This is a genomic window from Pseudomonas citronellolis (assembly GCF_001586155.1).
Lineage (GTDB): Bacteria > Pseudomonadota > Gammaproteobacteria > Pseudomonadales > Pseudomonadaceae > Pseudomonas > Pseudomonas citronellolis.
Map to the genome: position 1 here is coordinate 5,683,484 of NZ_CP014158.1, position 55,814 is coordinate 5,739,297.

Below are 55,814 nucleotides of genomic sequence, written 5' to 3' on the forward strand. Positions count from 1 at the left end.
CCAGCTGTTCCAGGAACCAGGCCTGGGTTTCCACGGCGGTCAGCGGCTCGCTGCCGTCCTCCGGGGCGACCTTGGGCAGTTCCTCGGCATAGAAGCGCAGGGTGGTGTCGGGGTCTCGATCGTCGATGATGCGCCGCTGGCCCACCCGGATACCGATGGGCAGGACGCGGATGTTGTTGGCAGAGAGGAATTCGGGGGGCAGGTCGCAGGTCGCATCCACCACCAGGCCGATCCGCATGGCTTAGCTCCTTTGGCCGTGTGCCGGCCTATTGTTGTGTGTTAGCCGCCCTACAATGCCTGTTTCCGACCTTCAAGTCAGCAGATCGGAAGGCCTACTTCGGAAAAGATTTGTAAATTTGGCGGAAATGGCCTTAGGAAAAGGACAAAAGAAACCGCCCGGGGAAGTGCCCCGGGCGGTCTTGTCGATCCGCGGCGATCAGGCCAGGGACATCAGCGCATCGCGGCTGAACGGCTTGATGTCGGCCAGGCGGCCGTCGCGCACCTTCAACGCCCAGTCCGGGTCCACCAGCAGCGCGCGGCCCACCGCCACCAGGTCGAACTCCTGCTTGCCCAGGCGCTCCAGCAGGCCCTCGATGCCCGAAGGCTGGGCCACTTCGTCGGTCTTGCCGAAGAAGGCCAGGAACTCGCTGCCGTCCAGGCCGACGTTGCCCACGGTGATGGTCGGCTTGCCGGTGAGCTGGCGCGTCCAGCCGGCCAGGTTGAGGTCCGAGCCTTCGAACTCGGGAATCCAGAAGCGGCGGGTCGAGCAGTGGAAGATATCCACGCCGGCCTCGGACAGCGGCGCGAGGAACGCCGCCAGTTCTTCCGGGGTCTGCACCAGGCGCGCGGCGTAGTCCTGCTGCTTCCACTGCGAGAAGCGGAAGATGATCGGGTAGTCCGGGCCCACCGCCTCGCGCACGGCGCGGATCAGCTCGATGGCGAAGCGCGAGCGGTTGGCCAGGCTGCCGCCGTATTCGTCGGTGCGCTTGTTGCTGCCGTCCCAGAAGAACTGGTCGATCAGGTAGCCGTGGGCGCCGTGGATCTCCACGCCGTCCATGCCGATGGCCTTGGCGTCGCGGGCGGCCTGGGCGAAAGCGGCGATGACGTCCTGGATGTCTTCCCTGGTCATTTCATGGACCAGCACCTGGCCATCCTTGACCTTGCCGCTGGGGCCGTAGCCGGGGACGCTGGCGTCCGGCTCCACGCCCAGGCGGCGTACGGAACCGACGTGCCACAGCTGCGGGACGATCTTGCCGCCTTCGGCGTGCACCGCGTCGACCACCTGCTTCCAGCCGGCCAGGGCATCCTCGCCGTAGAAGCGCGGCACGTTCGGATAGCCGTTGGCGGCCTTGTGGCCGACGGTGGTGCCTTCGGTGACGATCAGGCCGACGCCGGCGGCGGCGCGGCGGCGGTAGTACTCCACCACCTGGGCGTGGGGCACGCCGCCCGGGCTGAAGTTGCGGGTCATCGGGGCCATGACCACGCGGGTCGGCAACTCCAGGTTGCCGAGGCGGAAGGGCTGGAACAGGCTCTCTACGGATGCGCTCACGAAGGTTCTCCAGGGGCGGCCGGGCGGCCCGTCCCGTCAGTGGGTTGCATGATGTTCAGGCCGCCAGCACCCGCTCCAGGCGGGCGATGAAGGCTTCCATGGGTTGCAGCGAGCCGCTCGCCTTCAGCCGCCCCAGCACGCCCTGCCAGGCGTTGGCGATGAAGTTGGCGAGGTTCTCGCAGTCCTCGTCCGCGGCCAGCTCGCCGGCGCGCTGCGCCTCGAGCAGGCAGTCGCGGAGGATGTCGGCGCCGCGCTGGAGGATGGCGTCGACCTGGGCGCCGATGGCCGGCGACAGCTCGGCCATCTCGAAGCTGAGGCTGCCGATGAAGCAGTGGTACTCGGCCTTCTCCTGGCGGGCGAAGTGCGCCAGCAGCTCGGCGTAGTAGCCGAGGATGCGCGCGCGCGGGCCCAGCGCCGGGTTGCCCAGGGCCTCGGCGTAGCGCTGCAGGCGCGAGCCGTAGATGTGCTCCAGGGCCTGCAGGGCGAAGTCTTCCTTGCTCTCGAAGTAGTGGTAGAAGGAGCCCTTGGGAATGCCCGCGGCCTGGACGATGTCCTGCACCCCGGTGCCGTGGTAGCCGCAGCGGGTCATGACCGCCGAGCCCTTGGCCAGGATGAGGTCGCGCTTGTCGAGTCGGATGCTGGTGTTCATGGGGCGCAGGATATGACCGGTCGTCTCGCCCTGCCCAGCACTATTGATGGCGGTGATTCTGTGCCACAGGCAGCGGCTTCAGTGCCAGCTGACGTGCCGCTCCAGCGCGAAGCGCAGGCGCACCTCGTCGAAGCCCTCCATGGGACAGCTGGCATGGATGAGGGAAATGCCGGCAGGATTGGCGCAAGCGCCCTCTCCTGCCGGTGCGCGGGCTCAGCCCAGGGCCTTCTCGATGGCCTGCACCAGGGCCGCGTCGTCCGGCGCGGTGCGCGGGCTGAAGCGCGCCAGCACGCGGCCGTCGGGGGCGAGCAGGAACTTCTCGAAGTTCCAGGTGATGTCGCCGGGGAACTCGGCGCCCTCGCCCGCCAGCAGGCGGTACAGCGGATGGCGCTCGGGGCCGTTGACCTCGAGCTTGGCCGACATCGGGAAGCTGACGCCGTAGTTCAGCGAGCAGAACGACTGGATGTCCGCCTCGCTGCCCGGCTCCTGGCCGGCGAACTGGTTGCAGGGCAGGCCCAGGACCACGAAGCCGCGGTCGCGGTATTGCTGGTAGAGCTTCTCCAGCCCGGCGTACTGCGGGGTCAGACCACACCTGGAGGCGACGTTCACCACCAGCACCACCTTGCCCTTCAATGGGGAGAGCGGCAGATCCTGGCCATCCAGGCCACGCAGAGTCAGATCGTGAAAAGCGCTCATTGGAGTACTCCTTGAATGAAATAGGCACACGAAGTGCCGTGCGCCCGGCCGGACAAGTCGTCCACGCGGCGCATCCCAGTCGGTTCGGGAAAAAGGCCCAGCGTCCGTGCATGCGAAAGGCGCCCTCAGGCGCCTTTCACGGGTACAAGCTTAGCAGCTCCGACCGGGTGTCACCGGGCCATCAATCGGCCCGACGAAACACCTCAGTGGTGGTGGCCGCCCTCGCCATGGATGTGGCCGTGGGCGACTTCTTCCTCGGAAGCTTCGCGCACGTTGACCACCTTGACCTTGAAGTTCAGGCGCTGGCCGGCCAGCGGGTGGTTGCCGTCGACGGTCACGTCGTCGCCGTCGATGTCGCGGATGGTGACGATCTGCATGCCGCCGTCCGGAGCGGAAGCGTGGAATTGCATGCCGACCTGCAGCTCGTCGACGCCTTCGAACATTTCGCGGCTCAGGGTGGCGACCAGCTCGGCGCTGTATTCGCCGTAGGCTTCGCCCGGCTCGATGGCCACGTCCAGTTCGTCGCCGACCTGCTTGCCTTCCAGGGCCTTCTCCAGACCGGAGATGATGTTGCCGGCACCATGCAGGTACACCAGCGGAGCGCCGCCGGCGGAACTGTCGATGACCTCACCTGCGTCGTTGGTCAGGGTATAGTCGATGGAAACCGCCTTGTTGGCTGCGATCTGCATGGGGAAGAACCTTTCGGAAAAAGAAGTTGAGCGGACAAGTCTACGCCGGGCCGGGGATGAAAGCGACCCGAAGGCGGACGGATGGCCCGTGCGCGAGCCGCCGCGCCTGCTTGACTTCCATCAGGACGAGGACGGCCACTGGGTGGCAGTGTTGTCCTGCGGCCACACCCAGCACCTGCGCCACCAGCCGCCCTGGCAGTCGCGCCCCTGGGTGCTGGACGCCGAGGCGCGCGCGGCGCTGATCGGCCGGCCCTTCGCCTGCGGCTGGTGCGCCCGGGCAACCCACTCCGACGACAAGGACTGAGACGAGCATGGCGGCACGCAACATCCTGGTAATCAACTGCGGCAGTTCCTCGATCAAGTTCGCCCTGGCCGGCGAGGACCGCGAGGGCTTCGTCCTCCACGGCCTGGCCGAGCGCCTGGGCGAGCCCGGCGCGGTGCTCGGCTGGGTCCGCGGCGGCCAGCGCGACAGCCTGGAACTGGGCGACGGCGCCGGCCACGAAGTCGCCCTGGCGCGCCTGCTGCCGCTGGTGGAGCAGGCCGTTAAGGGCCCGCTGCACGCCATCGGCCACCGCGTGGTGCACGGCGGCGAGCGCTTCACCCAGGCCTGCCGGATCGACGCCGAGGTGCTCCAGGCGATCCGCGACACCGTGCCCCTGGCGCCGCTGCACAACCCGGCCAACCTGCTGGGCATCGAGGCGGCCATGGCGCTTTATCCACAGCTGCCCCACGTCGCCGTGTTCGATACCGCCTTCCACCAGAGCCTGCCGCCGCGCGCCTACCGCTACGCCCTGCCGGAGCCGCTGTACCGCGAACAGCACGTGCGCCGCTACGGCTTCCACGGTACCAGCCACCGCTACGTCAGCCACCGCGCCGCCGAGATCAGCGGCCTGGCCCTGGGCGACAGCTACTGGATATCCGCGCACCTGGGCAACGGCAGCTCCACCTGCGCCATCGCCGAGGGCCAGAGCCGCGACACCAGCATGGGCCTGACACCCCTGGAAGGCCTGGTGATGGGCACCCGCAGCGGCGACGTCGACCCCAACCTGCACAGCCACCTGGCGCGCACCCTGGGCTGGAGCCTGGAAAAGATCGACCACATGCTCAACCACGACAGCGGCCTGCTCGGGCTGTCCGGCCTGTCCAACGACATGCGCACCCTGGAGCACGCCCGCGAGCAGGGCCACGCCAACGCGGCGCTGGCCATCGAGGTGTTCTGCTACCGCCTGGCCAAGTCCCTGGCGGCCATGACCTGCGCCCTGCCGCGCCTGGACGGGCTGATCTTCACCGGCGGCATCGGCGAGAACTCGCCCCTGGTGCGCAACCTCACGGTGCAGCACCTGCACGTGATGAACCTGCAGCTCGACGGCGAGGCCAACGCCCGCTGCGTGCGCGGCGTCGAGGGGCCGATCCACGCCCAGGGCCATCCGCGGGTGCTGGTGATCCCGACCAACGAGGAACGCCAGATCGCCCTCGACACCCTGGCCGTGCTCGGCTGAAGATTGCCTCCCCGGCCCCACAAGGGCCGCAGCGAACCCGAACGGCTTAAGGAGCCCGGATGCATACCTTCTTCATCGCCCCGACCGGCTTTGGCGTCGGCCTCACCTCCATCAGCCTCGGGCTGATCCGCGCCCTGCAGCGCGCCGGCCTGAAGGTCGGCTTCTACAAACCCATCGCCCAGCCGCAACCCGGCGACGACGGCCCGGAACGCTCCAGCGAGCTGGTGGCCCGCACCCACGGCCTGAAGCCGCCCACCCCGCTGCCCCTGGGCAAGGTCGAGCGGATGCTCGGCGACGGCCTGCTGGACGACCTGCTCGAAGGCATCATCCACGAGTACCGGGCCGCCGCCGAAGGCCAGGACGTGATGATCATCGAGGGCATGGTCCCCACCCGCCACGTCAGCTACGCCGCGCGCATCAACTTCCACCTGGCCAAGAGCACCGACGCCGAGGTCATCCTCGTCTCGGCGCCGGAGAACGAGACGCTCAACGAGCTGTGCGACCGCCTGGAAATCCAGGCCCAGCTGTTCGGCGGCGCCCACGACCCGAAGCTGCTCGGGGTGATCCTCAACAAGGTCCGCGACGTCGACGAGGAAGGCCGCCCGCTGGAAGGCGAGGCCGCCGCCCAGCGCTTCGCCTCGCGCCTGAGCGAGCACTCGGCGCTGATGCGCGGCGGCGAGTTCCGCCTGCTCGGCTGCATCCCCTGGCAGGACGACCTCAACGCCCCGCGCACCCGCGACGTGGCCGACCTGCTCAACGCCAGCGTGCTCAACGCCGGCGACTACGAGCAGCGCCGGGTGCAGAAGATCATCCTCTGCGCGCCCTCGGCGCCGAACACCGTGCACCTGCTCAAGCCCGGCGTGCTGGTGGTGGTGCCGGGCGACCGCGACGACATCATCCTCGCCGCCTGCCTGGCGGCCATGAACGGCGTGCCCCTGGCCGGCCTGCTGCTGTGCAGCGGCCTGGCGCCGGACGCGCGGATCATGGAGCTGTGCCGCAGCGCCCTGCAGAGCGGCCTGCCGGTGCTGACGGTGAACACCGGCTCCTACGACACCGCCGGCGACCTGACGCGGATGAACAAGGAAATCCCCATCGACGACCGCGAGCGCGCCGAGCACGTCACCGAATACGTCGCCGGGCACATCGACTTCGAATGGCTGCGCGAGCGCTGCGGCGCGCCCCACGAGCCGCGCCTGTCGCCGCCGGTGTTCCGCTACCAGCTGACGCAGCGCGCCGCCCGCGCCGGCAAGCGCATCGTCCTGCCCGAGGGCAGCGAGCCGCGCACCGTGCAGGCGGCGGTGATCTGCCACGCCCGCGGCATCGCCCGCTGCGTGCTGCTGGCCAAGCCCGACGACGTCCAGGCGGTGGCGCAGATGCTCGGCATCGCCCTGCCGGCGGACCTGGAGGTCATCGACCCGGACCTGGTGCGCAGCCGCTACGTCGAGCCCATGGTGAAGCTGCGCAAGGGCAAGAACCTCAACGCGCCCATGGCCGAGCAGCAGCTGGAAGACAACGTGGTGCTGGGCACCATGATGCTCGCCCTGGAGGAAGTGGACGGCCTGGTCTCCGGCGCCATCCACACCACCGCCAACACCATCCGCCCGGCGCTGCAGCTGATCAAGACCGCGCCCGGCTACAACCTGGTGTCCTCGGTGTTCTTCATGCTGCTGCCCGACCAGGTGGTGGTCTACGGCGACTGCGCGGTGAATCCCGATCCTTCGGCCAGTGACCTGGCCGAGATCGCCCTGCAGAGTGCCGACTCGGCGCAGGCCTTCGGCATCGTCCCGCGGGTGGCGATGATCAGCTACTCCACGGGGGACTCCGGAACCGGCGCGGATGTCGACAAAGTGCGGGAAGCGACGCGTATCGCGCAGGAAAAACGCCCCGATCTGTTGATCGACGGGCCCTTGCAGTATGATGCCGCCGCCGTCGCCGGCGTCGGCCGCCAGAAGGCCCCCGACAGCCCGGTGGCCGGCCGCGCCACGGTGTACGTGTTCCCCGACCTGAACACCGGGAACACCACCTACAAGGCGGTGCAGCGCAGCGCCGACTGCATCAGCATCGGCCCCATGCTGCAAGGCTTGCGCAAGCCGGTGAACGACCTGTCGCGCGGCGCCCTGGTGGAAGACATCGTCTACACCATCGCGCTCACCGCGATCCAGGCCGACACGCAACAGACCTGACTCCAAGGAGGGCCGCCCGCGGGCGGCCCAGGCCAACGCCGGCACAGGAAGGTGCCACCCGAAACGACGGGGCCGGAACCCCGACCACGCGCCGCCGCCGAGCGTCGCCCATGTACAAGGAACATCCATGCTCAACTTCCTTCCCCATGCCCTGCGCGGCTCGCTCGCCGGCCTGCTGCTGATCCTCAGCACCCTGTGCTGGTGCGTCCCGCTGTTCGGCATGACGCTGTTCAAGCTGCTGCTGCCCTTCGCCCCAGCCCAGGCGGTTTGCCGGCGGATCATGGGGCTGATCGCCGAAGGCTGGATCAGCTGCAACAAGGGCTGGATGAACCTAGTGCAACGCACCGGCTGGAACGTCCAGGGCCTGGAAGGCCTGGAGTACGACCATTCCTACCTGGTCACCAGCAACCACCAGAGCTGGGTCGACATCCTGGTCCTGCAGTACCAGCTCAACCGGCGCATCCCGCTGCTGCGCTTCTTCCTCAAGCAGCAGCTGATCTGGGTGCCCGTCATCGGCCTGTGCTGGTGGGCGCTGGATTTCCCCTTCATGAAGCGCTACAGCAAGGCCTACCTGGCGAAACACCCGGAGAAGCAGGGCCAGGACCTGGCCACCACCCGCAAGGCCTGCGCCAAGTTCAAGCGCATCCCGGTGGCCATCTTCAACTTCCTCGAAGGCACCCGCTTCACCCGCGCCAAGCACGACGAGCAGGGCTCGCCGTTCCAGCACCTGCTCAAGCCCAAGGCCGGCGGCATCGCCTTCGTCCTCGACGCCATGGGCGAGCAGCTGCGCACCCTGGTCAACGTGACCATCCACTACCCCGACGGCAGCCCGACCTTCTGGTGCCTGCTGTCCGGGCGCCTGAAGCGCGTGGTGGTGCGCTTCGAGGAAATGGAGATCCCGCGGCAGTTCATCGGCAAGAGCTATGACCAGGATGCGGACTACCGCGCGGAGTTCCAGCGCTGGGTGAACCAGCTGTGGGAGCGCAAGGATCAGATGCTGGCGCAGTTGCACCGGGAGTATCCGGCGGGAGCCAAGGCTTGAGGGGGTGCGCTTTTCGGGTGGGGCCGCATACGCCGAGGCGCTTTTCGTAGGATGGGTTGAGCTTGCGATACCCATCGAACCCTGGTGATGGGTATCGCTTCGCTCAACCCATCCTACGGGGCTTGGCGCGGGTTGTGGTGAAGGTGAAACGGCGGATAACCGCGAACGGTTATCCGCCCTACGTCCCGGTCAAACCCCGCGTAGGGCGCATAACGCCTACGGCGTTATCCGCCGTCTGGCCTTGGCCCGAGGCGACTTCGGGTTCGACCTTGGCGTGGGTTGTGGTGAAGGTGAAGCGGCGGATAACCGCGAACGGTTATGCGCCCTACGTCACGGTCAAGCCTGGCGTAGGGCGCCGACCACGCCGGACGCCCCGGTGGCACGACCAATACCCCTGTCCCAACAAAAAGCCCGCCAACCCAGGCCGTGTGAAAACCTCCGGATCGGTCCAGCTGGTTAAAAAACAACCTGGATTTCGCGTTTCTACGCGGATTCTGGGTTGGCTGAATAGCCAAGCCTTTTCAGATTTCACGTAGGAACGCACTCTTCGAAGAGCCGCTCGGGTTTTCACACAGCCTGAACCGGCGGGCTTTCTTCATCCAGGCAACGCTTACTGATACTGCTGCTGGCCACCCTGCGGCGCGGTGCCCTGGGCGCCCGGCAGGGCCTTCAGGTTCACCTCGACGCGACGGTTCTGCGCACGACCATCAGCAGTGGAGTTACTGGCAATCGGCTGGTCCGGCCCCATGCCGCGGGTGCTCACGCGGGTGCCGTCGACGCCTTGCGAAGTCAGGTAGGTCGCCACGCTCTGCGCCCGGCGCTGCGACAGATCCATGTTGTGCTGGCGGCTGCCGGTGCTGTCGGTGTAGCCGACGATCTCGATGCTGTTCTGGTTGAACTGCTTGAAGGAGTTCGCCAGGTTGTTCAGCGGCGCGTAGAAGGACGGGGCGATGTTCGCCGAATCGGTGGCGAAGGTGATGTTGCCCGGCATGATCAGCTTGATGTCATCGCCCTGGCGCTGCACCTGCACGCCGGTACCCTGCATCTGCTGGCGCAGCTGGGCTTCCTGCTTGTCGGCGTAGTAGCCGTAGCCGGCGCCGGCCATGCCGGCCACTGCGGCGCCGATCAGCGCGCCCTTGCCGCGGTTGTCGTGGTTGATCGCCGCGCCGGCCACGGCGCCGGCCAGCGCGCCCAGGCCGCCGTACTTGGCGGTCTTGCTCACGCCGCCCTCCTGCGGAACCTGGGTGTTGGGGTCATAGGGATTCTGCGAGGCGCAACCGGCCATGAGAGCGAAGGCGGTGACGGCCGCGACCATGGACAGACGACGTGCGGTGAACATGAAGGAGGACTCCTTGAAAGCGATACGCCCTTTCCCGGGCGGCAAGTTAGAGCTTGGAACGTGCAAAAGATTCCACAACAACCTTAAGCACGAATGAAGGGATTCTCGCGCATTTCATCGCCCAGGCGCGTGTCCGGACCGTGGCCGGTGACCACAGTGGCCTCCTCGTCCAGGCTGTACAGGCGCTGTTTGATCGAACGCTCGATGGTGGCGTAGTCGCCGCCCCACAGGTCGGTGCGGCCGATGCCGCGGCGGAACAGGGTGTCGCCGGCGATCAGCAGCCTGGCGCCGGGGAACCAGAAGCTCATCGAGCCCGGCGTGTGCCCCGGGGTGTGCAGCGCCACGCCGCAGCCGCAGGCCAGTTCCTCGTCGTCCTGCAGCCACTGGTCCGGCGAAGGCACCGGCTTGTAGGGCACACCGAACATGCGGCACTGCATCTCCAGGTTGTCCCAGAGGAACTGGTCGCCCTGGTGCAGGTGCAGGGTGGCGCCGGTCTTCTCCTTCATCTGCCCGGAGGCGAGGAAGTGGTCCAGGTGCGCATGGGTGTGGATGATGCTGACGACCTTCAGGCCCAGGGCGTCGAGGCGCTGCAGGATCAGCTCGTGGTCGCCGCCCGGGTCGACCACGATGGCCTTCTTCGTCACGGGGTCGCCGATGATGGTGCAGTTGCACTGCAGGGGGCCGACGGGGAAGGTTTCGCGGATCAGCGCGGGCTGGGCGGCGTCCATGGGGTATTTCCTGGCAGGTTTCGACAAACGCCAAGGGTGACGGCAAAGCCGCTGCGCTTCAACTCCCCGTGTTCAGTCGGCGCGGTAGTCGGTGGGCAGCTTGCCGGTCCACTTGCGGAACGCCCGGCGGAAGTTCGACGGGTCGTTGAAGCCCAGCAGCAGGGCGATCTCGTACAGCGGCAGGTGGGTGGTGGTGAGGTACTGCAGGGCCAGGCGCTTGCGCACGTCGTCCAGCACCTGCTGGTAGGTGGTGCCCAGGCTGGACAGGTGCCGGCGCAGGCTGCGGCCGCTGGTATGCAGCTCGCGGGCGGCGGTGTCCAGGTCGGGGAACTCGCCGGGGCGCGCCAGCAGCAGGCGGCGGATGCGGGTGAGCAGGCCTTCCTGCACGTCCAAGCTGGCCAGCAGCGCCTCGCACTGCTGCTCGCACATCTGCACCGTGGCCGGGTTGGCCAGGGCCATGGGGCGATTGAGGTATTCCCGCGGCAGGCTGATGAAGTGGAACGGCTGGTCGAAGGCCGCCGCCACGCCGAACACCTCGGTGTAGCGCTCGGCATAGGGCGGCGCGGGGAAGGCGAAACCGACCTCCACGCCCTGCAGCGGCTCGCCGACGAGGAAGCGGGCGATGGTGTACAGGCTGGTCATCAGGCCCTCGCCGGCGAAGCGCTGCATGGGCCCCAGGGGAATCGACTCGCTGGCGCGCAGCTGCGAGCGGTCCTGCTCCTCGACGCGCTCCAGGTCGTAGGCCAGGCCCAGCACGCGGTAGTACTTGAGGGCGAAGTCGATGGCCTTTTCCAGGTTGGCGCTGGACAGCACCGCGTAGCCGAGGATGCCGTGGGTGGAGACGTTCAGGCGCTGGCCCAGCAGCAGGCCGAAGGCCGGCTCGCCGCAGTTGGCCAGGGCGGCGCCGGCGAGCAGGTTGAAGTCGACGAAGGACAGGCGCCCGGCCGGGCTTTGCAGCACTTCGGGGCGCACCCGGGCCAGTTCGAGCAGGCGCTGGCGCGGCACGCCGAGCTCCTCGGCGAGGTCGAGCAGGGCCTGGGCGTAGGCCACGGGAACCAGTTCGGCGGTGAAGGTGAGCGGTTGCTTCATGGGCTTCTTCTTGTTCTGACCGCTGGCCGGATATGACCGGAAAGTTGGCAGAAGATAACCTTGTGAGCCTTCCCCCGCAAGCCCAAGATCGGTGCCATGGAAACCCACAACAATGGAGCCGTCATGGCCAGCACGACCCCCGCAGGACTGGAAATCAAGCCACGGCACATGGACTTCGAGCTGCCCGATCCGCTGCCGCGCCACTGGCACGGCGGGGACGCCTTCAAGTCGCACCTGTTCGACGCCATGTCGGTGCTCTTCCCCGACGGCGAACGCTTCTTCATCGACTCGGTGCGCAACTTCCGCGAGCAGATCGCCGACCCGGTGCTCAAGGAGCAGATCCGCGGCTTCATCGGCCAGGAAGGCCACCACAGCCGCGAGCACCTGGTGTACAGCCAGCGCCTGAAGGACCAGGGCTACGACATCACGCGCATCGAGAAACTGGCCCAGGCGCGCATCCGCTACACCCAGAAGAAGTTCAGCACCCGCCGCCAGTTGGCGGCCACCGCGGCGCTGGAGCACATCACCGCGATCATGGCCAACGGCCTGCTCACCAACCCGCGCACCCTGGAAGGCGCCGAGCCGGTGATGCAACGCCTGTGGCGCTGGCACGCGCTGGAGGAAACCGAGCACAAGGCGGTGGCCTTCGACGTCTACAACCAGGTCTGCGGCAGCCGCCGCCTGCTGCGCCGGGCGATGGTGATGGCGACCTTCTTCTTCGTCCTCGACACCTTCCGCGGCCTGGTGCACATGCTCAAGCGCGACGGCCTGCTGTGGAACTGGCGCGTCTGGCGCGACGGCCTGAAATGGAGCTGGGGCAAGGACGGCGTGTTCCGCCCGCTGCTGCGCGAATACCGCGACTTCTTCCGCAAGGACTTCCACCCGTGGCAGCACGACAACCTCGACCTGCTGTACCAGGTGCGCAAGGAATACGATCCGCAGCCGATGGCGCATGCGGGTTGATTCCGGCTTTCCCACAACGCCCCGCCTCGTCGGGGCGTTGGTGTTACGGCTTTTCGTAGGATGGCGTTGAGCGAAGCGATACCCATCACCCTGGCCCGATGGGTTTCGCAAGCTCAACCCATCCTACGAAAAGCACCTCGGCGCAGCCTGCGCCTATGTCCGCACGAGAGGCGTTTCCCCTGCACAACGAAAAAGCCCCGGCGAACCGGTAATGCTGTTCACTTAAGCGATAGGTGGTGGTTCAGCGAAGGTGCGCCAGCCTGGCTTCGCTCCCTCACCCCAGCCCTCTCCCAAAGGGAGAGGGGGCTATTCGGAGCGTGCGGGGAGTTCGGCGTCATCCCGGAACGCCTACCTCTTCTCGTCATTCCCGAGAACGCGAGCCCTGGGTTCGCGAGCAAGCTCGCTCCTACGAAAAGCCAAAGCGCATTGGCTCTGGCTTTTGCTCTTGAGACTTCCAGAGAAACATCCGCGCACTCCGAAACGCCCCTTCAGAAGGCCGAGCGAAACCCGCGCTCAGGAGGTCATGCGACATGGATGTCGCGAGAGCCCCGATGGGCTACAGGGACGTACCCTCGGGGCGGGCCTCCGTGGCGGGGGAATTCGCGAGGGTAGCCCGGCTCCATCGGGCCCGTATGCGGGGCAAGCCTTTTTGGTTCCTTTTGTGGCGTTTGACAAAAGGGACTCGCCCGAGGGGGCGAAACAAGACGGTCGGGCAGACTCGGTGCGGCGCAGAAACACCCAAGCCAAGGCAACTGGGTTTCCGCGTTCGCAAGCCAAGCCATAGCCCCAGCCATATGAAAATACCGTTTCCCCCAGGCAGAGAAACGGCATCCTTTCTTAAGTGAACAGCATTACCGGCGAACCGGGGCTTTTTCATCGCAGGCCCGATCAGGCATGCAGGAAGCGCAACGCATCCGCCGCCGTCTGCTGCGGGATTTCCTCCATGGGAATGTGGCCCACCCCGGGATAAGTTTTCACCTGGATGCCCGGCAGGTCGCGCTGCCACAGCGGCACGTGCTTCGGCGAAATCCAGCGGTCGCGCTCGCCCCACATCAGCAGCGTCGGCGCCTTGAGCTGCGCCACCCGCGCCGGGGTGCCCGGCAGTTCCTCGCGGTTGGCCTTCACCAGCACGCGGAAGATGTCGATCATGGCGCGACGGTTGCCCGGGCGGCGGCTGATGTCGTAGTAGCGATCGACCACCCCGGGCTGGATGCGCTGCGGGTTGCCGTAGACCTCCCTGATCCCCTGGGCCACCAGGGCCCGCGGCATCCAGGCCGGCATCAGCAGGCCGGCGCCGGGCAGCGCGGCGCTGGCGATCATCAGCGGCACCTTCTGCATGTGGTAGCCGGCCGGGTCGACCAGGATCAGCCGCTCCACCCTGTGCGGCTGGGCCAGGGCGTAGTTCCAGGCGATGTAGCCGCCCAGGGAGTTGCCGGCGATGGACACCCTGTCCAGCCCCAGGCGTTCGAGGAACAGGCCGAACACCTTCACCAGGCGCTCGCCGCTGTAGTCGCGGTCGCGGCCGCCGCCGGTGAGGCCGAAGCCGGGCACGTCGAGGCGGACGATGCGGAAGTGCCGTGCCATCTCCGCCACCCAGCCGTCCCAGGTGTGCAGCGACGCCATCACCCCGTGCACCAGCACCAGCACCGGCTTGTCGCGGCCGCCCTCGTCGCGGTAGTGGATCGGGAAGCCGTCCACCTCGATGAAGCGCGAACCGGCCTCGCTCGGCGCGTAGCGGTCGATCAGGGCTTCCAGCGGCAGGGCGCCGAAGCCCAGGCGGGCGAAGCCGGCCGCCAGCGGCGGTTGCAGGCTGTAGGTTGCGGACATGGGGCACTCCGGTGCGCGTTGTTGTCGATGCCCGATCAGAGCACAGCGCCCCAACGCGTTGCGCCCAACCTAGGTAGTGCGCTTGCAGAGGCTGTCGACCAGCAGGTCGCCGAGCACCCGCTTGACCTCTTCCAGGTCGGGCCGCACGGCGCCGCCGAGCAGTTCGTGGGAGGCTGCCTCCAGAGCCCAGAGCAGCGCCTGGTAGGTCAGGGGCGCATGCTTGACGCCCTCGCCGACGAAACGTTCCTCCAGCAGCGCCTGCAACTCGTGCAGCGCCTGGCGGCGGTGCGCGGCCAGGGGTGAGTCGGAGCGTAACGCTTCCTCGTGCATCAGGCGGATGATCGGCCCCACCGCCTGGTGGTAGTCGAAGAAGCGCGCGACCATGGCGCGCAGCCAGGCCTCGCTGCTGCCGGTGGCGGTGCGCATCTCGCGGAAGCGCATCAGCAGCAGCTGCACGGCGGTGCGGTAGATGCCCTCGAGCACGTCGAGCTTGCCGTCGAAGTACTTGTAGAAGGTGCGCCGCGAGACCTTGGCCGCCGCCAGCAGGTCGTTCACCGTAGTCTCGGCCAGGCCCTTGGCGACGAACACCGGGATGCTCGCCAACTGGATGTTGGCGCGCTGCAGGTGGTTGACCAGCGGCCCCTCGCCGCTGCCCTCCTGGCGCGCCAGGGCGCCGTAGCCGCCGAGGTCCTCGAACACCGCCAGCACCGCGCCGGATTCCTGGATCGTCATGCCACCTCCACCCAACCAAGGCGCGGGGTGACGCCGGCCCCGCCCGTCGCTAACCTAGGCCGACCGCTCCCGCGCAAGGAAAGCCCGTTCGTGCCGACCCTAACACGCCGCCTGCTGTGGCCGCTGGCCATCCTTTTGCTGGTCGTCTGCCGCCCCGCCGCAGCCGCCGGCAACGAGCTGTTCTACCTCGGCCAGCGCATCCCGGACATCCAGCGCACCTGGACCAGCGAGGACTACCAGCAACTGATCGACGCGCTGAAGAAGATCGAGGAAACCCAGGCCAACAGCCTGCCGCGGCGCAGCGGCGAATTCACCGGGCCGATCTATCAGCGCATGGTCAGCGAGGAGAACTTCCGCCCGCAGATGAACATCTACGCGCCGCTGGAGCTGCGCCAGAACGAGGCGCGCGAGGTGCTGTTCAAGCTCAAGGAGCTGATGCGCCTGTACTTCGACTTCCGCGCCGCCAAGCAGCCCTACGGCGCAGAAGCCCTGGGCCTGATGAGCTATTCGCTGCGCGAGCAGGCCATCCTGTTCAACCTGACGGTGGAATTCTGGATGACCCTGGCGCAGAGCGAGCAGCGCAACCCGGTGCGCCTGAAGGGCATGCAGGAAGCCAAGGCCGCGGCGGCGATGCTGACCAGCAGCGCCCTGGACTACCTGGACCTGACCGCGCAGTTCGAGCGCCAGGACCTGGTGCTGTACAGCGCCGAACTGGCCAAGCAGCTGCCGGAGCTGTTCATCCACCTGCCCGGCGAAACCCGCGGCCAGCTGCTGGCGCGGGTGCAGGCGTTCGCCGACAAGCATCCCTACCCGGAAGTGCGGGAAAACATGCGCGAGCTGCTGCCGGTACTGCAGGGCATCCAGGCCGACGTGCAGCGCCAGTTGGCCAAGCCGGCGAAGGGCGCGCCGGCGCCGAAGGCGTTGGATTTGAGTCCGCCGAAGGAATAAATAGCGCGGATCGCAGCTCTTCGTAGGAGCGAGCTTGCTCTCGAATGTGTTCTGCCGTTGGCTTCGGTGCTGGCCTTGAAGAGCGCCCTCTCCCTAACCCTCTCCCTGAAGGGAGAGGGGACCGTTCGGCGTGGTCTGGTTTTCCCGAGTCAGCCGGCAGGCGCGGTGGTTTCCGGCTAAAACCATTCCTTCTCTCGGCACGGTTTAGCCCCCTCTCCCTTCAGGGAGAGGGCTGGGGAGAGGGAACGGAGTCGATCCGAAACACAGCTGCTGCCGGTAAATCCCATTCGCGAGCAAGCTCGCTCCTACGAAGAGCCAAGCGACCAACTAACGCAACAACCCCAACACCTTCGCCCGGGCCACCGCCTGGGTGCGCCTTTCCACCCCAAGCTTGTCGTTGATGTGCCGCGCATGGCTCTTCACGGTATGCAGCGAGATGAACAGGCGCTCGCTGATTTCCTGGTTGGACAGGCCCTGGGCGATCAGCTCCAGCACCGCCAGCTCGCGGCCGCTGAGGCCGTCGGCGAGGGTGGCCGGGCGTTCTGCCTGGGCCGGCAGGCGTTGTAGCAGCAGGCGTTGCAATGGACAGGGCGCGCGCTGCTCCAGTTGCTCGCGCAGCCAGTCCGGTTCCTGGGCCAGCAGCTCCTGCAAGGGCAGCAGCGCCCCGCCGACGGCGCCTTGCAGGCAGGCGTCCAGCGCTTCGCGGGCCTCGCGTTCGCGGCCTTGCTGCAACAGCAGGCCGGCCAGTTGCGCCTGGGCCAGGCGCGCCGGCATCTGCGCCCCGGCCGGCTGGGCCGCGGCGATCAGCGTGCGCAGGCGGCGCTCGGCCTCGGCCGGGCGTTCCTCGCGGCGGGCCAGTTGCGCTTGCAGCAGTTCGATGTAGTACGGCAGTTGCGGGTGGCACTCCGGCGGCGTCGCCGGGTTGGCCCCCGAATAGGTTTCCCCCAGGCGCTCCAGCCAGGCCGAGGCCAGCTCCAGTTGCCCCTGGGCCAGCCACAGCTCGCATTTGACCAGGGTGATGACCGACAGGTAGTAGACCGGCGGCACGTCCCACACGTGCATCAGCCGTTCGGCCTCGGCCAGTTGGGCGAAGGCCTGGGTGTAGTTGCCCTGGCGCCCTTCCAGGCCGGCCAGCGCGCAGTAGCCGATCACCAGGCTGACGTCGCGGCAGGCGCGGGCCTCCTCGATGCCTGCGCGCAGCTTCTGGCGTGCCTCCTCGCCTTGCAGGCCCAGGCCGCGCAGGTAGCCCTGGTAGATCAGCAGCCGGCCGCGCACGGCGTAGCGCCGGTGCGCCGGTTGCCCGGCCAGGCGCGCCAGGCCCTGCTCCAGTTCCTCGCTGGCGCGCAGGACCTCGCCGCGGGCCTGCAGGCCGCGGGCGCGGTCGTAGTGCACCAGCGCTTCGAGCAAGGGGTTGCCGAAGCGCTGCGCCAACTCCAGGGCCTCGCGGTTGAGGCCGCGGGCGCCCCAGGAGTCGCCGCGCACGATGGCCAGGTTGGCCAGGCTCGACAGGCACATCAGGCGCGGCCCGGAGCGCTCCATCGGGAGCTGCGCCAGGGCCTCGGCGCAGTGCCGCTCGGCGCCTTCGATGTCGCCGCGGCCGCGGGCGATGATCCCGGCCAGGGCCTGCCACTGGGCCAGCAGGTCGGCCTGGGTGGCGGCGTCGGCGGCGGGCAGGAAGCGCGCCAGCTGAGCGCCCAGTTCCTCGGCGGCGTCCAGTTGGCAGGCCAGGGCCAGGGCCCAGCTGTACAGCACGATCAGCCGCGGCGTGCTCGCCAGCAGGCTGTCGGGCAGGTCCATTTTCCAGCGCAGCAGGGTGGCGACGTTCTGCTCGGCCAGCAGTTGTTCTTCCGACAGGCTCTGCACCAGGCTGGCCGCCACTTCCGGGTGGCCGGCGCGCAGGGCCTGGTCCACCGCCTCGTCGAGCAGCCCGCGGGAGCTGAACCAACGGCAGGCGCGCAGGTGCAGCGAACCCGCCGAGGGGCCGTCGGCCGGCAGTTCGCGGGCCAGCAGCAGGTCGGAGAACAGGTGGTGGTAGCGGAACCACTGGCCCTGCTCGTCCAGCGGCACCAGGAACACCTGGTGCCGCTGCAGGTGGCGCAGGATGGCGGCGCTGTCGTGGCTGTCGCGCAGGGCGTCGCACAGTTCGCCGCAGAAGCGTTCGAAGCGCGCCGTCTGCAGCAGGAAGGCCTGGACCTCCGGCGGCTGCTTGTCGATCACCTCTTCCAGCAAATAGTCGCGGATCAGTTCCTCGGTGCCGTTCAGCGGCGCGTCGCAGCCCTGCCCGCCGAGGCCCTCGGGGTGCGCCAGCAGCCACAGGCGCAGGCCGGCGATCCAGCCTTCGCTGCGTTCGATCAGGCGCTCGACCAGCGCCTCGCTGGCCGGGGTGCCGCTGGCCGAGACCAGGGCGGCGGTTTCCTCGGCGGTCAGGCGCAGGTCCTGCTCGCTGAGCTCCAGCAACTGGCGCGACAGGCGCAGGCGCGCCAGGTGCCAGTCCGGGCGCTGGCGGCTGGTGACCAGCAGCACCAGGCCGGGCGGCTGGTGGTTGAGGAGGAATTGCAGGCAGCGGTCGAGCACCGCGCCCTGGGCCAGGTGGTAGTCGTCCAGCACCAGCAGCAGCGGCGCCTCGGTGGACAGGCGCTCGGCCAGTTCGTCGAGCAGGTCGTCGAGCCAGGCCTCGAAGGCGAACGGCTGGTGGCGCTGGCGCATCTTCAGCACCGCCATGGCGTCGTCGCCGAGGTTGGGCAGGTACAGGCGCAGCCCGTCGAGCAGGCGCTCGAGGAAGCGCCCCGGGTCGCTGTCCCGCGCGCTCAGGCCCAGCCACAGGCTGCGCCAGTGCGGCGCCAGGGATTCGCAGAACTCGATGGCCAGGGAACTCTTGCCGAACCCGGCCGGGGCCGAGAGCAGCAGCAGGCGCCCGCCCAGGCCCGCGCCCATGCGCTGGCACAGCCGCGCGCGGCTGACGTAGCCGGCGGGCAGCGGCGGCCGATAGAAGCGGCTGCCGCCTGGCGGGCTGGCGTTCTCCGGCGGGAGTGGCAGAGTCGAGAAGTCGGTCATGCCCTGGCGCTTGCTCTAGTTCTTATGGGGGATCCTTCGTAGCCGAGCCTAGTAGCTCGACCGGGCTATTTGAAGCCGAATTTGTTACATAACCCGGCGTTTTGCCACTAAATAATTCAGCATTCTCAGATAAATACGACATATTCCGACGGAACATCCTCTTCTATATCGGCAGGGGATTCCGTATTCACAGCCGGAATATCCGCCAATCATCGGAAAGGTAACGGGGTTCGCGGTTTTCGGGGCGTTGGGATGCCTACTGGCTGGCCACGCCGAGGTGTTCCGTAGGATGGGTTGAGCCTGCGAAACCCATGCTGCCGTGGTGATGGGTATCGCTTCGCTCAACCCATCCTACGGGGCTGCCCCACCTACGCCGTTCCCCTGTAGGAGCGCGCCCTGCGCGCGATTTCGCGGGCAGGGCCCGCTCCTACAATTCCAGGATGGCACGGGCGTAGCGGACCTTGTCCGCGATGGCCGGGCATATCGGTGCGAATCGCGGATGAGATCCGCTCCTACGCTGCCCCACCTACGCCGTTCCCCTGTAGGAGCGCGCCCTGCGCGCGAAATCGCGGGCAGGGCCCGCTCCTACAATTCCAGGATGGCACGGGCGTAGGCGGACCTTGTCCGCGATAGCCGGGCATATCGGTGCGGATCGCGGATGAGATCCGCTACGCTGCCCCACCTGCGCCGTTCCCCTGTAGGAGCGCGCCCTGCGCGCGATTTCGTGGGCAGGGCCCGCGAGGCCGATACATGGGCAAAAAAAGGGCCGCAACGCGGCCCTGGAGGAAAGCCGGCCCGCAGGCCGGCGCGTGGGTTCAGCTGGCCCGGGCTAGGCCCACGGCCTGCAGGCGGGCGGCGATTTCGTCGAGGATGGCCGGGTCGTCGATGGTGGACGGCGGCGCGTAGTCCTCGCCGTCGGCGATCTTGCGCAGCACGGCGCGGAGGATCTTGCCCGAGCGCGTCTTGGGCAGGCGCTTGACCACCACCGCGCGCTGGAAGCAGGCCAGCGCGCCGATGCGCTCGCGGACCAGCGCCACCAGTTCGCGCTGCAGCTGTTCCTCGGTGACGCGCGCGTCGTCCTTGAGCACCACCAGGCCCAGCGGCACGTGGCCCTTGAGCGGGTCCTGCACGGCGATCACCGCGCATTCGGCCACCGCGTCGTGCAGCGCCAGCAGCTCTTCCATCTCGCCAGTGGACAGGCGGTGGCCGGAGACGTTTATCACGTCGTCGGTGCGGCCCATGATGTGGACGAAGCCGTCCTCGTCGATGAAGCCGCCGTCGCCGGTGTGGTAGTAGCCGGGGAAGGCCCGCAGGTAAGCGCTGAGGTAGCGCGGGTGGTCGTTCCACAGAGTCTGCGCGCAGCCGGGCGGCAGCGGCAGGCCAATGACGATCGAGCCGGTCTGCCCCGGCGCCAGCAGGCGCCCCTCCTCGTCCACCACCTGCACGTCGTAGCCGGGCACCGCCAGGTTGCTGGAACCGGCGCGCTGCTCCTGGCAGCCCAGCCCGGTGCAGGGCGCGGTCACCGGCCAGCCGGTCTCGGTCTGCCACCAGTGGTCGAACACCGGCTTGCCGGTCAGCTCCTCCAGCCACTGGTGGGTGCTGCTGTCGAGCTTCTCGCCGGCGAGGAACAGTTGGCGCAGCGAGCCCAGGTCGTAGCGCTTGAGCAGCTCGCCGTTGGGGTCTTCCTTGCGGATCGCGCGGATCGCCGTGGGCGCGCAGAACAGCGCGTTGACCTGGTGTTCCTCGATCACCCGCCAGTAGCTGCCGGCGTCCGGCGTGCGCACCGGCTTGCCCTCGTAGAACAGCGTGGTGCAGCCGTTCATCAGCGGGCCGTAGACGATCAGCGAGTGGCCGACCACCCAGCCGACGTCGGAGATGCCCCACCAGACGTCGCCCGGCTGCATGCCGAAGATGGTCGGCAGCGTGTAGTGCAGGGCCACCGCGTGGCCGCCGTTGTCGCGCACTATGCCCTTGGGCTTACCGGTGGTGCCGGAGGTGTACATGATGTACAGCGGGTCGCCGCTGGCCACCTCCACCGGGTCGGCCGGCTCGGCGTGGGCCACCGTCTCGCGCCAATCCAGGTCGCGCCCGGCGTGCAGCTCGGCCATCGCCTGCGGGCGCTGCCAGACCAGCACCTGGGCCGGCTGGTGCAGGGCCAGTTCCAGGGCCTTGTCCACCAGCGGCTTGTATTCGATGACGCGCTCGAACTCCAGGCCGCAGGAGGCGGTGAGGATCAGTTTTGGCTTGGCGTCGTCGATGCGCAGCGCCAGCTCGTAGGGGGCGAAGCCGCCGAACACCACCGAGTGCACCGCGCCGATGCGCGCGCAGGCCAGCATGGCCATGGCCGCCTGGGGCACCATCGGCATGTAGATGATCACCCCGTCGCCCTTGCCCACGCCCAGGGCGCGCAGGGCGCCGGCCAGGCGCGCCACTTCGTCGCGCAGCTCGCGGAAGCTGTAGCGCTGCTGCACGCCGGTGACCGGGGAGTCGTAGATCAGCGCCGCCTGCTCGCCGCGGCCCAGGGCGATCTGCCGGTCCAGGGCCAGGTAGCAGCTGTTCAGGCGGCCATCGGCGAACCAGCGGTGGCTGCCGTCGGGGAGTGCTTCGAGGATGTTGCGCGGGCGCTGGTACCAGGCCACGGCCTCGGCCTGTTCGGCCCAGAAGGCGGCAGGGTCCGCAATGGAGCGGGCATGGGATTGCCGGTAATTCATCATCTGACCCTCTGAATTGTTTTTATCGAGGTCGAATAACGAGTATGGACAGGCCGCGGGGAGCCGCCATCAACCTTTGGTCGTAAGCCGGCGGCGCCTTCCCGGGAGACCGCGCCCCGCGGCCGAGCCGGCTGCCCTGGCAGCGGGCACAGCGTCGCCCAGGTCAGCGAGGCCCGGCGCCGATTGTCGAGTCACTCCGGACAGCGCGGCTGGCGGAACTACACTCAGCTTCCCCCCCAACACAGACACGGGTGTCGCGCCATGCACATACTCGTTCGTCCGTCGGCCGGCGCCCAGGGCAAGCGCTGGCAGGTCTGCCTCGATCAGTTCGCCGTGGACTTCCGCAACGAGCAGGAGGCGCGGCACTTCGTCAGCACTCTGGAGGCCCGCCTGCGCGCGCCCCACGCGCTGCCGCGCACGGAGCAGCCACTGACCGGCTGAAGCGCCTCAGACGCTGCGCTCGCTGATCTGCCCGGTGTACCAGCCCAGCAGCGCCGCGCAGCCGCCGCAGGTCGTGATCACCAGCGCCATGGGCAGCGCGCTGCCGTCGTGCAGCGCGCCGACCAGCGCCGAGGCAGCCGCCGCCACCGTGAACTGCAGGCTGCCCATCAACGCCGAGGCGCTGCCGGCGTGGCTGCCCTGCCCGGCCATGGCGCAGGCCGAGGAGTTGGGCAGCAGGAAGCCCAGGCTGGCGATGGCGCCGAACAGCGGCATCAGCAGCGGCCACAGGTGTTCCGGGCGGTACAGGGTGACCGCCAGCAGCGCCAGGCCGCAGAAGAAGTACACCCACACCGCGCGGCGCAGCCAGAACCCCGGCCCGCGGTAGCGCAGCAGCCGCGCGTTGACCTGGGCCATGAGGATGAAGCCGGCGGCGTTGCTGCCGAAGATCCAGCCGTAGTGCTCCGCCGGCACCTGGTAGAGCTGGATGAAGACGAAGGGCGAGCCGGCGATATAGGCGAACATCCCGGCGATGGCCACGCCGCCGGTCAGCGCGTAGCAGAGGAAGGCGCGCTCGCCCAGCAGCCGGCGGTATTCCCCCAGGGCGCCGGACAGCGGCGGCCGCGGGCCGGCGGGGATGGTCTCGGGCAGCCACAGGGCGATGGCGCTGCCGGCCACGGCGCTGAACGCCACCAGGCAGAGAAAGATCGACTGCCAGCCGAACAGCCCCAGCAGCGCGCCGCCGCCCAGGGGCGCGAGGATCGGCGCCAGGCCCATCACCAGCATCAGCTGCGAGAAGGCCTTGGCCGCCGCCACCGCATCGCACAGGTCGCGCACCACCGCCCGCGAGATGACCATGCCGGCGCAGCCGCCCAGGGCCTGGACGAAGCGCGCGCCGATCAGCCAGTGCAGGTCCGGCGCGAAGGCGCAGGCCAGCGAGGCCGCGGTGAAGATGATCACCCCCAGCAGCAGCGGCAGGCGCCGGCCGTAGCGGTCGGCCAGCGGGCCGTAGAGCAGCTGGCCGATGGCCAGGCCGGCGAAGTAGGCCGACAGGCTCAGCTGGATGTGCTCGACGTCGGTGCCGAAGGCTGCGGCCAACGCCGGGAAGCTGGGCAGGTAGAAGTCGATGGCCATGGGGCCGAAGGCGCTCAGCGCGCCGAGGATCAGCAGGATGCGAAAGGTCATGGAACACCGTTGGCCCCGTCGCCTGACGGGGCCTGGAAAGATTCGGGCAAGAATTGCAAGCAGGCTAACGAAACGCCGGCAAGCATATCAATTCGCCGGCCCCGGGGCAGGGCCGGAAGAGGAAATTTGCGAGTTGGCTTCAGGCGCCGGCCAGGCGGCCGGCGCCCGTGCCCGTCAGTGCGCCGACCCCTCCCCCTGGGCCGCTTCGGCAGCCGGCTGGGCCTTGGCCTTGCGCTTGCCCATACGCTCGGCGGCCGATTCCACCAGCATGTAGAACATCGGGATGAGGAAGGTCGCCAGCACGGTGGCCGCGAGCATGCCGCCGATCACCCCGGTGCCGATCGAATGGCGGCTGGCCGAGCCGGCGCCGCTGCTGATGGCCAGCGGCACCACGCCGAGGATGAACGCCAGGGAGGTCATGACGATTGGCCGGAAGCGCAGCTTGGCCGCCTCCAGCGCCGCCTGCAGCGGGCTCAGCCCCTGCTCCTCGCGGACCATCACGGCGAACTCGATGATCAGGATGGCGTTCTTCGCCGCCAGGCCGATCAGCGTCACCAGGCCGACCTGGAAGTACACGTCGTTGCTCAGCCCGCGCAGCCAGATGGCGAGGATGGCGCCGAACACCGCGAAGGGCACCGCGGTGACCACCGCCAGCGGCAGGGTCCAGCGCTCGTACTGGGCGGCGAGGATGAGGAACACCAGGATCAGGCCGAAGACGAACGCCGTGCTGCCCGAGCCCTGGGTCTCCAGCTCCTGGTAGGCCGAGCCGATCCAGGTGAGGAAGTAGCTGTCGCCGAGGGTCTGGTCGGCCACTTCCTGCATCGCCGCCAGGGCCTGGCCGGAGCTGTAGCCCGGCGCCGGGCCGCCGAGCAGCTTGGCCGCGGGGAACACGTTGAAGCGCGCGTAGGAATCCGGGCCGAGGGTGCGCTGCACGCTGACCAGGGCCGACAGCGGCACCAGGTCGCCGCTGGAGGAGCGCACGTACACCTGGGTCAGGTCCTCGGGCTTGCGGCGGAAGTCCGACTCGGACTGCAGGTTGACCTTCCAGGTCCGCCCGTAGAGGGTGAAGTCGTTGACGTAGTAGGCGCCGAAGGTCGCCTGCATGGCGGTGAACACATCGTTGATGGCTACCCCCAGCGAACGCGCCTTGGTGCGGTCGAGGTTGATGAAGTACTGCGGCACGTTGGCGTTGAAGGTGCTGGTCACCCCGGCCAGTTCCGGGCGCTTGGCCGCCGCCGCCATGAACTTCTGCACCATCTGTTCGAGCTGCGCGGAGGTGCCGCCGCTACGGTCCTGGATGTACGCCTCGAAGCCGCCGGTGGTGCTCATGCCGGTGATCGGCGGCGGGTTGAAGCTCATCACCACGCCATCCTGCTGCCTGGCGCCCATGGCCATGAAGGTGCGCGTGAGGTTGCGCGCGTCCAGCTCGGGGGTCTCGCGCTCCTTCCAGTCCTTGAGGGTGACGAAGGACACCCCGGCGCTGGTGGTGTTGGCGTTGGTGAGGATGTTCAGGCCGGCGAAGGTCAGCACGTCCTGCACCGCCGGGTGCTTCTCCAGCTGCTGCGAGACGGCGTCGGTGAGCGCCTCGGTGCGCGACAGCGAGGCCGCCGGCGGCAGCATGTAGGCGTTGATCACATAGCCCTGGTCCTCGTCGGGCACCAGCGAGCCGGGCACCCGGCCGAACAGCAGCAGCATCAGCGCGATCATCCCGCCGAACACCAGCAGGCCGATGAGCACGCGCTTGAGGAAGAACTGCACGCCGGCGCCGTAGGCCGCGGTGGCCGCGTCGAACATGCGGTTGAACCAGCGGAACGGCGCCGCCGGCTCCTTGTGCTCGGGCTTGAGGATCAGCGCGCAGAGCGCCGGCGAGAGGGTCAGCGCGACTATCCCGGAGATCACCACCGAGACCGCGATGGTGATCGCGAACTGCTGGTACATCTGCCCGGCCAGGCCGCCGAGGAAGCCCACGGGGACGAACACCGCGCAGAGCACCAGGACGATGGCGACGATCGGCCCGGTCACCTCCTCCATGGCCTTGATCGCCGCCTCCCGCGGCGGCAGCTTCTCGGTGCGCATCACCCGCTCGACGTTCTCCAGCACCACGATGGCGTCGTCCACCACGATGCCGATGGCCAGCACCATGCCGAACAGCGTCAGCAGGTTGATGGAAAAGCCCAGCAGGTACATGCCGGCGAAGGTGCCGACCAGCGACACCGGGATGGCCAGCACCGGGATCAGCGTGGCGCGCAGGTTCTGCAGGAAGATGTAGACCACCAGCATCACCAGCACCAGGGCCTCGAAGAAGGTGTGCACCACCTCCTCGATGGATACCTTGACGAAGGTGGTGGTGTCGTAGGGGATCTTGTAGACGACGCCTTCGGGGAAGCGCTTGGCCAGCCGCTCCATGGTGGTTTCCACGGCCTCGGCGGTGTCCAGGGCGTTGGCCCCCGGCTGCAGGTAGACGCCGAAGGAAGCGTTGAGCCGCCCGTTCAGCGTGGTCTTCATCGAGTAGTCCTGGGCGCCCAGCTCGATGCGCGCGACGTCCTTCAGGCGCAGGCTGGCGCCGGTGCTGTCGGTGCGCAGGATGACGCCCTCGAACTCCTTCGGGTCGGTGAAGCGGCCCTGGGTGCTCACCGTGTAGGTGAAGTCCTGCGGGGTGTTCAGCGGCTCCTTGCCGAAGTTGCCGGCGGCGAACTGCGAGTTCTGCTCGCGGATGGCGTCGACCACGTCGCTGGGGGTGAGGTTGTACTGCGCCAGCTTGTCCGGGCGCAGCCAGATGCGCATGGCGTAGTCCTTGGAGCCGAACTGGGTGACGTCGCCCACGCCGGGGAGGCGCTTGAGCTCGTCGATGACGTTGATCAGCGCGTAGTTGCTGATGAACACCGGGTCGCGCGAGCCGTCCGGGGAGAACAGCGTCACCACCTGGAGGATGTCGGCGGACTTCTTCTGCACCTTCACGCCCTGCCGGCGCACTTCTTCCGGCAGCTTGGCCAGGGCTGCCTGGACCTTGTTGTTGACGTTGATGGTGGCCTGGTCCGGGTCGGTGCCGACCTTGAAGTACACGGTCAGGCTCATGGCGCCGCTGCTGTCGGAGTTGGACAGCTGGTAGATCATGCCCTCGACGCCGTTGATCTCCTGTTCCAGCGGCGCCGCCACGGTCTCGGCGATCACCTGCGAGCTGGCGCCGGGGTAGGAGGCGGTCACCGAGACCTGCGGCGGCAGAATCTCCGGGTACTGCGCCACCGGCAGCGCGCGCAGGGCCGCCAGGCCCGCGAGCAGGATGACGATGGAGATCACCATGGCGAACACGGGGCGGTCGATGAAGAAGCGCGAGATCACGATGGCCGCTCCTTCAGGACTGGGCTGGCTGGGCGGGGGCCTGCTGCGCCGGCGCGGCCGGCGCCTCGACGGCCTTCACCGGCTGGTCCGGGCGGACCTTGGGCAGGCCGTCGACGATCACCCTGTCGCCGTCGTCGACGCCGGAATCGACTATCCAGCGCTGGTTGACCACCTGCGAGGTGGTCACCTGGCGCACGCGGGCGAAGCCGTCCTTGTCCACCACGTAGACGAAGGTGCCGCGCGGCCCCTGGGCCAGGGCGCGCTCGGGCACGGTCACCGCGGCCTTGCGGACGATGCCGGTGACCACCACGCGGACGAACTGGCCGGGGATCAGGTGGGTTTCCGGGTTGGGCACCACGGCGCGGGCGTTGATGGTGCCGGTGCCGGTGTTGACGAAGCTGTCGGTGAAGTCCACCACGCCGTCGATGGGGTAGCGGCTGCCGTCGCCGAAGAAGATCTGCGCGTTCAGCTTGCCGTGCTCGGGCAGCACCAGGCGGCCCTGCTGCACGCCCTCGCGCAGGCGCGCGGCCTCGGTATCGGAATAGGCGAAGTTGACGTAGATGGGGTCGAGCTGGGTCAGCTCGGTGAGCAGGCTGGTGTTGGGGTCGCTGGCGGTGACCAGGCTGCCCTCGGAGCGGGTTTCCTTGCTGGCCATGCCGGAGATCGGCGCCTTCACCGTGGTGTAGTCCAGGTCGATCTGCTTGGCGTCGACGTTGGCCTTGGCCGCCTCGACGTCGGCCTTGGCCTGCTCGTAGTCGGAGGTGTAGCGGTCCAGCTCGCTGGCGCTGGCGAAGCCCTTGCGCTGCAGCTCGCGGATGCGCTTGAGGTCGCGGTCGGTCTGGCGGTAGCGCGCCTGGGCCTGGGCCAGCGCGCCCTTGGCCTGGCCGAGGGCGGCCTGGTAGGGGCGCGGGTCGATCTGGAACAGCACCTGGCCCTGCTTCACCGGCCGGCCTTCCTCGTAGGTGCGTTTCTGCAGGATCCCGCTGACCTGGGCGCGCACCTCCACCTCGCGGTAGCCGGCCGCCCGCGCCGAATATTCGAGGTTCAGCGGCAGGCTGGCGCTCCTGGCCACTTCCACCGTGACCTCCGGGGCCGGTGGCGCCGCGCTCCCCTCGTCCGCCAGGGCCGGCAGGACAGACTGCGCGGCGACCAGGGCACACAGGGTCAGGGCGGCGGGCAAGCGCGGGGTGAACGGCATAGAACCTCTCCATGGAAAATGTCGGCTAAGACGATTCGGCACGCTATCGGGGGAAAACTGCCATCCGCCAGTAACTCACGGTTCCCGCTCGAAATTTCAGTAAACTGCGGAAATACCAGTGAGCCTAGCCCGTGTAGCAAACCGCGCCATGAGAAGAACTAAAGAAGATTCGGAACGAACCCGCCAGACGATCCTCGACTCGGCGGAGGCGCTGTTCCTGGAAAACGGCGTTTCCAGCACCAGCCTCGAGGAGATCGCCCGCAACGCCGGGGTCACCCGCGGGGCGGTGTACTGGCACTTCGAGAACAAGGCCCACCTGTTCAACGAACTGCTCAACCAGGTGCGCCTGCCGCCGGAGCAACTGGCCTTGCGCCTGTCCGGCTGCGACGGGGTGGACCCGCTGCAGTCGCTGTTCGACCTGTGCGTGGAAGTGGTGCACAGCCTGGCGCAGAACGCGCAGAAGCGCCGCGTGCTGACCATCCTGATGCAGCGCTGCGAGTTCACCGAGGAACTGCGCGAGGCGATCCTCCGCCACAACGCCTTCATCCGCCAGTTCATCGACCTTTGCGAGCAGCTCTTCACCCGCGACAAATGCCAGGTGCGGCTGCTGCCCGGGGTGACGCCGAAGACCGCCTCGCGGGCGGTCCACGGCCTGATCCACGGGCTGATCAACGACTGGCTGCGCGACCCGCAGCTGTTCGACCCGCTACAGGACGCCGAAGCGCTGCTCGAGCCGCTGTTCCGCGGCCTGATCCGCGACTGGAGCCAGGCCGGCGCGGCTCAGGCCAGCGCGGCCTCGTAGCCCTCCTCGCGGATCGCCGCCAGCACCTCTTCGGCCGCCAGGCGGCTGGCCACCCGCACTTCGCCGCCGGCCAGGTCCACCTGGACCTCGGCGGCGCCGTCGCGGGCCTGGATCGCCTGGGTGATGGCCCGCACGCAGTGGCCGCAGGACATGCCTTTCACACTGAACGCTTGCATGGTCGAACTCCTCGGGTTCGCTTGACGATGGGCGCAGTGTCGACCTTGCCACCGTGGCAAGGTCAAGCCCCCTGCGGCGCCACGCCGCGGGCTTGCCCCCGGCGCCGCCCTCGGCCAAGCTCTGCGCATCCGAGCCCTACCGGGAGCCCTCCATGCGCCGCCTGCTCCGCGCCCTGCCCTGCCTGCTCTGGCCCGCCCTGGCCCTGGCCGCCGACCCGCCGACGGTGCAGGCCTGGCCGCAGCAGGAGCCGCCGCCGCCCGGCTACGCCGTGCTCAACATCAGCCGCCAGGGCCTGCAGAGCGGCAGCGCCTGCGACATCGACCTCTACGTGCGCGGCGAACTGCTGGCGCGCCTGCAGCCCGAGGGCACCGTGGCGCTGAACCTGTCCCCCGGCGAGGTGCCCATCCGCCTCGCCGTCTCCGCCACCGGCGCCTGCCGCGACGGCATGCAGCAACTGCAGGCGCAGACCCTGCGCCTGCGCGCCGGGGAAATCCGCAGCTACCGCATCGGCTACCGCGAAGGCGGGCTGTTCCTGACGCCGGTCAACGTTCCCTGAGCGAGGGCTTGACCTTGCCCTCGTGGCAAGGTTCATCCTCGCAGCATCGTCGGATCGTGACCGCCGCGCCTGCAGTAAGCGGGCGGCGGACATCAGGAGGATCGTCCATGAACAGCCCCATCGAGCTCGACCTGCCGGTGACCGGCATGACCTGCGCATCCTGCGTCGGCCGTGTCGAACGGGCCCTGAAGAAGGTGCCCGGGGTGCTCGCGGCCAGCGTCAACCTGGCCAACGAGCAGGCGCGGGTGAGCGTCGACTCGTCCGAACAGCTGCCGGCCCTGGTGGCCGCGGTGGAGAACGCCGGCTACCAGGTGCCCAGCCACAGCCTGGAGCTGGCCATCGACGGCATGACCTGCGCCAGTTGCGTGGGCCGCGTCGAGCGCGCGCTGAAGAAGGTCCCCGGGGTGCGCGAGGCCAGCGTCAACCTGGCCAGCGAGCGCGCCCGCCTGGACCTGCTCGGCCCGGTGGACCCGGCCACGCTCATCGCCGCGGTGGACAAGGCCGGCTACCACGCCCGCCTGCTGCAGGCCGAGCGCCCGGCCGAGGACCCGGCCCTGGCGCGCCTGGCCCGCGAGCGCTGGTTCCTGCTGGCGGCCATCGTCCTGGCCGTGCCCCTGGTGCTGCCGATGTTCGCCGAATGGGCCGGGTTGCACTGGATGCTGCCGGCCTGGGTGCAGTTCGCCCTGGCCACTCCGGTGCAGTTCATCATCGGCGCGCGCTTCTATGTCTCGGCGTGGAAGGCGGTGCGCGCCCGCAGCGGCAACATGGACCTGCTGGTGGCCCTGGGCACCAGCGCCGGCTACGGCCTGAGCCTGTACCTGTGGCTGAGCGCCGCGCCCGGCGCCATGCCGCACCTGTATTTCGAGGCCAGCGCCGTGGTCATCGCCCTGATCCTCCTCGGCAAGTACCTGGAAAGCCGCGCCAAGCGCCAGACCGCCGCGGCCATCCGCGCCCTGGAGGCGCTGCGCCCGGAACGCGCCACGCGCATCCGCGACGGCCACGAGGAAGACGTCGCCATCGCCGAACTGAGCCTGGGCGACGAACTGCTGGTGCGCCCCGGCGAGCGTTTCCCGGTGGACGGCAAGGTGCTCGACGGCCGCAGCCACGCCGACGAGGCGCTGATCACCGGGGAAAGCCTGCCGGTGCCCAAGGCCCCCGGGGACAAGGTGACCGGCGGGGCCATCAACGGCGAGGGCCTGCTGACCATCCGCGCCACCGCCCTGGGCGGGGAAACCGTGCTGGCGCGCATCATCCGCCTGGTGGAAGACGCCCAGGCGGCCAAGGCGCCGATCCAGAAGCTGGTGGACAAGGTCAGCAACGTCTTCGTCCCGGTGGTGATCGGCATCGCCCTGGTCACCCTGGCCGGCTGGCTGCTGGCCGGCGCCGGCGTGGAAACCGCGCTGATCAACGCCGTGGCCGTGCTGGTCATCGCCTGCCCCTGCGCCCTGGGCCTGGCCACGCCGACGGCGATCATGGCCGGCACCGGCGTAGCCGCGCGCCACGGCATCCTGATCAAGGACGCCGAAGCCCTGGAAGTGGCCCACGCGGTAAGCGCCGTGGCCTTCGACAAGACCGGCACCCTCACCTCGGGCACGCCCAGCCTGGTCCACTTCGCCGTGGCCGAAGGCGAACCCGACGCCGCCCTGGCCCTGGCCGGCGCCCTGCAGCGCGGCAGCGAGCACCCGCTGGCCAAGGCGGTGCTCGGCGCCTGCGCCGAGCAGCACCTGCGCGTCCCCATCGTGAGCCACAGCCAGGCCCTGGCCGGGCGCGGCATCCAGGGCCAGGTCGGCGAGCGCCTGCTGGCCCTGGGCAACCGCCGCCTGCTCGACGAACAGGGCCTGGCCGCCGGCGAACTGCAGGACAAGGCCACGGAATGGGAAGGCCAGGGCCGCACCCTGTCCTGGCTGCTGGAACTGCAGCCGCAGCCGCGCCTGCTCGGCCTGTTCGCCTTCGGCGACAGCCTCAAGCCCGGCGCCGCCGAGGCGGTGCGGGCGCTGCGCGAGCGTGGTATAGGCAGCCACCTGATCACCGGCGACAACCGCGGCAGCGCGCGGGTGGTGGCCGAAGCGCTGGGCCTGGACGACGTCCACGCCGAAGTGCTGCCGGCGGACAAGGCCGCGGTGGTGGCGCAACTCAGGAGCGGCGGCAAGGTGGTGGCGATGGTCGGCGACGGCATCAACGACGCCCCGGCGCTGGCCGCGGCGGACGTCGGCATCGCCATGGGCGGCGGCACCGACGTGGCCATGCACGCCGCCGGCATCACCCTGATGCGCGGCGACCCGCGGCTGGTCCCCGAGGCCCTGGACATCGCCCGGCGCACCTACGCGAAGATCCGCCAGAACCTGTTCTGGGCCTTCATCTACAACCTGGTCGGTGTGCCCCTGGCCGCCTTCGGCCTGCTCAACCCGATGGTCGCCGGCGCCGCCATGGCCGCCTCCAGCGTCAGCGTGGTGAGCAACGCCCTGCTGCTCAAGCGCTGGAAACCGGCGCACGGCGCCAACGCAAAGGGAGACGGCGATGAACATCGGTGAAGCGGCGAAGAAGAGCGGCCTGTCGGCGAAGATGATCCGCTACTACGAATCCATAGGCCTGCTCGCCCCGGCCGGCCGCAGCGCCAGCGGCTACCGCCACTACAGCGAGCAGGACCTGCACCGCCTGGCCTTCATCCGCCGCTCGCGGGACTTCGGCTTCTCCCTGGAAGAAGTCGGCCGCCTGCTAGCCCTCTGGCAGGACCGCCAGCGCGCCAGCGCCGACGTCAAGGCCCTGACCGGCCAGCACATCGCCGAACTGGAACGCAAGATCGCCGAACTCAGCGCCCTGCGCGACACCCTGCAGGAACTCCACGACCACTGCCAGGGCGACCACCGCCCGGACTGCCCGATCCTCAAGGACCTGGAGTCGGGGAGTTGCTGTCACTGAAGTCCCCCTGCTGTCCCAACGGTCTTGCCGGCTGCGCCGAGGTGCTCTTCGTAGGATGGGTTGAGCTTGCGAAACCCATGCGGTCGCGGCGATGGGTATCGCTTCGCTCAACCCATCCTACGACGGCGTTCCTCCTATGGTTGATCGGCGGTAGGGCGTATAACCGTTCGCGGTTATACGCCGCCATCCTGAACTCCATGGCCATCCGATCGGCGGATAACGCTTCGCGTTATTCGCCCTACGTCCACATGAAGCACAGCATTTCCCCGTAGGAGCGAGCTTGCTCGCGAACGGTGTTTACCGGCAGCAGCTGTGTTTCGGATTGACTCCGCTCCCTCTCCCCAGCCCTCGGCTGCGCGCCCCGCCCTGAAGGGAGAGGGGGCTAGGCCGTGCCGAGAGCAGGCATGGTTTCAGCCGGAAACCACCGCGCTTGCCGGCTGACTCGGGAAAACCAGATCGCACCGAACGGTCCCCTCTCCCTTCAGGGAGAGGGTTAGGGAGAGGGCGCTCTTCAGGGCCAGCACCAGAGCAACCTCACCACACCATCACCATAAGGCCTGGCCCTGAACCAAGGTCAGCCACGCACCTGCGCCACCACCCCACGCCGCCACAGCGACGCCGGCAGCACCGTCACCGCCAGCCCCACGAAGACCAGCGCGCAGGCCAGCCAGTCCTGGGCGGTGAGTCGTTCGCCCAGCAGCAGCCAGCCGGACAGCAGGCCGGAGACCGGCACCGCCAGGGCGAAGGGGGTGACCTGGCTGGCCGGGTAGCGGCGCAGCAGGAAGCTCCACAGGCCGAAGCCCACGGTGGTGGCGAGGAAGGCGATGTACAGCAGCGCGCCCATGCCTTCCCAGCTGATGCCGGTCAGCGCCGTCGAGATGGCTTGCGGGCCTTCGAAAATCCACGACAGGACCAGCAGCGGCAACGGTGGGATCAGGCTCACCCAACTGATCAGGCGCAGCATGTCACTGGCCCCGGAGCGCTTGGTGGCGATGTTGGAGAAGGCCCAGGCCAGGGCCGCGGCCATCACCAGGGCGAAGGCCAGCAGGCTGTCGCCCAGGGGGCGTTCCAGGCCGATCAGCAGCAGGCCGCCGGCGGCCAGGGCGAGGCCGGCCAGGGCGCGGGCGCTGGGGCGTTCGCCGAGGAAGGCGGCGGCGATCAGCACGGTGAAGAACACCTGGCTCTGCAGCACCAGGGACGACAGGCCGGCGGGCATGCCCAGGTGCATACCGACGAACAGCAGGCCGAACTTGACCACCCCCAGCAGCACGCCGATCTGCACGATGCGCCAGAACGGCGCCGGCAGCGGCCCGCGCAGGAATACCAGCGGCAGCGCCGCCAGGGCGAAGCGCAGGGCGCAGAACAGCAGCGGCGGGAAGTCGTGCAGGCCGACCTTGATGATGACGAAGTTGACGCCCCAGATCAGCGTGACCAGCAGGGCGAGGAGGACGTGCGGCAAGGGCATGGCGGTGCCTCCGGGTGGGATCGGGCCACGCTAGCAGGGCCGCCGCGGGCTGTATGTACACAGTTGCCGCGCAAATGCATCAGGACAGTTCGATGCGCAACTGCGGCCAGCGCCGCGTCCAGTCCTTGCCCCGCAGGCGCTGGCGGTAGACCTCGGGCTTGTTGCGGAAATGTTCGGTGGGGCGAACGCACAGTTCGAACAGGTCGTCCAGGCCCAGCGGCGCCAGCAGCTCCAGGCCCTGGTCGGCAAGGCGCACCGCCACCGCGGTGCAGACTTCCGGCCAGTGGCGCATGGCGTCGGCGACATCCGCATAGGGCGCATCGCCGTTGCGCAGGTGCATGCGCGCCTGGTTGCGCACCGACCAGGGCACCTGCGGGCAGGCCCGGGCCAGGCGTCGCTCGAAGGCTGCGTCGGCCTCGGCCTGCAGGCAGCGGGCGTCGAAGTACAGCACGTCCACGTCCGCCAGCGGGCCGGGGGCGAGGCCGTGCAGGTGGTCCCAGACGGCGTTGCGCACGAAGCCGGCGCCGATCCAGGCGCCGGGCGGGCCGTACTCGCGCAGGGCGCGCAGCAGGCCCAGGCGTTGCGGGCAGGCGGCGAGCAGCGCGATCAGGCGCGCCGCCTGCGGGCTCACTGCAGCCACGGCGGCGGTGGCGGCTCCTCGGCGCGCGGCGGGCCATCCTGCTCGGCGCGGGCCGCCTCGCGGCGCTCCTGCTCGCGCAGGGCGGCGGCGATCTCGCGCATCACCGCATCGACGTCGGCTTCCTCTTCCGGCTCGTCGAAGTGGCCGGTCAGCGGGGTGTCCGGCTGCAGCTTGCCGTCTTCGAACAGCGCCCACATTTCCTTGGCGTAGCGGGTGTCCTTGAGCTCCGGGGCGAACTGGCCGAAGTAGGCGGCCATGTTGCCGACGTCGCGTTCGAGCATGCGCAAGGCATGGTTGTTGGCCGCCGCATCCACCGCCTGGGGCAGGTCGATGATCACCGGGCCGTCGGGGCCGAGCAGCACGTTGAATTCCGAGAGGTCGCCGTGCACCAGCCCGGCGCAGAGCATCATGACGATCTGGCGGATGAGGAAATCGTGGTACTCGCGCGCCTGCTCCGGCTCCAGCACCACGTCGTTGAGGCGCGGCGCGGCCTCGCCGTATTCGTCGGCGACCATTTCCATCAGCAGCACGCCATCGAGGAAGTCGTAGGGCTTGGGCACCCGCACCCCGGCGTTGGCCAGGCGGAACAGCGCCGCCACCTCGGCGTTCTGCCAGGCCTCCTCCTGCTCGCGCCGGCCGTAGCGCGAGCCCTTGGCCATGGCCCGGGCCTGGCGGCTGTTGCGCACCTTGCGGCCCTCCTGGTATTCCGCGGCCTGGCGGAAACTGCGCTTGTTGGCCTCCTTGTAGACCTTGGCGCAGCGCAACTGCTCGCCGCAGCGCACCACGTAGACCGCCGCTTCCTTGCCGCTCATCAGCGGGCGCAGCACTTCGTCGACCAGGCCGTCCTCGATCAGCGGCTCTATGCGTTTGGGTGTCTTCATCAGGCTCCGTCGTCGTTCTTGTCCGGCCCAAGCGGCCGCAGCCGCTCCTTATACGACATGCGCCGGGTGACGCCCAGCACCGACCGCCGGAATCATGGTGGCGTCGTGGTCATTTCGATGCTTTCGCCCAGGGCGTCGGCCATGCGCTCGATCTCGCTGCCCAGGGCCTGGGCGTCATCGGCGTAGCGGATGGCAATGGCGGCGAAGCCGTCGGCGACCTCGGCGAAGGCCTCCACCACCTGCGGGTCGAAGTGGCTGCCGCTGGAGGCGAGGATCTGCTGGCGGGCCTCATCCGGCGACAAGGTCGCGTGGTAGGGATGGCGGCTGGTCAGTTCGTCGTAGCAGTCGATCAGCGCCAGCAGCCGTGCCGACAGCGGAATCTGCTCGCCGCGCAGGCCCCGCGGGTAGCCGCTGCCGTCCCAGCGTTCGTGGTGGCCGTAGGCGATCTCCTTGGCGTAGCGCAGGAATTCCGCCGGGCTGCCCAGGCGGCGTTCGGCAGCGGCCAGGGCGTCGTGGCCGATGCGCGTGTGGCTCTGCATCAGCAACTGGTCCTCGGGGCTGAGCTGGCCGGGGTTGAGCAGCACGCGGTCGGGCACCGCCACCTTGCCGATGTCGTGCAGCTGCGCCGAGCGCGCCAGCAGTTCGATCTGCTCCAGGTCCAGGCCGCCGGCCTCGCCCTCGCGCCGGGCCAGGGCGTCGGCGAGCAGGCGCATGTACTGCTCGATGCGCAGCAGGTGGCGGCTGTGGGGGTTGTCGCGCAGGTCGCAGAGGGTGGCCATGGCCTCCAGGGTGGCGTCCTGGGCGGCCTGCAGTTCGCGGCTGCGGCGGCGCACCTCCAGCTCCAGGTATTCGCTCTTGTCGCGCAGGAAGTCGGCGTTGGCCTTGAGCTTGAGGTGCGCGCGGATGCGCGCCAGGGTCACCGGCGGGCTGATCGGCTTGGTGATGTAGTCCACCGCGCCCAGGTCCAGGCCGCGCTGCTCGTCGGCGGTGCTGACCATGCCGGTGAGGAAGATCACCGGGATCTCGGCGGTCAGCGGGTCGGCCTTGAGCTGGCGGCAGACTTCGTAGCCGTCCATCTCCGGCATCATGATGTCGAGCAGCACCAGGTCCGGCCGCGGCTCGCTGGCGGCCAGGCGCAGGGCCTTGGCGCCGCTGCCGGCGACGCGCACCTGGTACTGGCCCATGAGCAGCTCGCTCATGAGCATGAGGTTGTCCGGTTGGTCGTCGACCACCAGGATCACTTCCTGGTCCGGTCGGTCCAGCATGCTGTCCAAGGTTCCACCCCTCTTGCGCTCAGATGCGGATGTCGCGCTCGCGCGACAACACCAGCAGTTTTTCCAGGGCCCGCTCGAACTCGAAGCGACGGATGCTCGCCGCGACTTCGTCGTACCCGTCATTGAAGATACTGCGCAGCAGGCCCGCGCGCTCGCCCACCAGTCGTCCGGCGCGCGGGTCGTCGGCGGCCAGCAGGTGCGCCAGGCGGCGCACCACCTGCTCGGCCTGCTGGCGCTCGGCCGCCGGCAGTTCGACCGCCGGCTGCCCCGCCGGTTCTGGCGCCTCCAGCAGCGGCGGCGCCGTCGAGGGCGAGCGCAGGATGCGCGACAGGTCGATGGGCCGCGCATCCTCCACGTGGCCCAGGGGCAGGCGGCACCAGAACAGGCTGCCCTTGTCCGGCTCGCTGTCCACCCCGACCTCGCCGCCCATGGCCTCGGCCAGGCGCTTGCAGATCGCCAGCCCCAGACCGGAGCCGCCGTAGCGCCGGGTGATGGAGTTGTCGGCCTGGCGGAAGGACTCGAACAGGCGTTCCTGCTGCGCCGGGCTGATGCCGATGCCGGTGTCGCGCAGGCCGAAGTACAGCCAGTCCTCGTCGCCGGCCTGCATGTCCAGGCGCACCTCCAGCGCCAGGGAGCCGTGCTCGGTGAACTTGAGCGCGTTGTTGCCGTAGTTCATCAGAATCTGCCGCAGGCGCAGCGAGTCGCCCAGCAGGTGCGAGGGCAGCCGCGGGTCGATGTGGCATTCCAGGCTCAGGCCCTTGCCCGCGGCGCGGATCGCCAGCAGGTCGACCAGCTCGCCGAGCAGGCGCTCCAGATCGAAGTCCAGGTGCTCGAACTCCAGGCGCCCGGCCTCTACCTTGGACAGGTCGAGGATGTCGCTGATCAGCTCCAGCAGGTACTGGCCCGAGCCCTGGATCTTGCCCAGGTAGTCGCGCTGCTGCGGGTCCAGGGCGGTCTGTTCGAGCAGGTGCGCCAGGCCGATGATGATGTTCAGCGGGGTGCGGATCTCGTGGCTGACGTTGGCCAGGAACTCGCTCTTCAGCCGCGCCGCCTGCTCGGCCAGGTCGCGGGCCTGGGCCAGGGCTTCCTCGGTGGCCTTGCGCGCGGTGATGTCGCGGCTCACCCCGACCAGCCCGAGCAGCGCGCCGTGGTCGTCGTGGAAGGCGCTGCGCAGGGTGTCGAACAGCACCCGCCGGCCATCCGGGTAGACCACCCAGCCCTCGCTGGCGAACGGCTGGCTGGCCGACAGCGCCTGACGGTCGCGCTCGCCGCGGCCGGCGCTGGCGGCGTCGCTGAACAGTTGGGCGTCGCTGCGCCCGATCACGTCCTCGGCCGGCAGCCCCAGGCATTCGGCGAAGGCGTGGTTGGCGCCCAGGTAGCGGCCTTCGGTGTCCTTGAACCAGATGGGGTCGGGGATGGCGTTGATCAGCGCCAGCAGGGTGCGCCGCTGGCGGTGCTCCTCGGCCTCGGCGCGGGCGCGCTCGGCCACCTGGATCTGCAGGCGGCGGTTCCAGACCAGGACGAAGGCGAGCAGGGCGAAGAAGCCCGCCACGTAGGGCCAGGCCGCCTGCAGCAGCTGCATCCAGTCGAAGGCGTCGATCTGCGGCAGCCAGCGCTGGCGGATGCGCTCCTGCTCGCCGTCGTCGATGCTGGCCAGGGCGCGGTCGAGCAGCGGCACCAGGGGCGCCAGCTCGCGGCGCACGGCGAAGCGCACCTGGCTGTTGTCCAGGCCGCTGTCGCCGCGCACCTCCAGGTTGCTCAGGTTGAGCTGGCCGATCAGATAGTTGGTCGAGATGAGGTTGCCCACGTAGGCGTCGGCGCGCCCGGAAGCCACGGCCTTGAGGGCTTCGGCGGTGTCGTCGACGATGACGAAGGCCACCCCCGGCACCGCCGTGCGCAGCAGGTCGTGCACGGCGAAGTCGCGCTCCACGGCCACGCGCTTGCCGGAGAGGTCGTCGAGCACCCGCACATTGCTGTCGCGGCGGGCGAAGATCAGGCTGCTGGTGCTCAGGTAGGGCTGGCTGAAGGCGAGGAAGCGCTCGCGCTCGGGCGAGCGCGCCACGGTCGGCAGCAGGTCGACCTCGCCCTTGCGCGCCGCTTCGATCACCTGCGCCCAGTCGTCGAAGGTCTGCGTCTGCAACTGCAGGCCCAGGCGCTGGGCGACCTGGTTCAGGTAGTCGGCGCTGATGCCCTGGAACCCGCCTTGGGCGTCGACCATCTCGAACGGCGGCCAGCCATCGCGGGAAATGCCCACCCGCAGCGTCGGGTGGGCCTCCAGCCAGCTGCGTTCGTGGCCGCTGAGCGCCAGTTCCGCGCCCCACAGCGGCGGGCACAGCAGGAGGCAGAGCAGCAGGCAATGGCTAAGGAGTCGGCGGCAGGGCATGGCGGGCTCTCGACGGACCTCCTGCAAGCGTAGCCGGCAGTTTGAAAAGCGATTACGGATTGCCCGCCCGCCGGGTGACGCCGACAATTTCCCCATGTACCCGGTCCTCCCTGGAGAGCGCCATGCCCCCACTTCCCGATGACGAACGCTGCTGGCAGGCGGTCTGCGAGCGTGACGCGGGCTTCGACCAGCGTTTCGTGTTTTCCGTTCGCTCCACCGGCGTCTATTGCCGGCCGAGCTGCCCGGCGCGGCGGCCAAGCCGCGCCAACGTGCGCTTCCACGCCGACGCAGCCGCCGCCGAAGCCGCGGGCTTCCGCCCCTGCAAGCGCTGCACGCCCGACGGCGAAAGCCCGGCGCAGCGCCTCGATGCGCTGGTCGCCGCCGCCTGCCAGTTGCTGGAGCAGGCCGAGCGCCCGTTGACCATGGACGAGCTGGCCGCGCGCATCGGCCTCTCGGCCTCGCACCTGGCCCGCGCCTTCAAGGCGCGCACCGGCCTGACGCCGCGGGCCTGGGCCGAGGCCCGCCGCCAGCAGCGCCTGGCCGCCGCCCTGCCGCAGGCCCGCTCGGTGCTCGATGCCGCCCTGGAGGCGGGCTATTCCGGCACCCGCGCGCTCTACGAGGCGCCCACCGCGCTGAGCCCGGCGCAGCGCCGGCAGAAAGGCGCCGGCACCCGGCTGCGCTATGCCATCGCCCCCTGCCCGCTCGGCCAGGTGCTGCTGGCCGCCAGCCCGCGGGGCGTCTGCGCCCTGCTGTTCGGCGACGCGCCGGAGCAGTTGGAGGCGGAACTCCGCCAACGCTTCGCCGCCGCCGAGTTGCAGCGCGACGACGCCGGCCTGGGCGACTGGCTGGGCCGGGTGCTGCGCCAGCTGGAGCAGCCCGAACGCGCCGCCGGCCTGCCCCTGGACCTGCACGGCAGCGCCTTCCAGCTGCGCGTCTGGCGCGCCCTGGCGCAGATTCCCAGCGGGCAGACGCGGCGCTACGGCGAACTGGCCGAGCAGTTGCACAGCCATCCCCGGGCCATCGCCCGCGCCTGCGCCAGCAACCCGGTGGGGCTGCTGGTGCCCTGCCACCGGGTGGTGGCCGCCGACGGCGGCAGCGGCGGCTACCGCTGGGGCCTGGAGCGCAAGCGCGAGCTGCTGCGCCGCGAGGACCAGGAGGCGCAGCAGGACGAACCGGCCTGAGCCGCCTCCGATCGGCCAGGCCCATGGCAGAGCCCTCGCTGTGCTATGGTTCGGCCCCTCGAAGGACCGCCTGCAAGCCCCATGCCCCTCTGGAACCTCATCACCCGTTTCGGCGACAGCTCGCTGCTGCTGCCCTGCGCGCTGTTCATCTATGCCTGGTTGCTGCTGCGCCGGGAAACGTACAACGCCAACTGCTGGCTGCTGCTGTTCGGCCTGGCCGCCGGCGTCACCCTGGTCTCCAAGCTGGCCTTCATGGGCTGGGGCATCGGTATTCCGGCGTGGAACTTCACCGGGCTGTCCGGCCACAGCATGATGGCCGCCAGCGTCCTGCCGGTGCTCTGCAGCCTGCTGCTGCCCGCCCGCCCCGCCTGGCGCCTGGCCGCCGCGGCCGGCGGCGCCGTGCTGGCGGTGCTGGTGGGCGTGTCGCGGCTGCAGATCAACGTCCATTCGCCGGCGGAAGTCTACGGCGGGCTGGCCGTGGGCCTGGCCGCCAGCGGCGCCTTCCTCTGCCTGACGCAGCGCCGCCTGCCGTCGCTGTCGCCCGTGCTGCTGGCCCTCGTCCTGCTGCTGGCCTCGCTGCAGGGCGTGACCGGCGTGCGCGCGCCCACCCACCAGATGCTCGAACGCATCGCCGCCTACATGGCCGACCGCGACCAGCCGTTCAAGCGCGGCGAGTGGGGCGGCTTCCATCGCCTGGACGCCCAGCAGACGCCAGCGGCCTGAGCCGAGATGCTCCTCGCAGGATGGGTTGAGCCTGCGAAACCCATCGGGCCACGGTGATGGGTATCGCTTCGCTCAACCCATCCTACGGTGAAATACCCTGCCTCCCTTACAGACCGCGCTGGAGCGCTCTTCGTAGGAGCGGGCCCTGCCCGCGATTCGCGCGCAGGGCGCGCTCCTACAAGGAAGCGGCGTGCGCGTTCGGAAAACCGAACGCTCGAACGGCGTCTATTCGGCAGTCCGAACGCCCGTCTCGCCAACGGCCTGCCAAGTCCGAATATAAGTCCTTTAAATTCAATTACTTGAAATAAATACCAGGGACTGGCACGGTCCCTGCTCCATTGCTTCCCCGTGAGCATGCGGCAGCGCCGCGCTTGCCCGCCGGCCGCCAGGAGGGCCCGCCGCCGGGTACGCCTGCCGCAGGATCGACAACAACCAGAACAAGTCGAGGAAGCATCAATGCGTATCGCACCCCGTGTGCTGGGCATGGCCATCGTCGCCGCCCTGTTCGCCACTCCGGCCCTTTCCGAGGAACTCACCGGCACCCTGAAGAAGATCAAGGATTCCGGCACCATCGTCCTCGGCCACCGTGACGCCTCCATTCCCTTCTCCTACCTGGCCGACGACCCGCGCCAGCCGGTGGGCTATTCCCACGACCTGCAGCTGAAGGTGGTCGAGGCGGTCAAGCAGGAACTGGGCATGCCCGACCTCAAGGTGCGCTACAACCTGGTCACCTCGCAGACGCGCATCCCGCTGGTGCAGAACGGCACCGTGGACATCGAGTGCGGCTCCACCACCAACAACCTGGAGCGCCAGAAGCAGGTCGACTTCTCCCTCGGCATCTTCGAGGTGGGCACCCGCCTGCTGACCAGGAAGACCAGCGGCATCAACGACTTCGCCGACCTCAAGGGCAAGAACGTGGTGACCACCGCCGGCACCACCTCCGAGCGCCTGCTCAAGTCGATGAACGCCGAGAAGAAGATGGGCATGAACATCATTTCGGCCAAGGACCACGGCGAGTCCTTCCTGATGCTCGAATCCGGCCGCGCCGTGGCCTTCATGATGGACGACGCCCTGCTCTACGGCGAAATGGCCAAGGCCCGCAAGCCCGACGACTGGGCGGTGGTCGGCACCCCGCAGTCCTATGAAATCTACGGCTGCATGGTGCGCAAGGGCGACGAGGGCTTCAAGAAAGTGGTCGACAAGGCCATCGCCGACACCTTCGCCTCCGGGCAGATCAACGACATCTACGCCAAGTGGTTCACCCAGCCGGTGCCGCCCAAGGGCCTGAACCTCGAATTCCCGATGAGCGACACGCTCAAGAAGCTGATCGCCAGTCCCACCGACAAGTCTGCCGAGCAGATGTAACGGTGGCGCCAGCCCGCGCTCACAAGGCGCGGGCCGGCGGGGAACGGGAGCGCCAGCGGCGCTCCCGGCCTCCCCTTTCTTCCCGATCCACCACCGGAACACGCCCGCCCCCCACGGGCGCAGGCGCCTGCGCGCCGCGTTCCGGCCGTTTCGACGCCCCGCACGGGGCCATCGAGGGCAACCTTCATGAACTACAACTGGGACTGGGGCGTGTTCTTCAAGTCCACCGGGATCGGCGACGAGATCTACCTGGACTGGTACATCGCCGGCCTGGGCTGGACCATCGCCGTCGCCCTCACTGCCTGGCTCCTCGCCCTGGCGCTGGGCCTGGTGCTGGGCGTGCTGCGCACCGTGCCGAACCGCTGGCTGTCGGCCATCGGCACCGGCTACGTCGAGCTGTTCCGCAACGTGCCGCTGCTGGTGCAGCTGTTCATCTGGTACTTCCTGGTCCCGGACCTGCTGCCGCAGCCGCTGCAGGACTGGTTCAAGCTCGGCCTGGCGCCGGAGACCTCGGCCTTCGTCAGCGTCGTGGTGTGCCTGGGCCTGTTCACCGCCGCGCGCGTCTGCGAGCAGGTGCGCACCGGCATCCAGGCGCTGCCCGGGGGGCAGGTCGCCGCCGGCCGCGCCATGGGCTTCAGCCTGCCCCAGGTGTACCGCTACGTGCTGCTGCCGCAGGCCTTGCGCATCATCATCCCGCCGCTGACCTCGGAGTTCCTCAACATCTTCAAGAACTCCTCGGTGGCCTCGCTGATCGGCCTCATGGAGCTGCTGGCGCAGACCAAGCAGACCGCCGAGTTCAGCGCCAACCTGTTCGAGGCCTTCACCCTGGCCACGGCGATCTACTTCACCCTGAACATGAGCCTGATGCTGTTCATGCGCCTGGTCGAGCGCAAGGTCGCGCTGCCCGGGCTGATTTCCGTGGGAGGCAAATGATGGACTTCGGCTCGATCGTCCCGGCGCTGCCGGGCCTGTGGGACGGCATGGCCATGACCCTGCAGCTGACCGGCCTGGGCGTACTCGGCGGCGTGGTGCTGGGCACCCTGCTGGCGCTGATGCGCCTGTCCCACAACCGCCTGCTGAGCAACCTCGCCGGCTTCTACGTCAACTACTTCCGCTCCATCCCGCTGCTGCTGGTGATCACCTGGTTCTACCTGGCGGTGCCCTACATCCTGCGCTGGATCACCGGCAGCGACACCCCGGTGGGCGCCTTCACCAGTTGCCTGGTGGCCTTCGTGATGTTCGAGGCGGCGTACTTCTGCGAGATCGTCCGCGCCGGCATCCAGGCCATCCCCAAGGGCCAGATGGGCGCCGCGCAAGCCCTGGGCATGACCTACGGCCAGTGCATGCGGCTGATCATCCTGCCCCAGGCGTTCCGCAAGATGACCCCGCTGCTGCTGCAGCAGAGCATCATCCTGTTCCAGGACACCTCGCTGGTCTACACCGTCGGCCTGATGGACTTCCTCAACGCGGCGCGCTCGCGCGGCGACATCATCGGCCAGCCCCACGAATTCCTGATCTTCGCCGGTCTCGTCTACTTCATCGTCAGCTTCACCGCCTCCTTCGCGGTCAAGCGCCTGCAGAAAGGGTTAGCCCTATGATCACCATCGACAACGTCAACAAGTGGTATGGCGACTTCCAGGTCCTCACCGACTGCAGCACCTCGGTCGCCAAGGGTGAGGTGGTGGTGGTCTGCGGGCCGTCCGGCTCGGGCAAGTCGACGCTGATCAAGTGCGTCAACGCCCTGGAGCCGTTCCAGAAGGGCGACATCGTGGTCGACGGCACTTCCATCGCCGATCCCAAGACCAACCTGCCGAAGCTGCGCTCGCGGGTGGGCATGGTGTTCCAGCACTTCGAGCTGTTCCCGCACCTGACCATCACCGAGAACCTGACCATCGCCCAGGTCAAGGTGCTCGGCCGCGGCAAGGACGAGGCCACCGAGAAGGGCCTGGCGCTGCTCGACCGCGTCGGCCTCAAGGCCCACGCCCACAAGCACCCCGGCCAGCTTTCCGGCGGCCAGCAGCAGCGCGTGGCCATCGCCCGCGCCCTGGCCATGGACCCGATCGTGATGCTGTTCGACGAACCCACCTCGGCGCTGGACCCGGAGATGGTCAACGAGGTGCTCGACGTGATGGTCCAGCTGGCCCAGGAAGGCATGACCATGATGTGCGTGACCCACGAGATGGGCTTCGCCCGCAAGGTGGCCGACCGGGTGATCTTCATGGACCGCGGGCAGATCGTCGAAGACTGCGCCAAGGAAGAGTTCTTCGGCGACCTGGAAGCCCGCTCCGAGCGCGCCCGGCAGTTCCTCGCCAAGATCCTCACCCACTGAAGCCCACCCATGCCCCGTAGGATGGGTTGAGCGAAGCGATACCCATCACCAGCCGGCCCGTCGCCACACCCGGCGCCGGGCTGGCCCGCTTCCGACGACTGTGATGCAATGCCCGCCCAGCCATTGACCCTGCCACCGCCGAACGTGAAGCCGAGCCTCGTGCGCAACCTGCTGTTGCCGATTCCGCTGATCCTGCTGATGCTCGGCTTCGGCTACGGCGGCTACCTGGTCAGCGCCGGCGCCGGCACCCGCGCCCTGGTCGCCAGCGGCGAGCGCCAGCTGGAACTGCACGCCCGCGGGGTGGAAAGCGAGATCAGCCGCTACACCTACCTGCCCAGCCTGCTGGAGCTGGAAAACAACGTCACCCGCCTGCTGCTGGAACCCACGCCCTACCGCCGCGACCTGGTCAACGCCTACCTCGAAGGCCTCAACCGCCGCGCCGGCAGCCGCGCCATCTACCTGCTCGACACCTCCGGCCGGGTGCTGGCCACCAGCAACTGGCAGGACGCCGACAGCTACCTGGGCGAGGACCTGTCCTTCCGCGCCTACTTCCAGGACGCCGTGCAGGGCCGCCCGGGGCGCTTCTACGGCATCGGCAGCACCGTCGGCGAGCCCGGCTACTACCTGGCCCACGGCCTGGTGCACGGCGGGCGCATCGTCGGCGTGGCGGTGGTCAAGGTGAAGATGGAAGCCCTGGAGGAACGCTGGGAGAAGGCCCAGCTGCAGGCCTTCGTCAGCGACGAGAACGGCATCATCGTCCTCTCCAGCAACCCGCAGCTGCGCCTGAAGGCGGTGCGCCCGCTCAGCGCCGCGGACAAGGAGCGCCTGGCGCGCAGCCTGCAGTACTACTGGTGGGCGCTCAACGAATGGCAGCCCAGTTCGCGCCGGGCCCTGGGCGAGGGCGTGGAGGAAATCGGCTTCCGCGACCGCGACGCCAGCGGCGAGCAGCACGCCGAGCGCCTGTACCTGAAGCAGAGCCGCCGCCTAAACGACACCCCCTGGGACTTCACCCTGCTCAGCCCGCTGCAGGACGTGCGCCGCGAAGCCATGATCCATGGCGTGCTGGCCGCGGTGGGCTTCGCCCTGCTGGCGTTCCTGCTGATCGCCTGGAACGAGCGGCGCAAGGTCCTGGCCACCCGCCTGGCCGCCCGCGAGGCGCTGCAGCAGGCCAACGACGAACTGGAGCGGCGCATCGCCGAGCGCACCGCCGACCTGCGCGCCAGCAACCAACATCTACGCGAGCAGATCCGCGAGCGCCGCCAGGCCGAGGACACCCTGCGCAAGGCCCAGGACCGCCTGGTGCAGGCCGGCAAGCTGGCGGTGATCGGGCAGATGTCCACCAGCATCGCCCACGAGCTGAACCAGCCGCTGGCGGCACTGCGCACCCTCTCCGGCAACACCGTGCGCTTCCTCCAGCGCGGCGCCCTGGACATCGCCAGCAGCAACCTCGAAGCGATCAACGAAATGGTCGACCGCATGGGCCGCATCACCGCCAGCCTGCGCGCCTTCGCCCGGCGCGCCGACGACCACGGCCAGGCGCGCCTGGGCAAGGCGGTGGACGCCGCGCTGCGGGTGCTGCAGGTGCGCCTGAAGGACTGCCCGCTGGCCCTGCACCGCGAATTCGACGACGTGTGCCTGGGCATCGACCAGACGCGCCTGGAACAGATCCTGGTCAACCTGATCGCCAACGCCCTCGACGCCATGAGCGCGCAGGCCGACCGCCAGCTCTGGCTCAGCGGTCGCACCGAGGGCGCGCAATACCACCTGACGGTGCGCGACAACGGCCCGGGCATCCCGCCGGATGCCCGCGAGCACCTGTTCGAACCCTTCTTCACCACCAAACCCGGCGAGCACGGCCTGGGCCTGGGCCTGACGCTCTCGGCCAGCCTCGCCACCGCCGCCGGCGGCAGCCTAGGCGTGGCCCACCCGGAAGCCGGCGGCACCGCCTTCGAACTCAGCCTGCCCCTGCTGCCCACTCAGGAACCCACGCCATGAGCGACGAAAAACTCCGCGTACTGGTGGTCGAGGACGACCCCCACGTGCTGCTCGGCTGCCAGCAGGCCCTGGCCCTGGAAGACATCGACAGCGACGGCGTGGCCAGCGCCGAGGAAGCGCTGCGGCGCGTGGGCGCCGACTTCCCCGGCATCGTCATCAGCGACATCCGCCTGCCCGGCATGGATGGCCTGCAACTGCTGGCCCGCCTGCGCGAGAAGGACGCGCAGCTGCCGGTGGTGCTGATCACCGGCCACGGCGACATCGCCATGGCGGTGCAGGCCATGCGCGACGGCGCCTACGACTTCATGGAAAAACCCTTCGCCCCCGAGCGCCTGGTGGACGTGGCGCGGCGCGCCCTGGAGCACCGCCGGCTCAGCCGCGAGATCGGCCAGCTGCGCCGCCAGTTGGCCGGGCGCCAGGCCCTGGAAGCCCGGCTGATCGGCCGTTCGCCGGCGATGCAGGCGCTGCGCGAGCTGATCGCCAACGTCGCCGACACCTCGGCCAACGTGCTCATCGAGGGCGAGACCGGCACCGGCAAGGAGCTGGTCGCCCGCTGCCTGCACGACTACAGCCGGCGCCAGGCCAAGGCCTTCGTCGCGCTGAACTGCGGCGGCCTGCCGGAAAGCCTGATCGACAGCGAAATCTTCGGCCACGAGGCCCACGCCTTCACCGGCGCCGGCAAGCGGCGCATCGGCAAGATCGAGCACGCCGACGGCGGCAGCCTGTTCCTCGACGAGATCGAGAGCATGCCGCTGAACCTGCAGGTCAAGCTGCTGCGGGTGCTGCAGGAACACCAGCTGGAACGCCTGGGCTCCAACCAGCTGATCCCGGTGGACTGCCGGGTGATCGCCGCGACCAAGTCGGACCTGGGCGCCATGGGCCGCGAGGGTAGCTTCCGCAGCGACCTCTACTACCGCCTCAACGTCATCACCCTGCAGTTGCCGCCGCTGCGGGAAAGACGCGAAGACATCCTGATGCTCTTCGAGCACTTCCTGCAGCAGTCCTCGCTGCGCTTCGACCGCCCGGCGCCGGCCATCGACAACGCCACCGCCGCCAGCCTCATGGCCCACGACTGGCCGGGCAACGTGCGCGAACTGCGCAACGTCGCCGAACGCTTCGCCCTCGGCCTGCCGGTGCTGACCAGCAGCGGCCAGGGCCCGGACGCCAGCGAACCGCGCTTCGCCGAAGCCGTGGAAGCCTTCGAACGCAGCCTGCTGCAAAGCGCCCTGGAACGCCACGCCGGCAACCTCAGCCAAGCCGCCCAGGCCCTGGGCATGGCCAAGACCACGCTGTTCGACAAGGTGAAGAAGTACGGGTTGGCGTAGGGCGCATAACGCCTACGGCGTTATCCGCCGCTACACCCATGCCCTCGCCTACGCTGGGGTCGAACCGGGCGATCCTCTTCCGTCGGTGAGAGCGGCCAAGGTCGGCTCCGAGCGGGGCGCGGCCAAGGTCAGGCGGCGTATAACCGCGAACGGTTATACGCCCTACGCGAATCGCGGACAGAGTCCCAGGGAAGCACGGTCGTAGGGCGCATAACGCCTACGGCGTTATCCGCCGCTACACCCATGCCCTCGCCGACGCAGGGGTCGAGCCGGGCGATCCTCTTCCGCCGGTGAGAGCGGCCAAGGTCGGCTCCGAGCGGGGCGCGGCCAAGGTCAGGCGGCGTATAACCGCGAACGGTTATACGCCCTACGCTACACTACCCGCCTTTCCCATCGCCGCCCCGCCGGAGCCGCCCCATGTCCGCCAAATCCGAAGCCTTCTGGAACCAGCTCTGCGCCGACGCCGGCGTCGATCCGCAGCGGCGCCTGGCCGCGCGCCAGGCCATTCTGGCCGATGCGAAGGCGGTGGATGCCTGCTTCTACCGCCCCGACGACAACGACCCGGACGCCGAGGAGCTGGACCTGGGCGACGCCAGGGTGCTCATTCTCGGCCCCTTCGAGGCGCCCGCCGACTGGGACGCCGCCGAGCGCGAGGCGTTCTTCGAGGATGCCGACCCGGCGGCCTTCTTCAACGCCCTGGTGGAGTGCGAGGCCGCGCCCGGCAGCAAGGCCTTCTTCGTCCCGGAGATCGGCGATTTCGTCGCCGTGATGCCGAGCCCGGACAAGGTGCAGATGTACTTCCTGCACGACTGGCACGAAGAGGAAGACGGCTGCCATTGCGTGCTGGTGCGCGATGACGAAGGTCTCTGAGCCGACACGCAACCCAGGCTTTTTCCTACAGAAGCAGCGGTGAATCTCCACTAGGCCGGACGCCGGGCCGAACCTACAGTTGCGGGCTCATTGCACCCAGCGGCGCCCGCCATGCCCCACGATCACGACAGCCTGCCGGTGGAACTCGAAACCCACCTGCCCAACCACGCCCCGCGCATCCTGCGCGGGCGCATCAGCCTGAACGACTACCACGACCTGCTGCTGGGCGACACACCCGCCCTGGTCCGCCTGACGGACCTCCACGGCCAGAGCGACCTGTTCATCCGCGGGGTGAACATCCGCTGGGTGGTCCGCACCGACGACAGCGACGCAGCTGCCTAGGCGCCGCGCCGAAGCGTGCCCGGGCGCGGGGCTAACTGAACCGAAGCTGAATATCGCCACGATTCATCGGCGCCCGGGGAACCGGGCGCCACGGAGTCAGTCACAGAGGAATCTTCGGCAACTTCCTACGCAGCCTTCGGCAGCAGCGCCGTGCGAGAGCCCACCATGCAACCGGATCAAGACACCCTCTGGGTCGAACTGGAAACCCTGGACAACGCCCAGCGCCCGCATCGCCTGCGCGGACGCATGCAACTGCGCGACTACTTCGACCTGCTGGCCGGCTGCGCGCCGAGCCTGGTGCGCCTGGACGATTGCCGCGCCGACCGCCGCGGCCCGGTGGCCGACCTGTTCATCCGCAGCGTGCACATCCTGCGGGTGATGGCCCTGGGCCCGGTGCCGGCCTGAAGCGGCCTCAGTCGGCCATCCCCTTGTAGACATAGGTCATCGGCCGCGGCCCCGGCAGGTACTCGCGGCTCAGTTCGCGCACTTGGAAACCGCCGGCCTCGATCAGCGCCGGGATGTCGCGGTCCAGGTGGCAGCCGCCGGCCAGCGGCTTCCAGATCGGCGTCAGGCGGTGCTGCCAGGCGCGCACGCCGGCGTCCGGCGCCAGGCCGTGCTCACAGAAGAGGAACTCGCCGCCCGGCTTGAGCACCCGGCGCATCTCCCGCAGCGCCGCCAGCACGTCCGGGATGCTGCACAGGGTGAAGGTGCAGACGATGGAGTCGAAGCTGCCGGCGTCGGCGCGAATCTGCCCCAGCTCCAGCGCCACCATTTCCACCGGGATGCCGATGCCCGCCGCGCGCTTGCGCGCCAGGCCCTGCATCTGCGCCGCCGGGTCGACGCCGACGATTGTCGACACTTTCCCCGCGTCGTAGAAACCCAGGTTCAATCCGGTGCCGATGCCGATCTCCAGCACCCGGCCATGGGCCCGCGGCACCAGCTTCGAACGCTGCTTCATCACCTCGCCCATGCCGCAGGCGCAGTCGATCAGCCGTGGCAGCAGGTAGCGGTCGTAGACACCCATGCTCGTCTCCCCTGGCGGTTTCGCCCAGCCTAGCGCAGCCCGGGCCGCGTCGCGCGGGCTTTTCCGCCATCCGCCGGATTCCTGGGAACCTTTGTGCATAACTCGTCGGCCCATTAGACGATTGTCGACAATCCCCTTGACCACACGAACGAGGGGGGTTAGTTTTCGCCGCACCTGATGTGGATTGTCGACACCATGAACGAATCCCTGCTCCTGCCCAACGACGTCGAAGGCGACGGCGAGACGCTTTCGGAACACGTGTTCCGCAAGATCCAGTCGGCCATCGTCAAGGGCGAGATCGCCCCCGGCAGCAAGATCTCCGAGCCGGAGCTGGCGCGCACCTACGGCATCAGCCGCGGCCCGCTGCGCGAGGCGATCCACCGCCTGGAGGGCCAGAAGCTGCTGGTGCGCGTGCCCCACGTCGGCGCGCGGGTGGTGTCGCTGAGCCATGCCGAACTGATCGAGCTGTACGAAATCCGCGAGTCCCTGGAAGGCATGGCCTGCCGCCTGGCCGCCGAGCGCATGAGCCAGGCCGAGATCGACGAGCTGCGCCGGGTGCTCGACACCCACGAGCGCGACGAGGCCTTCCAGGCCGGGCGCGGCTACTACCAGCAGGAAGGCGACTTCGACTTCCACTACCGGATCATCCAGGGCAGCGGCAACCGCACCCTGAGCCAGATGCTCTGCGGCGAGCTGTACCAGCTGGTGCGCATGTACCGCCTGCAGTTCTCCGCCGTGCCGAACCGGCCGCGCCAGGCCTTCGCCGAGCACCACCGCATTCTCGATGCCATCGCCGACCGTGACGGCGAACTGGCCGAACTGCTGATGCGCCGTCACATCGGCGCTTCCAAGCGCAACATCGAGCGTCACTACCTGGACGCCCAAGCCAAGACAGCCAACGAACGAGGTGAGTCATGAGTCTGCTTTCCCCCGGCCAGCGTTTCCGTACCGCCCTTGCCGAAGAGAAACCGCTGCAGGTGATCGGTGCGATCAACGCCAACCACGCCCTGCTCGCCAAGCGCGCCGGCTTCAAGGCCATCTACCTCTCCGGCGGCGGCGTCGCCGCCGGCTCCCTGGGCCTGCCGGACTTAGGGATAAACACCCTGGACGACGTGCTCACCGACGTGCGCCGCATCACCGACGTCTGCGACCTGCCGCTGCTGGTGGACATCGACACCGGCTTCGGCCCCAGCGCCTTCAACATCGAGCGCACGGTCAAGAGCCTGATCAAGGCCGGCGCCGCCGCCGCGCACATCGAGGACCAGGTCGGCGCCAAGCGCTGCGGCCACCGTCCGGGCAAGGAAATCGTCTCCACCGAGGAGATGGCCGACCGCGTGAAGGCCGCCGCCGATGCCAGGACCGACCCGAACTTCTTCCTCATCGCCCGCACCGACGCCATCCAGGCCGAGGGCGTGGACGCCGCCATCGAGCGCTGCCTGCGCTACGTGGAAGCCGGCGCCGACGGCATCTTCGCCGAGGCCGCCTACGACCTGCCGACCTACAAGCGCTTCGTCGACGCGCTGAACGTGCCGGTGCTGGCCAACATCACCGAGTTCGGCGCCACCCCGCTGTTCACCCGCGACGAGCTGGCCTCGGTCGGCGTGGCCATCCAGCTCTACCCGCTGTCGGCCTTCCGCGCCGCCAACAAGGCCGCCGAAGCGGTGTACACCGCGATCCGCCAGGAAGGCCACCAGCAGAACGTCATCGAGCTGATGCAGACGCGTGCCGAGCTGTACGACCGCATCGGCTACCACGCCTTCGAGCAGAAGCTCGACGCGCTCTTCGCCAGCAAAAAATAAAAGCCGATAAAGGCCGAAAAAAGCGCTGAAGGCTGAACGACTCGCTCTTCGTTCAGCCTCCAGCCTCCAGCGCTCTTATCGGCTCTTAAAAGTCCAAGATGAGGAAACACCGATGAGCACGACTGAAACCACCACTGCCTTCAAGCCGAAGAAATCCGTGGCCCTCTCCGGCACCGCCGCCGGCAACACCGCCCTGTGCACCGTCGGCCGCACCGGCAACGACCTGCACTACCGCGGCTATGACGTGCTCGACTTCGCCAACCGCTGCGAATTCGAGGAAATCGCTCACCTGCTGGTCCACGGCAAGCTGCCCAACGTCGCCGAGCTGGCCGCCTACAAGGCCAAGCTGAAGGCCCTGCGCGGCCTGCCGGCGGGCGTCAAGGCCGCCCTGGAAACCCTGCCGCCGTCGGCCCACCCGATGGACGTGATGCGCACCGCGGTGTCCGTGCTCGGCTGCCTGTCGCCGGAGAAGGACGACCACAACCACCCCGGCGCCCGCGACATCGCCGACAAGCTGATGGCCTCCCTGGGCTCGGCGCTGCTGTACTGGTACCACTTCAGCCACAACGGCAAGCGCATCGACGTGGAAACCGACGACGACTCCATCGGCGGCCACTTCCTGCACCTGCTGCACGGCGAGAAGCCGCGCGAATCCTGGGTGCGCGCCATGCACACCTCGCTGAACCTGTACGCCGAGCACGAGTTCAACGCCTCCACCTTCACCTCCCGCGTCATCGCCGGCACCGGCTCGGACATGTACTCCTGCATCGCCGGCGCCATCGGCGCGCTGCGCGGCCCGAAACACGGCGGCGCCAACGAGGTGGCCTTCGAGATCCAGAAGCGCTACGACAACCCGGACGAAGCCGAGGCCGACATCCGCGCCCGCGTCGAGAAGAAGGAAGTGGTGATCGGCTTCGGCCACCCGGTCTACACCGTGTCCGACCCGCGCAACAAGGTGATCAAGGAAGTCGCCCGCCAGCTCTCCGAAGAGCAGGGCAACAGCAAGATGTACGACATCGCCGAGCGCCTGGAAAGCGTGATGTGGGAAATCAAGAAGATGTTCCCCAACCTCGACTGGTTCAGCGCCGTCAGCTACCACATGATGGGCGTGCCCACCGCCATGTTCACCCCGCTGTTCGTGATCGCCCGCACCGCCGGCTGGTCCGCCCACGTCATCGAGCAGCGCATCGACGGCAAGATCATCCGCCCGAGCGCCAACTACGTAGGTCCCGAAGACCTGAAGTTCGTGCCGCTCAAGGACCGCCCCTGAATAACGATGAATAACATCATGAACAGCCAATACCGTAAAAGCCTGCCCGGCACACAACTGGACTACTTCGACGCCCGTGCGGCCGTCGAAGAGATCCAGGCTGGTGCCTGGGACAAACTCCCGTACACCTCGCGCGTGCTGGCCGAGCAGCTGGTGCGCCGCTGCGAGCCGGAGCTGCTGACCGCTGCGCTGGAACAACTGATCTACCGCAAGCGCGACCTCGACTTCCCCTGGTACCCGGCGCGCGTGGTCTGCCACGACATCCTCGGGCAGACCGCGCTGGTCGACCTGGCCGGCCTGCGCGACGCCATCGCCGACCAGGGCGGCGACCCGTCCAAGGTCAACCCGGTGGTGCCGACGCAGCTGATCGTCGACCACTCCCTGGCCGTGGAAGCCCCGGGCTTCGACCCCGAGGCCTTCGAGAAGAACCGCGCCATCGAGGACCGCCGCAACGAGGACCGCTTCCACTTCATCGAGTGGACCAAGACCGCGTTCAAGAACGTCGACGTGATCCCCGCCGGCAACGGCATCATGCACCAGATCAACCTGGAGAAGATGAGCCCGGTGATCCAGGCGCGCGGCGGCGTGGCCTTCCCCGACACCTGCGTGGGCACCGACTCGCACACCCCGCACGTGGACGCCCTGGGCGTGATCGCCATCGGCGTCGGCGGCCTGGAAGCCGAGACCGTGATGCTCGGCCACCCGTCGATGATGCGCCTGCCCGACATCGTCGGCGTCGAGCTGACCGGCAAGCGCCAGCCCGGCATCACCGCCACCGACATCGTCCTGGCCCTGACCGAGTTCCTGCGCAAGGAGCGCGTGGTGGGCGCCTACGTCGAGTTCTTCGGCGAAGGCGCAGACAGCCTCTCCGTCGGCGACCGCGCGACCATCTCCAACATGTGCCCGGAATACGGCGCCACCGCCTCGATGTTCTACATCGACCAGCAGACCATCGACTACCTCAAGCTCACCGGCCGCGAGCCCGAGCAGGTGGCGCTGGTGGAGAACTACGCCAAGACCCTCGGCCTGTGGGGCGACGCCCTGAAGAGCGCCGAGTACGAGCGCGTGCTCAGCTTCGACCTGGGCAGCGTGGTGCGCAACATGGCCGGCCCGTCCAACCCGCACCGCCGCCTGCCGACCTCGGCGCTGGCCGAGCGCGGCATCGCCGACGAGGCCAAGCTGGAGTCCGGCCGCGACGAAGAAGCCCACGGCCTGATGCCTGATGGCGCGGTGATCATCGCCGCCATCACCAGCTGCACCAACACCTCCAACCCGCGCAACGTGGTGGCCGCCGGCCTGCTGGCGAAGAAGGCCAACGCGCTGGGCCTGGTGCGCAAGCCCTGGGTGAAGACCTCCTTCGCGCCGGGCTCGAAAGTCGCCAGGCTGTATCTGGAAGAAGCCGGCCTGCTGACCGAACTGGAAAAGCTCGGCTTCGGCATCGTCGCCTACGCCTGCACCACCTGCAACGGCATGTCCGGGGCGCTGGAGCCGAAGATCCAGCAGGAGATCATCGACCGCGACCTGTACGCCACCGCCGTGCTCTCGGGCAACCGCAACTTCGACGGGCGCATCCACCCCTACGCCAAGCAGGCCTTCCTCGCCTCGCCGCCGCTGGTGGTGGCCTACGCCATCGCCGGCACCGTGCGCTTCGACATCGAGCAGGACCCGCTGGGCACCGACAGTCAAGGCAACCCGATCACCCTGAAGGACCTGTGGCCGTCCGATGAAGAGATCGACGCCATTGTCGCGGCCAGTGTGAAGCCGGAGCAGTTCCGCCAGGTGTACATCCCGATGTTCGACCTGGGCAGCGTGAAGGAAGCCGACAGCCCGCTGTACGACTGGCGCCCGATGTCCACCTACATCCGCCGCCCGCCCTACTGGGAAGGCGCGCTGGCTGGCGAACGCACGCTCAAGGGCATGCGCCCGCTGGCGATCCTGCCGGACAACATCACCACCGACCACCTGTCGCCGTCCAACGCCATCCTCGCCAGCTCCGCGGCCGGCGAATACCTGGCGAAAATGGGCCTGCCGGAGGAGGACTTCAACTCCTACGCCACCCACCGCGGCGACCACCTCACCGCGCAGCGCGCCACCTTCGCCAACCCGCAGCTGGTCAACGAGATGGCCGTGGTCGATGGCGCGGTGAAGAAGGGTTCGCTGGCCCGTGTGGAGCCGGAAGGCAAGGTGATGCGCATGTGGGAAGCCATCGAAACCTACATGAACCGCAAGCAGAACCTGATCATCGTCGCCGGCGCCGACTACGGCCAGGGCTCGTCCCGCGACTGGGCGGCCAAGGGCGTGCGCCTGGCCGGCGTCGAGGTGATCGTGGCCGAGGGCTTCGAGCGCATCCACCGCACCAACCTGGTGGGCATGGGCGTGCTGCCGGTGGAGTTCAAGCCGGGCACCACGCGCCTGACCCTGGGCCTGGACGGCACCGAGACCTACGACATCGAAGGCGAACTGTCGCCGCGCTGCGACCTGACCCTGGTGGTCAACCGCCGCAACGGTGAAGTGGTTCGCGTGCCGGTGACCTGCCGCCTGGACACCGCCGCCGACGTCAGCGTGTACAAGGCCGGCGGCGTGCTGCAGCGCTTCGCCAAGGACTTCCTCAAGGGGGCAGTAGCCTAAGACCGCAG

48 protein-coding genes (1 of these 48 cut by a window edge) are annotated in these 55,814 nt (G+C 68.8%); 26 read left to right on the forward strand and 22 right to left on the reverse strand.

What is annotated here, in order from left to right; translation table 11 throughout:
• The 5 genes from PcP3B5_RS24890 to slyD all read right to left on the reverse strand — a co-directional run.
• Positions 1–238: the start of a DegV family protein gene (locus PcP3B5_RS24890; protein WP_061562672.1), read on the reverse strand. Its footprint begins 722 nt before the window's first position; only the first 238 of its 960 coding nucleotides appear in the window; it begins with the start codon at positions 236–238; the stop codon falls past the left edge of the window.
• Positions 239–436: 198 nt separating this feature from the next.
• Complete coding sequence (locus PcP3B5_RS24895) at positions 437–1,549, reverse strand: NADH:flavin oxidoreductase (protein ID WP_061562673.1); 1,113 nt, start codon at positions 1,547–1,549, stop codon at positions 437–439.
• Between the two features lie 55 nt (positions 1,550–1,604).
• Positions 1,605–2,198 carry a TetR/AcrR family transcriptional regulator gene (locus tag PcP3B5_RS24900; RefSeq protein ID WP_061562674.1) on the reverse strand — a complete coding sequence of 198 codons (594 nt, stop codon included), beginning with the start codon at positions 2,196–2,198 and terminating at the stop codon, positions 1,605–1,607.
• 213 nt (positions 2,199–2,411) lie between these two features.
• The gene (locus PcP3B5_RS24905) at positions 2,412–2,894 is read right to left on the reverse strand and encodes a glutathione peroxidase (RefSeq protein WP_009616034.1); all 483 of its coding nucleotides are present in this window, start codon (positions 2,892–2,894) and stop codon (positions 2,412–2,414) included.
• A 203-nt stretch (positions 2,895–3,097) separates the two neighbouring features.
• Positions 3,098–3,583 (reverse strand): peptidylprolyl isomerase, encoded by a 486-nt coding sequence (gene slyD / locus PcP3B5_RS24910; RefSeq protein ID WP_009616033.1) that lies wholly within the window; start codon positions 3,581–3,583, stop codon positions 3,098–3,100.
• Between slyD and PcP3B5_RS24915 the strand changes: the two genes are divergently transcribed.
• The 4 genes from PcP3B5_RS24915 to PcP3B5_RS24930 all read left to right on the forward strand — a co-directional run bounded on the left by PcP3B5_RS24915 (position 3,552) and on the right by PcP3B5_RS24930 (position 8,307).
• A complete protein-coding gene (locus PcP3B5_RS24915; RefSeq protein ID WP_082816460.1) occupies positions 3,552–3,887 on the forward strand; it encodes a DUF3565 domain-containing protein in 336 nt (111 codons plus the stop codon). The two genes, slyD and PcP3B5_RS24915, sit on opposite strands and share 32 nt — an antisense overlap.
• 7 nt (positions 3,888–3,894) lie before the next feature.
• Positions 3,895–5,082 carry an acetate kinase gene (locus PcP3B5_RS24920; protein ID WP_061562676.1) on the forward strand — a complete coding sequence of 396 codons (1,188 nt, stop codon included), beginning with the start codon at positions 3,895–3,897 and terminating at the stop codon, positions 5,080–5,082.
• Positions 5,083–5,141: 59 nt separating this feature from the next.
• The gene (pta, locus tag PcP3B5_RS24925) at positions 5,142–7,265 is read left to right on the forward strand and encodes a phosphate acetyltransferase (protein WP_061562677.1); all 2,124 of its coding nucleotides are present in this window, start codon (positions 5,142–5,144) and stop codon (positions 7,263–7,265) included.
• Between the two features lie 127 nt (positions 7,266–7,392).
• Positions 7,393–8,307 carry an acyltransferase gene (locus PcP3B5_RS24930; RefSeq protein WP_061562678.1) on the forward strand — a complete coding sequence of 305 codons (915 nt, stop codon included), beginning with the start codon at positions 7,393–7,395 and terminating at the stop codon, positions 8,305–8,307.
• 610 nt (positions 8,308–8,917) lie between these two features.
• On the opposite strand, the gene PcP3B5_RS24935 is transcribed toward PcP3B5_RS24930, so the two are convergent.
• From PcP3B5_RS24935 to PcP3B5_RS24945, 3 genes are all read right to left on the reverse strand, one after another.
• Complete coding sequence (locus tag PcP3B5_RS24935; protein WP_009616028.1) at positions 8,918–9,646, reverse strand: YiaD family glycine zipper/OmpA-like lipoprotein; 729 nt, start codon at positions 9,644–9,646, stop codon at positions 8,918–8,920.
• Positions 9,647–9,729: 83 nt separating this feature from the next.
• The gene (locus tag PcP3B5_RS24940) at positions 9,730–10,374 is read right to left on the reverse strand and encodes an MBL fold metallo-hydrolase (protein ID WP_009616027.1); all 645 of its coding nucleotides are present in this window, start codon (positions 10,372–10,374) and stop codon (positions 9,730–9,732) included.
• Positions 10,375–10,446: 72 nt separating this feature from the next.
• Positions 10,447–11,463, reverse strand: a complete 1,017-nt coding sequence (locus tag PcP3B5_RS24945) for an AraC family transcriptional regulator (RefSeq protein ID WP_061562679.1) — start codon at positions 11,461–11,463, stop codon at positions 10,447–10,449.
• 123 nt (positions 11,464–11,586) lie between these two features.
• Between PcP3B5_RS24945 and PcP3B5_RS24950 the strand changes: the two genes are divergently transcribed.
• Positions 11,587–12,426, forward strand: coding sequence for a metal-dependent hydrolase (locus tag PcP3B5_RS24950; RefSeq protein ID WP_061562680.1), 840 nt, complete (start codon positions 11,587–11,589; stop codon positions 12,424–12,426).
• Between the two features lie 888 nt (positions 12,427–13,314).
• Here PcP3B5_RS24950 and PcP3B5_RS24955 read toward each other — a convergent pair.
• Both PcP3B5_RS24955 and PcP3B5_RS24960 read right to left on the reverse strand, forming a co-directional pair.
• A complete protein-coding gene (locus PcP3B5_RS24955) occupies positions 13,315–14,253 on the reverse strand; it encodes an alpha/beta fold hydrolase (protein WP_061562681.1) in 939 nt (312 codons plus the stop codon).
• Between the two features lie 69 nt (positions 14,254–14,322).
• On the reverse strand, positions 14,323–14,985 hold the full coding sequence (locus tag PcP3B5_RS24960; protein WP_061562682.1) for a TetR/AcrR family transcriptional regulator: 663 nt from the start codon (positions 14,983–14,985) through the stop codon (positions 14,323–14,325).
• 90 nt (positions 14,986–15,075) lie between these two features.
• Between PcP3B5_RS24960 and PcP3B5_RS24965 the strand changes: the two genes are divergently transcribed.
• Positions 15,076–15,933, forward strand: coding sequence for a hypothetical protein (locus PcP3B5_RS24965; protein WP_009616021.1), 858 nt, complete (start codon positions 15,076–15,078; stop codon positions 15,931–15,933).
• 327 nt (positions 15,934–16,260) lie between these two features.
• Here the strand turns inward: PcP3B5_RS24965 and PcP3B5_RS24970 are convergent, their stop codons facing one another.
• Positions 16,261–18,987, reverse strand: coding sequence for a winged helix-turn-helix domain-containing protein (locus PcP3B5_RS24970; RefSeq protein WP_061562683.1), 2,727 nt, complete (start codon positions 18,985–18,987; stop codon positions 16,261–16,263).
• Positions 18,988–19,802: 815 nt separating this feature from the next.
• The gene (locus tag PcP3B5_RS24975) at positions 19,803–21,698 is read right to left on the reverse strand and encodes a propionyl-CoA synthetase (RefSeq protein WP_061563337.1); all 1,896 of its coding nucleotides are present in this window, start codon (positions 21,696–21,698) and stop codon (positions 19,803–19,805) included.
• Positions 21,699–21,959: 261 nt separating this feature from the next.
• Here PcP3B5_RS24975 and PcP3B5_RS24980 point away from each other — a divergent pair, with 261 nt between their 5' ends.
• A complete protein-coding gene (locus PcP3B5_RS24980; protein WP_009616018.1) occupies positions 21,960–22,139 on the forward strand; it encodes a hypothetical protein in 180 nt (59 codons plus the stop codon).
• Positions 22,140–22,145: 6 nt separating this feature from the next.
• Here PcP3B5_RS24980 and PcP3B5_RS24985 read toward each other — a convergent pair whose 3' ends face one another.
• From PcP3B5_RS24985 to PcP3B5_RS24995, 3 genes are all read right to left on the reverse strand, one after another.
• Positions 22,146–23,321, reverse strand: coding sequence for a multidrug effflux MFS transporter (locus PcP3B5_RS24985; protein WP_009616017.1), 1,176 nt, complete (start codon positions 23,319–23,321; stop codon positions 22,146–22,148).
• Between the two features lie 174 nt (positions 23,322–23,495).
• On the reverse strand, positions 23,496–26,660 hold the full coding sequence (locus PcP3B5_RS24990) for an efflux RND transporter permease subunit (RefSeq protein WP_061562684.1): 3,165 nt from the start codon (positions 26,658–26,660) through the stop codon (positions 23,496–23,498).
• 13 nt (positions 26,661–26,673) lie between these two features.
• The gene (locus PcP3B5_RS24995) at positions 26,674–27,858 is read right to left on the reverse strand and encodes an efflux RND transporter periplasmic adaptor subunit (RefSeq protein ID WP_009616015.1); all 1,185 of its coding nucleotides are present in this window, start codon (positions 27,856–27,858) and stop codon (positions 26,674–26,676) included.
• A gap of 148 nt (positions 27,859–28,006) precedes the next feature.
• On the opposite strand from PcP3B5_RS24995, the gene PcP3B5_RS25000 reads away from it, so the two are divergent.
• Positions 28,007–28,660, forward strand: a complete 654-nt coding sequence (locus tag PcP3B5_RS25000; protein ID WP_061562685.1) for a TetR family transcriptional regulator — start codon at positions 28,007–28,009, stop codon at positions 28,658–28,660.
• Here PcP3B5_RS25000 and PcP3B5_RS25005 read toward each other — a convergent pair.
• Positions 28,639–28,836 (reverse strand): heavy-metal-associated domain-containing protein, encoded by a 198-nt coding sequence (locus PcP3B5_RS25005; RefSeq protein WP_009616013.1) that lies wholly within the window; start codon positions 28,834–28,836, stop codon positions 28,639–28,641. The two genes, PcP3B5_RS25000 and PcP3B5_RS25005, sit on opposite strands and share 22 nt — an antisense overlap.
• A gap of 152 nt (positions 28,837–28,988) precedes the next feature.
• On the opposite strand from PcP3B5_RS25005, the gene PcP3B5_RS25010 reads away from it, so the two are divergent.
• The 3 genes from PcP3B5_RS25010 to cueR all read left to right on the forward strand — a co-directional run bounded on the left by PcP3B5_RS25010 (position 28,989) and on the right by cueR (position 32,312).
• Positions 28,989–29,393: a hypothetical protein gene (locus PcP3B5_RS25010; protein WP_009616012.1), complete on the forward strand. Its 405-nt coding sequence runs from the start codon at positions 28,989–28,991 to the stop codon at positions 29,391–29,393.
• A 107-nt stretch (positions 29,394–29,500) separates the two neighbouring features.
• Entirely contained in the window at positions 29,501–31,924 is a 2,424-nt protein-coding gene (locus PcP3B5_RS25015; RefSeq protein WP_061562686.1) for a heavy metal translocating P-type ATPase, read from the forward strand.
• The gene (gene cueR, locus PcP3B5_RS25020; RefSeq protein WP_009616010.1) at positions 31,911–32,312 is read left to right on the forward strand and encodes a Cu(I)-responsive transcriptional regulator; all 402 of its coding nucleotides are present in this window, start codon (positions 31,911–31,913) and stop codon (positions 32,310–32,312) included. Before PcP3B5_RS25015 ends, cueR begins: the two co-directional genes overlap by 14 nt.
• A 574-nt stretch (positions 32,313–32,886) precedes the next feature.
• Here cueR and PcP3B5_RS25025 read toward each other — a convergent pair.
• The 5 genes from PcP3B5_RS25025 to PcP3B5_RS25045 all read right to left on the reverse strand — a co-directional run bounded on the left by PcP3B5_RS25025 (position 32,887) and on the right by PcP3B5_RS25045 (position 38,955).
• Entirely contained in the window at positions 32,887–33,777 is an 891-nt protein-coding gene (locus PcP3B5_RS25025) for an EamA family transporter (RefSeq protein ID WP_058487408.1), read from the reverse strand.
• Positions 33,778–33,856: 79 nt separating this feature from the next.
• Positions 33,857–34,408 (reverse strand): nucleotidyltransferase family protein, encoded by a 552-nt coding sequence (locus PcP3B5_RS25030; RefSeq protein ID WP_061562687.1) that lies wholly within the window; start codon positions 34,406–34,408, stop codon positions 33,857–33,859.
• The gene (locus PcP3B5_RS25035) at positions 34,405–35,298 is read right to left on the reverse strand and encodes a PA4780 family RIO1-like protein kinase (RefSeq protein WP_061562688.1); all 894 of its coding nucleotides are present in this window, start codon (positions 35,296–35,298) and stop codon (positions 34,405–34,407) included. The genes PcP3B5_RS25030 and PcP3B5_RS25035 overlap by 4 nt, the downstream gene beginning before the upstream one ends.
• Before the next feature lie 92 nt (positions 35,299–35,390).
• Positions 35,391–36,572, reverse strand: a complete 1,182-nt coding sequence (locus PcP3B5_RS25040) for a response regulator (protein ID WP_061562689.1) — start codon at positions 36,570–36,572, stop codon at positions 35,391–35,393.
• Between the two features lie 19 nt (positions 36,573–36,591).
• Positions 36,592–38,955 (reverse strand): ATP-binding protein, encoded by a 2,364-nt coding sequence (locus PcP3B5_RS25045; RefSeq protein WP_061562690.1) that lies wholly within the window; start codon positions 38,953–38,955, stop codon positions 36,592–36,594.
• Positions 38,956–39,077: 122 nt separating this feature from the next.
• Here PcP3B5_RS25045 and ada point away from each other — a divergent pair, with 122 nt between their 5' ends.
• The 11 genes from ada to PcP3B5_RS25100 all read left to right on the forward strand — a co-directional run bounded on the left by ada (position 39,078) and on the right by PcP3B5_RS25100 (position 49,490).
• A complete protein-coding gene (gene ada / locus PcP3B5_RS25050) occupies positions 39,078–40,136 on the forward strand; it encodes a bifunctional DNA-binding transcriptional regulator/O6-methylguanine-DNA methyltransferase Ada (protein WP_061562691.1) in 1,059 nt (352 codons plus the stop codon).
• An 81-nt stretch (positions 40,137–40,217) separates the two neighbouring features.
• Positions 40,218–40,859, forward strand: a complete 642-nt coding sequence (locus PcP3B5_RS25055; RefSeq protein ID WP_061562692.1) for a phosphatase PAP2 family protein — start codon at positions 40,218–40,220, stop codon at positions 40,857–40,859.
• Positions 40,860–41,315: 456 nt separating this feature from the next.
• Positions 41,316–42,224, forward strand: coding sequence for a glutamate/aspartate ABC transporter substrate-binding protein (locus PcP3B5_RS25060; RefSeq protein WP_061562693.1), 909 nt, complete (start codon positions 41,316–41,318; stop codon positions 42,222–42,224).
• Positions 42,225–42,410: 186 nt separating this feature from the next.
• Positions 42,411–43,157 (forward strand): amino acid ABC transporter permease, encoded by a 747-nt coding sequence (locus PcP3B5_RS25065; RefSeq protein WP_009616001.1) that lies wholly within the window; start codon positions 42,411–42,413, stop codon positions 43,155–43,157.
• The gene (locus PcP3B5_RS25070; protein WP_173427889.1) at positions 43,154–43,822 is read left to right on the forward strand and encodes an amino acid ABC transporter permease; all 669 of its coding nucleotides are present in this window, start codon (positions 43,154–43,156) and stop codon (positions 43,820–43,822) included. The genes PcP3B5_RS25065 and PcP3B5_RS25070 overlap by 4 nt, the downstream gene beginning before the upstream one ends.
• Positions 43,819–44,553, forward strand: a complete 735-nt coding sequence (locus PcP3B5_RS25075) for an amino acid ABC transporter ATP-binding protein (protein ID WP_009615999.1) — start codon at positions 43,819–43,821, stop codon at positions 44,551–44,553. Before PcP3B5_RS25070 ends, PcP3B5_RS25075 begins: the two co-directional genes overlap by 4 nt.
• Before the next feature lie 108 nt (positions 44,554–44,661).
• Positions 44,662–46,548 (forward strand): sensor histidine kinase, encoded by a 1,887-nt coding sequence (locus tag PcP3B5_RS25080; RefSeq protein ID WP_061562694.1) that lies wholly within the window; start codon positions 44,662–44,664, stop codon positions 46,546–46,548.
• Complete coding sequence (gene aauR / locus PcP3B5_RS25085) at positions 46,545–47,873, forward strand: two-component response regulator AauR (RefSeq protein WP_061562695.1); 1,329 nt, start codon at positions 46,545–46,547, stop codon at positions 47,871–47,873. The genes PcP3B5_RS25080 and aauR overlap by 4 nt, the downstream gene beginning before the upstream one ends.
• A gap of 417 nt (positions 47,874–48,290) precedes the next feature.
• On the forward strand, positions 48,291–48,743 hold the full coding sequence (locus tag PcP3B5_RS25090; RefSeq protein WP_058487417.1) for a hypothetical protein: 453 nt from the start codon (positions 48,291–48,293) through the stop codon (positions 48,741–48,743).
• Positions 48,744–48,854: 111 nt separating this feature from the next.
• Positions 48,855–49,085, forward strand: a complete 231-nt coding sequence (locus PcP3B5_RS25095) for a hypothetical protein (RefSeq protein ID WP_009615992.1) — start codon at positions 48,855–48,857, stop codon at positions 49,083–49,085.
• 165 nt (positions 49,086–49,250) lie between these two features.
• Positions 49,251–49,490, forward strand: a complete 240-nt coding sequence (locus PcP3B5_RS25100; RefSeq protein WP_009615991.1) for a hypothetical protein — start codon at positions 49,251–49,253, stop codon at positions 49,488–49,490.
• A gap of 7 nt (positions 49,491–49,497) precedes the next feature.
• Here PcP3B5_RS25100 and PcP3B5_RS25105 read toward each other — a convergent pair whose 3' ends face one another.
• A complete protein-coding gene (locus PcP3B5_RS25105) occupies positions 49,498–50,109 on the reverse strand; it encodes a class I SAM-dependent methyltransferase (RefSeq protein ID WP_043273198.1) in 612 nt (203 codons plus the stop codon).
• Positions 50,110–50,304: 195 nt separating this feature from the next.
• Here PcP3B5_RS25105 and PcP3B5_RS25110 point away from each other — a divergent pair, with 195 nt between their 5' ends.
• From PcP3B5_RS25110 to acnD, 4 genes are all read left to right on the forward strand, one after another.
• Positions 50,305–51,027 (forward strand): GntR family transcriptional regulator, encoded by a 723-nt coding sequence (locus tag PcP3B5_RS25110; RefSeq protein WP_009615989.1) that lies wholly within the window; start codon positions 50,305–50,307, stop codon positions 51,025–51,027.
• Entirely contained in the window at positions 51,024–51,908 is an 885-nt protein-coding gene (gene prpB, locus PcP3B5_RS25115; RefSeq protein ID WP_061562696.1) for a methylisocitrate lyase, read from the forward strand. The genes PcP3B5_RS25110 and prpB overlap by 4 nt, the downstream gene beginning before the upstream one ends.
• A 112-nt stretch (positions 51,909–52,020) precedes the next feature.
• Complete coding sequence (gene prpC / locus PcP3B5_RS25120; RefSeq protein WP_009615987.1) at positions 52,021–53,178, forward strand: bifunctional 2-methylcitrate synthase/citrate synthase; 1,158 nt, start codon at positions 52,021–52,023, stop codon at positions 53,176–53,178.
• Positions 53,179–53,196: 18 nt separating this feature from the next.
• Positions 53,197–55,806: a Fe/S-dependent 2-methylisocitrate dehydratase AcnD gene (gene acnD, locus PcP3B5_RS25125; protein ID WP_061562697.1), complete on the forward strand. Its 2,610-nt coding sequence runs from the start codon at positions 53,197–53,199 to the stop codon at positions 55,804–55,806.
• The last annotated feature ends 8 nt before the right edge of the window (positions 55,807–55,814 follow it).

What these genes read in the sequence shown, in the direction of transcription:
- PcP3B5_RS24900 (WP_061562674.1), bottom strand. Translation starts at nt 2,198, where the DNA reads ATGAACACCAGCATCCGACTCGACAAGCGCGACCTCATCCTGGCCAAG.
- PcP3B5_RS24905 (WP_009616034.1), bottom strand. Translation starts at nt 2,894, where the DNA reads ATGAGCGCTTTTCACGATCTGACTCTGCGTGGCCTGGATGGCCAGGAT.
- PcP3B5_RS24915 (WP_082816460.1), top strand. Translation starts at nt 3,552, where the DNA reads ATGGAAACCGCCTTGTTGGCTGCGATCTGCATGGGGAAGAACCTTTCG.
- slyD (WP_009616033.1), bottom strand. Translation starts at nt 3,583, where the DNA reads ATGCAGATCGCAGCCAACAAGGCGGTTTCCATCGACTATACCCTGACC.
- PcP3B5_RS24920 (WP_061562676.1), top strand. Translation starts at nt 3,895, where the DNA reads ATGGCGGCACGCAACATCCTGGTAATCAACTGCGGCAGTTCCTCGATC.
- pta (WP_061562677.1), top strand. Translation starts at nt 5,142, where the DNA reads ATGCATACCTTCTTCATCGCCCCGACCGGCTTTGGCGTCGGCCTCACC.
- PcP3B5_RS24930 (WP_061562678.1), top strand. Translation starts at nt 7,393, where the DNA reads ATGCTCAACTTCCTTCCCCATGCCCTGCGCGGCTCGCTCGCCGGCCTG.
- PcP3B5_RS24935 (WP_009616028.1), bottom strand. Translation starts at nt 9,646, where the DNA reads ATGTTCACCGCACGTCGTCTGTCCATGGTCGCGGCCGTCACCGCCTTC.
- PcP3B5_RS24940 (WP_009616027.1), bottom strand. Translation starts at nt 10,374, where the DNA reads ATGGACGCCGCCCAGCCCGCGCTGATCCGCGAAACCTTCCCCGTCGGC.
- PcP3B5_RS24945 (WP_061562679.1), bottom strand. Translation starts at nt 11,463, where the DNA reads ATGAAGCAACCGCTCACCTTCACCGCCGAACTGGTTCCCGTGGCCTAC.
- PcP3B5_RS24950 (WP_061562680.1), top strand. Translation starts at nt 11,587, where the DNA reads ATGGCCAGCACGACCCCCGCAGGACTGGAAATCAAGCCACGGCACATG.
- PcP3B5_RS24955 (WP_061562681.1), bottom strand. Translation starts at nt 14,253, where the DNA reads ATGTCCGCAACCTACAGCCTGCAACCGCCGCTGGCGGCCGGCTTCGCC.
- PcP3B5_RS24960 (WP_061562682.1), bottom strand. Translation starts at nt 14,985, where the DNA reads ATGACGATCCAGGAATCCGGCGCGGTGCTGGCGGTGTTCGAGGACCTC.
- PcP3B5_RS24970 (WP_061562683.1), bottom strand. Translation starts at nt 18,987, where the DNA reads ATGACCGACTTCTCGACTCTGCCACTCCCGCCGGAGAACGCCAGCCCG.
- PcP3B5_RS24975 (WP_061563337.1), bottom strand. Translation starts at nt 21,698, where the DNA reads ATGAATTACCGGCAATCCCATGCCCGCTCCATTGCGGACCCTGCCGCC.
- PcP3B5_RS24980 (WP_009616018.1), top strand. Translation starts at nt 21,960, where the DNA reads ATGCACATACTCGTTCGTCCGTCGGCCGGCGCCCAGGGCAAGCGCTGG.
- PcP3B5_RS24985 (WP_009616017.1), bottom strand. Translation starts at nt 23,321, where the DNA reads ATGACCTTTCGCATCCTGCTGATCCTCGGCGCGCTGAGCGCCTTCGGC.
- PcP3B5_RS24995 (WP_009616015.1), bottom strand. Translation starts at nt 27,858, where the DNA reads ATGCCGTTCACCCCGCGCTTGCCCGCCGCCCTGACCCTGTGTGCCCTG.
- PcP3B5_RS25000 (WP_061562685.1), top strand. Translation starts at nt 28,007, where the DNA reads ATGAGAAGAACTAAAGAAGATTCGGAACGAACCCGCCAGACGATCCTC.
- PcP3B5_RS25005 (WP_009616013.1), bottom strand. Translation starts at nt 28,836, where the DNA reads ATGCAAGCGTTCAGTGTGAAAGGCATGTCCTGCGGCCACTGCGTGCGG.
- PcP3B5_RS25010 (WP_009616012.1), top strand. Translation starts at nt 28,989, where the DNA reads ATGCGCCGCCTGCTCCGCGCCCTGCCCTGCCTGCTCTGGCCCGCCCTG.
- PcP3B5_RS25015 (WP_061562686.1), top strand. Translation starts at nt 29,501, where the DNA reads ATGAACAGCCCCATCGAGCTCGACCTGCCGGTGACCGGCATGACCTGC.
- cueR (WP_009616010.1), top strand. Translation starts at nt 31,911, where the DNA reads ATGAACATCGGTGAAGCGGCGAAGAAGAGCGGCCTGTCGGCGAAGATG.
- PcP3B5_RS25025 (WP_058487408.1), bottom strand. Translation starts at nt 33,777, where the DNA reads ATGCCCTTGCCGCACGTCCTCCTCGCCCTGCTGGTCACGCTGATCTGG.
- PcP3B5_RS25035 (WP_061562688.1), bottom strand. Translation starts at nt 35,298, where the DNA reads ATGAAGACACCCAAACGCATAGAGCCGCTGATCGAGGACGGCCTGGTC.
- PcP3B5_RS25045 (WP_061562690.1), bottom strand. Translation starts at nt 38,955, where the DNA reads ATGCCCTGCCGCCGACTCCTTAGCCATTGCCTGCTGCTCTGCCTCCTG.
- ada (WP_061562691.1), top strand. Translation starts at nt 39,078, where the DNA reads ATGCCCCCACTTCCCGATGACGAACGCTGCTGGCAGGCGGTCTGCGAG.
- PcP3B5_RS25055 (WP_061562692.1), top strand. Translation starts at nt 40,218, where the DNA reads ATGCCCCTCTGGAACCTCATCACCCGTTTCGGCGACAGCTCGCTGCTG.
- PcP3B5_RS25060 (WP_061562693.1), top strand. Translation starts at nt 41,316, where the DNA reads ATGCGTATCGCACCCCGTGTGCTGGGCATGGCCATCGTCGCCGCCCTG.
- PcP3B5_RS25065 (WP_009616001.1), top strand. Translation starts at nt 42,411, where the DNA reads ATGAACTACAACTGGGACTGGGGCGTGTTCTTCAAGTCCACCGGGATC.
- PcP3B5_RS25070 (WP_173427889.1), top strand. Translation starts at nt 43,154, where the DNA reads ATGATGGACTTCGGCTCGATCGTCCCGGCGCTGCCGGGCCTGTGGGAC.
- PcP3B5_RS25075 (WP_009615999.1), top strand. Translation starts at nt 43,819, where the DNA reads ATGATCACCATCGACAACGTCAACAAGTGGTATGGCGACTTCCAGGTC.
- PcP3B5_RS25080 (WP_061562694.1), top strand. Translation starts at nt 44,662, where the DNA reads ATGCCCGCCCAGCCATTGACCCTGCCACCGCCGAACGTGAAGCCGAGC.
- aauR (WP_061562695.1), top strand. Translation starts at nt 46,545, where the DNA reads ATGAGCGACGAAAAACTCCGCGTACTGGTGGTCGAGGACGACCCCCAC.
- PcP3B5_RS25090 (WP_058487417.1), top strand. Translation starts at nt 48,291, where the DNA reads ATGTCCGCCAAATCCGAAGCCTTCTGGAACCAGCTCTGCGCCGACGCC.
- PcP3B5_RS25095 (WP_009615992.1), top strand. Translation starts at nt 48,855, where the DNA reads ATGCCCCACGATCACGACAGCCTGCCGGTGGAACTCGAAACCCACCTG.
- PcP3B5_RS25100 (WP_009615991.1), top strand. Translation starts at nt 49,251, where the DNA reads ATGCAACCGGATCAAGACACCCTCTGGGTCGAACTGGAAACCCTGGAC.
- PcP3B5_RS25105 (WP_043273198.1), bottom strand. Translation starts at nt 50,109, where the DNA reads ATGGGTGTCTACGACCGCTACCTGCTGCCACGGCTGATCGACTGCGCC.
- PcP3B5_RS25110 (WP_009615989.1), top strand. Translation starts at nt 50,305, where the DNA reads ATGAACGAATCCCTGCTCCTGCCCAACGACGTCGAAGGCGACGGCGAG.
- prpB (WP_061562696.1), top strand. Translation starts at nt 51,024, where the DNA reads ATGAGTCTGCTTTCCCCCGGCCAGCGTTTCCGTACCGCCCTTGCCGAA.
- prpC (WP_009615987.1), top strand. Translation starts at nt 52,021, where the DNA reads ATGAGCACGACTGAAACCACCACTGCCTTCAAGCCGAAGAAATCCGTG.
- acnD (WP_061562697.1), top strand. Translation starts at nt 53,197, where the DNA reads ATGAACAGCCAATACCGTAAAAGCCTGCCCGGCACACAACTGGACTAC.